Here is a 57671-nt window from a genome sequence, read left to right as displayed (position 1 = left end):
GTATTAAATGCCCAGCACATTGGCGCCGATGCACGGATCAATCCCGCGCTCCAGACGACGCTGGTGGACGATGACGGTGATTTCCATCGAGCCGGTGGTCACTTCGAAGTCGAGGATGTGCCCGCCGTAAGCCTGGAACGTGGCGTCGCCGGCTACACCGTGCATGTGGATCGACGGCTGGTCGTTTTTCCACGCCACGGAGCCGGTGATGCTGGCCATTTCGACGTTGCTGAAAGTCTTGGCGTCGAAGTCCTTTTTATCCTTGTTCCAGAAACCGAATTTCACGTTGCCGAAACCGATGCCGCTGATCGAGGCGCTGGGGATTTTTTCGGCGATGGCCAGCTTGGTCAGCTCCTTGAAGGCGTTGTCGCCCATGCGCAGGACCATGAGATAGCCGGTGGGCGTTTTGGTGTAGCGCGGGGTGGCTTCGGTTGCACATTGCATGGGCGGGGTCGTCGCAGTGGTCGGGGTTTCGGCCATGGCCGATGGGGCAATGCTTGAGCTGATCAGCACGGCGGCACTGATCGCCAGCATCAGTGTGGACAAGCGGTGTTTCGGTTGACGTTGCACTTGCATGGGACTTCCTCTGTTGTTGTTTTTGTGGGGATGAAGCGTTTTTCAGGCAAAGCGATGCCCGGCGCCTGTTGGGAAACAGGCGCTGCTGTCAAAGGATCAACAGTGGGCTTTGGCGGGTCGCGGGCTTACAGCGCGTCGCGACTCATGACGCCGTCCAGCAGGCGGGCGATGCCCAGCGGGTTGGCGTTTTTCAGGGCATCCGGCAGCAGGCTGTCGGGGCAGTTCTGGTAGCAAACCGGACGCAGGAATCGATCGATCGCCAGCGTCCCGACCGAGGTGCCGCGCGCATCCGAGGTGGCCGGATACGGGCCGCCGTGGACCATGGCATCACTGACTTCGACGCCGGTGGGGTAGCCGTTGAACAGCACGCGTCCGACCTTCTGTTCCAGCAGGGCCAGAACGTCGGCCAAGGAATCGATCTCGGCGTCTTCGACCAGCAAGGTCGCGGTCAACTGGCCGCGCAAACCGTGCAGTGCCTGAATCAATTCGCCGTGATCCGCCACTTCGACAACGATGGTGGTCGGGCCGAAGACTTCTTCCTGCAGCAGTTCATCACCGTTGATCAGCAGGCTGACGTCGGCCTTGAATACCTGTGGCCGGGCCTGATTGCCCTGTTGCTCGGCGCCGGCCAGATGAGTCACACCGGGGTGGGAACTGAGGTTTTCCAGACCGTGGCAGTAGCTTTTCAGCGCGCCGCTGTTGAGCATCGTCTGCGCGGATTGCTCGGCCATCACCGCGGCAAAGCGCTCGAGAAACGCCGAGAACTCGGGTGAACGAATGCCCAGCACCAGCCCGGGATTGGTGCAGAACTGGCCGGCACCCAACACCACGGAAGCCGCCAGTTCAGTGGCGATCTTGTCGCCGCGAGACTTGAGCGCTTCGGGCATCAGCAGCACCGGGTTGGTGCTGCTCATTTCAGCGAATACCGGGATCGGTTGCGGACGGGCCGCCGCCATGTCGCACAGCGCCCGGCCACCGCGCAACGAACCGGTGAAGCCGACTGCCTGAATCGCTGGATGCTTGACCAGCGCTTCACCGACGCTGCCATAGAGCATGTTGAACACGCCTTTGGGCATGGCGGTTTTTTCTGCCGCACGCTGAATCGCGCCGGCCACGTAATCGGCGGTGGCCATGTGGCCGCTGTGGGCCTTGAATACCACCGGGCAACCGGCGGCGAAGGCGGCGGCAGTGTCGCCGCCGGCAGTAGAGAAGGCCAGCGGGAAGTTGCTGGCACCAAACACGGCGACCGGGCCGAGGCCGGTGCGGTACTGACGCAGGTCCGGGCGCGGCAACGGTTGGCGGTCCGGCAAGGCACGATCGATACGCGCACCGTAGAAGTCGCCACGCCGCAGCGTTCGGGCAAACAGGCGCATCTGCCCGCTGGTACGCGCCCGTTCACCTTGAATGCGCCCGGCGGGCAGGGCGGTTTCGCGGCAGACCAGGGCGATGAAGGTGTCGTCCAGTGCATCGAGTTCAGCGGCGACGGCCTCGAGGAATTCGGCGCGACGTTCGGCCGACAGATGACGGAAAGTCGGGTAGGCCGTGGCGGCTGCTTCGGCCGCTGCGTTCACTTCTTCGACGGTGGCCGAGTGAAAGCGATACGGCAGGGCTTCGCCGCTTTTGGCATCAAAGCTTTGCAGGGTGCTGGTGCCTTGGGCAGAGCGAGTACCTGCAACGTAGTTGTGGCCGGAAACTTCAAACATGGGAACTCCTGAAGGATGGGGTCAGTTGAGTCGGTAAAGGCGTCGGGCGTTGTCATGGAACAGCGCCAGCCGATCAGTCAGAGGGCGGTCGCGGACGATGGACTTGAAGCCGTCGAGAATCTCGCTCATGCCGTTGACCACGCCATCGACCGGGTAATTGGTGGCAAACGCGCAGCGACTGACACCGAGGATCGAAATCGCGTCGTTCACCACCACGCGGTTCGCCTCGACGGGCCATGGCTCGCCAGGGATGCAGATGCCGGAAATCTTTAGCGCGACGTTCGGCTCGCGAGCCAGCAATTCAAGGTTCGCGCGCCAACCCGCCAGGCCTTGTATCGAACGATCCGATGGCAACGCCGTATGGTTGACGACGATGGTCACGTCGGGAAAGTCCCTGGCCAGTTCGGCCGCTTCCGGCAGATGCCACCAGGGCGCCTGCAATTCGAAATGCAGGCCGTTTTCTGCCAACAGGCCGTAGCCGTCCCGCCAACGGGCGTCGCGCATGGAGCCCGGTGCGGCAAAATTCTCGTGCCACGCTTCACGGCTGGTCACGCTCGGTTTGTGGCGGATGCCGCGCACCAGTGGATGCTGCGCGTATTGACGCAACAGCGCGGGGGCGTCTTCGCGGTCAAGCCAGGCTTGGGCGACCATGGCTGCCAGCGTCGGTTCGTCCTTGGCCAGGGATTCGACAAAATGTACTTCTTCCAGCGGCGTGGTCGGGTCCCATTCGCCCTCGATCAGCACAGTCTGGACAATCCGGTGATGGCCGCTCAGGCGGCGATAATCCTCGGGCAGGAAATTGCGGCAGATCGACGAGTAATCGCCATAACGGAATGGGCGCAATGGGCGGTCGTTCAGCCACGGGTAGTAATGCGCCTGCATGTCGAAGTAGTGCTGGTGAGCGTCGACGATGGGCAAGTCCACGTCGTCGCCGCTGGCGAGAAAACGTGCGCGCCAGTCGATGGCCTGTTGCTCATTCATGCGCGGTCTCCAGGCGATAGAAACGTTGTGCGTTACCGGCGAACACTGCCTCTTGAACGTTGCGGCCCAGCGGCGCGAGCATCGCTGCCACGCCATCGGCAATGGTGTCGTAAGAGGCGCGCAATCCGGCGACCGGAAAGTTGCTGGCGAACATGCAGCGCTCGGGGCCGAAGATTTCCAGTGCGGTGAGCACCACGACGCGGTTGTCCTCTAAGCGCCACGGCGAATCCTTGAGGCCGAACTCCGACAGCTTGATATGCACGTTGGGCTGCATGGCCAGTGCTTCCAGGCCTTTGCGCCAGCGCGCCATGCCTTCGGGGCTGCGGTCCCAGGCGAAACCGCTGTGGTTCAGGGCGATCTGTATGTGCGGGAACATCGCCGCCACTTCGGCGGCTTCCACCAGGTGCCACGGCGGCACGCGCAAGTCCCACGTCAGGTTGTAGCGAGCCAACAGCGAAAATCCTTCCAGCCATTTCGGGTCTTGCATCGTGCCGGGGGCGCCGGCAATCGAGGCGTCCGGCGAAACCGAGGTCAGCGGTTTTGAGCGGATGCCCCTGACCAACGGCCGGGCGGCCTGCGCTGCAAGAATCTCGGCGCTGTCTTCGCGATCGAACCAGGCGTGGGCGACGATGGCGTTGGGAAAACCGTAGCGGGCATTCACCTGTTCCAGCCAAAGCGTCTCGGCGACTTGCTCATCGCGGGCGCGTTCGGCCTCGACATGCACGGAGCCGATCAACCGTTGTTTTTGCGTCAGGGCGAGGAAATGCTCGGGCAGGAAATCGCGGCGCAGCGAGTGGTAGTCACCAAGGAAAAACTCCTCGTGATATTCCTCCTGCAGCCAGGGATAGCGACCGGCGCCGAGGTCCCACAGATGATGGTGGGCATCGACGATCGGCAGCGCATCTTCGGCGGCGAAGTTCGGCAAGCCGTTGCGTTCATGCAGGGTGATCATGGCGACGTTCCCTGGCTCAGCGCGACGCGGTCAGGCGCGCAGGGCTGAGCGCGCCGTCATCGATTTCGCCAGCCTCGGCCGCCGCAGCCTTGGCCTGCACGCGGCTGCGCAGCTTGGCGACGTTGACCACCACCCGTGTATGCGCCGCCGTTGCCACCAGTTCCACGTCGTCGCGCACTTCGACGTTGAACGTCACGCTGCGTCCCTCAACCCGAGTGACCGTGGCGACAATGCTCACCGACATGCCCAGCAGCGTCGCGCCAACGTGGCGGATATCGACCGCCGCGCCGACGGTGTTTTCACCCTCGTCGAGGAAGGTCAGCAGGTAGTCGAGGCACGCCTGTTCGATGTCATCCACCAGGCGCGGGGTGGCGTAGATGCGCAAGTCCTCGCCGAGAAACGAGATGGTGCGTGGCTGGTCGACGATCAGTCGGCGCTCGGTGGTGGCGCCGGTTTCCAGTGTGGAGAAATTCATAAGCAACCTCGTGTTTGAGTGCCGACAGTCGCGGTGGCGACCGTCGGCGGGGAGTCAAAAGTTGAGTCAGGACGGCAGGAAACCAATCGAAATCCAGGGCACGGCAATCAGCACGCCCAAGGCAACCACCAGCGCGCCGAGGTATGGCCAGACCCGGCGCATGGCACCACTCGGGTCGACCTTGGCGATGGCGCAAGCCGCGTAGAAACCGACACCGAACGGCGGTGCGAACAGGCCCAGGCCCATGGCGAAGATCGCGACCATGGCGTAGTGCACGTCGTTGATGCCCATGGTCTTGGCAATCGGGAACAGCAACGGCCCGAACAGCACGATGGCCGGGATGCCTTCGAGGAAACTGCCAAGCAGGATGAACGCCACGGCGGAGATGATCAGGAAGCCCATCGCGCCACCCGGGACGGTGGACATCACCTGCGCCAGTTGATGGGAGAATCCCGACTGGGTCAGTGCCCAGGCCATGGCGGTGGCGCTGCCGATGATGATCAGGATCGCGCCGGACAGTGACGCGGTGCTGACCAGGATCGGATACAGGCGTTTCCAGTCAAAGCAGCGGTAGCACAGCAAGCCGACGATGAAGGTGTAGGCCACGCCGATGGCGGCCACTTCGGTCGCGGTGGCGACACCTTCGACCACGGCGGTGCGGATCACGAAGGGCAGGGCCAGCGCCGGCAATGCCACCAACAGCGAGTGACCGATTTCCTTGGCGGTGGCGCGTTGGCCGGTGGAGGCATCACGCTTGCGGTTTTTCCACCAGACCACGGCGGCCATGGCAATCGCACCTACCACCGCCGGCATGAAACCGCCGGTGAACAGCGCGGAAATCGACACGCCGGTGACCGAGCCGATGGTGATCAGCACCAGGCTCGGCGGGATGGTTTCCGACATCGCCCCGGAAGCATTGAGCATCGCCACCAGTTCGTTTTCATCCTCGCCGCGTTTCTTCATTTCCGGGAACAGCGCCGGCGCGATGGCGGCCATGTCGGCGGCCTTCGAGCCGGAAATTCCGGAGATCAAGTAAATCGCGCCGATCAACACATACGACAAACCACCGCGCACATGGCCGATCAACGAGCACAGGAAACGGATCATCGCCCGCGCCATGCCCATGGCTTCGATCAGCGCGCCGAGGAACACAAACAACGGAATCGCCAGCAGGATCAGACTGGCCATGCCTTCGTCCATGCGGCCCACCACCAGGGTCAGCGGTGTGCTGGTCATGGTCGACAGATACGCCACGGTGGCCAGACCGAACGCAACCATGATCGGCACGCCGATGACGATCATGCCCATCACGCCGATCATGAAGAACACGATCAGGTTCCAGTTGCCCATCAGCAACAGCGTGCCTTCACCGGCCCACAACAACGCGGCCAGCGAGCCGAGCATCGCCACCGACACGGTGAAGTCGATCAACCGCGCGCTGGTCAACAGCCGTGCGACGCAGGTCAGCAGCATCAGGCTCAGGCCGACGGCGATGGCCGACACGCGAAAGGCGTTGGGGATTTCCAGGGCGGCGGTGGTGATGATCCACTCGTCGCTGACGAACTCCCAGGCCGGCGAGAACAGCATGACGATGAAGGTGATGACGATCACCGCGCCGAAGGTGTCGACGAAGGCGCGTTTTTCCGCCGGTAGCCGGCCGATGAACGAGGTCAGGCGCATGTGCTCGCCGCGTCGCATCGCCACCACCGAGCCAAGCATCGCCAGCCACAGAAACAGCAACGAGGCCATTTCGTCGCCCCAGACGATCGGCTGGTTGAGCACGTAGCGAGAGAACACGTTGCAGAACAGCAAGGTGACTTCGAGGATCACCAGCAGCGCGGCGCTGCCCTCGGTCGCCCAGCGCAGGCCGGTATCGAGAGCGCGGCCAAGGCGCAGCGCGGTGTGGCGTGGGCTGAGTCCGTCAGCGGGGGAAACATCCGTCATAGGCATTTCGTTTTTCATGACCTTGACTCCGGCTTAGGACAATTGACCCGCGTACTGCTCAAGCAAGCCCCAGGCTTCGTCGCCGTACTTCTGTTTCCATTGGGTGTAGAAGCCTTTTTTCTGCAGTTCGGTGCGGAACAGCGAGCGGTCGACCTTGTTGAAGGTGACGCCGTGGGCGGTCAGCGAGGGTTCGAGACTGGCATTCAGGTCGATCACTTGTTGACGCTGGACCAGTGCGGCGGCGTTGATCTGCCGGGAGACGATTTCCTGTACGTCGGCAGGCAGTTTGGGGAAGGTCTTGCCCGAGCCGAGAATCCAGAAACCGCCCCAGATGTGGTCGGTCAGCGAGCAGTATTTCTGTACTTCGTAGAAGCGCGCCGACTCGACCACCACCAACGGGTTTTCCTGGCCGTCGACGACTTTGGTCTGCAACGCCGAGTAGGTTTCGTTGATGCTGATCCCGGTCGGCGCGGCGCCGAGGGCGCTGAACATGGAGGTCCACAGCGGGCTGACCAAGACGCGTAACTTGAAGCCAGCGAGGTCTTCCGGGGTGTAGATCGGGCGGGTCGAGCTGGTGATCTGGCGGAAGCCGTTGTTCCAGACCTTCTCCATCGGGATCAGGCCGACCTTGGTGGTCTGGGCGCGCACGTAATCGCCCAGTTTTCCGTCCAGTGCGGCCCACACGCTTTCGTAGTCCTTGAAGGCGAACGGCATGCTTTCAATCGACATGGCCGGCACCAGCGTGGAGAGAATCGCGCCCGGCAGGGGAATGAAGTCCACCGCACCGGCGCGCACCTGGGACAGCATGTCGGTGTCGCCGCCCATGGAGGCGTTGGCGTACACCTGCAAATCGACGGCGCCGTTGGTTTCAGCCTTGATCGCGTCGGACGCGGCCTTCATCTGTTTGTTCAGCGGATGGGTGTCGGGCAGGCTGCTGCTGTAACGCAAGACGATGGGTTTTGTGGCGGCAAACACGCCACTGGTTGGCAGCAGGCTGGCGGCGAAGGCACCGCCCACGGTGACGCCAGCGGAGACCAGGAACGATCGGCGGCTGACGGCTTCGGTCAAGATACGGCTCATGATGGTTACCTTTTTGTTTTTGTTTTAAGGAATGTGGTCGGGTTCGGGCTTTAGGTCAGGAGGCGAGCGCCACTACCGACTTGCTGCGAATCAGGTCGTCGATTTCGTCATCGGCGTAACCACTTTCCTTGAGCACTTCGCGGGTGTGCTCGCCGAGCAGCGGTGCCGGGCGGCTGGTTTGTGGCGGGGCGTTGTCCATGTCGGAGAAGTGGATCGGCAGGCCCATGCCACGTACGCGGCCTTCAGTCGGGTGCTCGGTTTCCACCACCATGCCCCGGGCTTTTGTTTGTGGATGGGCGAGGGCGGCGGCGATGTCCAGCACAGGGCCGGCGGGCAGGCCGAGGCTGTCGAACAGCACCATCCAGTCATCGGTGGTGCGCGCGACCAGCACTTCGTTGAGGATTTCCACCAGTGCCAAGCGGTGCTGCATACGCAGGGCGTTGCTGGCGAAACGCGGGTCGGCTTTCAGTTGCGGCACGGCGAGGGCTTCGACCAGTCGTTCGTAGTTGGCCTGGTTGGCGGCGCCGATGTTGATCCAGCCATCGGCGGTGCGGAACACCTGATACGGCGCGCTGGTGGAGTTGGCCGAGCCCATTTTCGGCAGGATGGTGCCATCGGCGAAGTACGCGGCTGCGGGCCAGAACATCTGTTGCAGGCCGGCTTCGAACAGCGAGGTGTCGACCATTTGCCCCAGCCCGGTTTTCTGTTTGGCAGCGTAGGCCGCGCAGATCCCGAGGGCGGCGAGGATGCCGGAGTTGATGTCGGCCACCGGCGAACCGGCCTTGACCGGCTCACGACCGGCTTCACCGGTCATGCTCATCATGCCGCTCATGCCTTGGGCGATCAGGTCAAAACCACCCTTGTCGCCGAACGGGCCGCTGCGGCCGTAGCCGGAGATCGCGCAATAGATCAGCCCCGGGTTGAGGGTCTTCAGCGTGTCGTAACCCAGGCCGAATTTTTCCATGGTGCCGGCGCGGTAGTTTTCCGTGACCACATCCGCGTCCATCAGCAAGCGGCGCAACACGTCGCGGCCGCCGTCGGTCTTCAGGTTCAGGCCGATGCCGCGCTTGTTGCGGTTGACCACCATGAACGAAGCGGATTCGCCGCTGGCCATGATCGGCGAGAAGCGTCGGGAGTCATCGCCATCGGGCACTTTTTCGACCTTGACCACGTCGGCACCCATGTCGGCCAGCATCATTCCGCACACCGGGCCGGACATGATGTGAGCCAGTTCTACCACGCGCATTCCTGTCAGCGGTCCCATGTTATTTCCCCTTGAATTGTGGTTTGGCTTTCGTGATGAAAGCGTTGAGGCCGATCTGGAAATCTTCGGTGTCGTAGCAGAAGTAGCTGTGGTCGACCTGTTGGACGGTGGGTGCCTGGCCGGCTTCAAGCTGACGGGCAGCCTGACGGTGCCAGCGCGCTACCAGCGGCGCGCCATTGGCGATGCGTTTGGCGGTGGCGAGGGTTTCGGACTCGACTTCGGCATCGGCGACGACGCGGGTCACGAGGTTTTTCACGTAGGCGTCCTGGGCATCGAGGATCCGGCCTTCGAGAAGGATTTCCAGGGTGGTCGAGCGTCCGGCCAGCGCTACCAGTCCGGCCATTTCGTCATAGGACATAACCAGGCCGAGCTTGCCGACCGGCGCGCCGAAGCGGCTGGATGTGCCGCAAATGCGCAAGTCGCAAAGCGCCGCAATCTCCAGACCGCCGCCGACGCACACGCCGTGGATCATCGCGATCACCGGGTGCACGCAATCGGCAACTGCGCGCATGGCCATCGAGGTGACTTCGGCATACGTCCGTGCTTGAGCGGCGTTGGCGCGCACGCTGGGGAACTCGCCGACATCGGCACCGGCGGCAAAGGCTTGTTCGCCCTCACCACGCAACACCACGCAGCGTATGGACGAGTCGGCTGACAGCTCGGTCATGACGTCACCCAGGTCCTGCCACATGGACAGGTTCAGGGCGTTCATTTTTCCAGGATTGCTGAGGGTGACGATGGCAACGGTGTCTTGCCGTTCGATAAGGACGGTGGGCTTCATGGTTGTTCTGCCATCGCCGGTTTCGAGTGAACCCGGCGATGCGGCGGCCTCCTGAATTTTTATTGTTGGATAGCAGTAGGGTGCGGCGATGCGTTAAAGCGACTGCCTGAGCATCGTCAGGTAGTCCGCGCTGGATGCCTCGCGCGGGTTGGTCTTGTGGCTGTGGTCGTGCAGCGCGCCTTCCACGATGTGTTCGAACAGGCTTTCGTCGACACCGATTTCGCTGAGACGGGTGGGCAAGCCCAGACGACGGGTCATGTCTTCAATGGCCGAGCCGATGTTGGCGTCGGCCGCAAGCCCCATGGCGTGGCGCAGGCGTTCAAGCTTCTGCTCATCACGTACGGTTGGGGCGTCGGCGTTGAAGTCGACGACCGCCGGCAGGAAGATCGCGTTCAAAGTGCCGTGGTGCAGCTTCGGATTGATCCCGCCCAAGGCATGGGACAGGCTGTGCACACAGCCCAGACCTTTCTGGAATGCCAGCGCGCCTTGCATCGAGGCACTCATCATGTTCATCCGCGCTTCGCGGTCGCCGGGTTCGGCGGTGGCGCGTTCGATATGACCCCAGGCACGCCACAGGCCGTCGAGGGCGATACCGTCCGCTGCCGGGTTGAAGGCTGGCGCCATGAAGGTTTCGATGCAGTGGGCGATGGCGTCCATGCCGGTGGCGGCCGTCAGCATCGCTGGCAGGCCGAGGGTCAGTTCCGGATCGCAGATGGCCACGCGCGGCACCACGTACGGCGAGATAACGCCGACTTTGCGGCCGTCGTCGAGGATCAGGATGGCGCCGCGACCGACTTCGCTGCCGGTGCCGGCGGTGGTTGGAATTGCGATCAGCGGCGCGGTGGCCGAGGTGATGCGGTCCAGTCCGCCTTCAATCACCGCGAAGCTTTGCAGCGGGCCTTCATGCGTCGCGCAAACCGCCACGCCTTTGGCCAGATCGATGGAAGAACCGCCGCCGACCGCGATGATGCCGTTGCACTCGCCCTGGCGGTATTGCGCGACGGCTTCACGCACGGCGTGTTCGTTCGGGTTCGGTGGGGTGGCGTCGAAAATCGTGTAAGGACGGTTGACGCCGAGAGCGGCAATGACCTTGTCGACGATGCCGGCGTTGCGCACGCCCACGTCGGTGACGATCAGCGGACGGGTGATGTTGGCGCGGTCGGCTTCGGCGGCCAGATGCTCCAGGCTGTCATAGCCGAACTGGATTTTGGTGACGTAATTGATGAGGGACATGATTCACCACAAGTTATACAGGATTGTTATTGTTGCAATCGGCCTGTGGTTGCAGCGCTACTGAACGCTGGCCAAACCCATTGCATTGCCTGACTGTGGAGCGGACTATAGGGCCGACGTATTGCCCCCGATACTGACAACTTTCGATACCTCTATAACTTTTAGTTAACCCTGATGACGCCCTCACTCAACTCGATCATGTCCCGTTTGCACATCAAGCAGCTGCGTCTTTTGATAGCGCTTGATGAACACGGCTCCCTGCTGGGCGCGGCCAGGCAGGTGGCGCTGACCCAGCCCGGCGCCAGCAAGGCACTGCAGGAAATCGAAACCACGTTCGGCACTTCGCTGTTCACCCGGACTAACCGCGGGCTAGAGCCAAACGACGCCGGACGCTCGGTGATTCGTTACGCGCGACTGATCCAGACCGACCTCGCGCACTTGCGCGAAGAGATCATCGGCATCATGAGCGGCGAGGGCGGACGGCTGTCGGTGGGCACCATCATGGGCGCCGTGCCGCTGCTGACCACGGCGATCAGCCGGGTGATTGCCGACAACCCGAAGATGTCCATCGAGATCGTCGAGGACACCAGCGCCGCCTTATTAAGCCAACTCGACGCCGGGCGCCTTGACCTGGCGATCTGCCGCACGACTGTCAGCAGCACGCCTTACCTGTACGAGAGCGCAATATTCGTTGAGGAAACCCTGGCGGTGATCGCCAGCACCCAGCATCCGTTCGCCTATGCCAGGAAGCTGTCGTTGAAGGATCTGGTGGATTACCGCTGGGTGGTCTACCGCGCCAACATGCCGATGCGTCTGTTACTGGAGCGCGAATTTCACGAGGCCGACTTGCGGTTCCCGGTGCATCTGCTGGAAACCACCTCGGCGTTCGCGACGTTGTCGTTGTTGCAGGAGAACCCGTCGCTGGTGGCGCTGGTCTCGACCGATGTGGCGAAATTCTGTTCCGGTTACGGCTTTACCACCACGCTGCCACTGCCGATTACCTCGCGCAGCGAACCCTACGAGCTGGTTTCGCGCAAAGGCGTGCCGGATTCGCCAGCGGCCAGGCTGTTGCGTCAGGCGTTGTTGAATCTGGGTTGAGCTGCTCCGCACCTTTGTGGGAGCGACGTTATATAAATTGTCGTTCCAGCCCATCGCGGGATAGCCGTTTGTCAGGCGTATCGGTATGCTCTGCCGGCTGCCTGAATGCCAATGATTAACAACCACAGTGAAACCATGAGCCAATCAGAATCGCGTGCGAATGTTCTAGCGCTTTATCCGGAAGACTCCCGCGAGGCAGCGGCGTTGCTCAAGCAAGCCGTTCCACTGATGGTTCGCCACAACATTCCGCCCAATCCGGTGCATTACGCGCTGTGGTACACCTACAGCAAAGGCCAGGACCCGGAACTCAATCGTCATCTGGACCGGGTTGTCCGGGACTTCGACGGTTGTCCGCCCGAATCGGCGACCAGGCTTTTTCGCGAGTACATCATCCGTGACGAGCTTGAAGATGCCCGCGCCGAGCAGCAGCAAGTCATCAGCCTGGTGGATGGTATGGAACGTGACGTTTCGCGCAGCGTGAAGGGCAGCCAGAATTTCCAGAACCGTCTCGGGCAGTGCCTGGAAATGCTCGACGAGCCAGTCAGCGATCGCTTGCCGCGCATTCTCAATGAGCTGCAACAGAGCACTCGGCTGATGCAAAGTCAGCAGGAGCAATTCCTCGGCCAGTTGCAGTCTGCGCAAAACGAAATCAAGACCCTGCGTGACAAACTCGAACGCGCCCAACTGGCCGCGACACTCGACGGCCTGACCGAACTGCTCAACCGCACAGCGTTCACGCGGTTGCTGGAGCAGGCGTTGGACAAAGGCTCCCGACGTGTCGCGCTGGTGATGCTGGACATCGACCACTTCAAGCAATTCAACGATCAGTACGGCCACCCGTTGGGCGACCGGGTGTTGCAGCATGTCGGCCAGGTGTTGCGCGGCGCGCTGGTGCCCAATGCCTTTGCCGGGCGTTACGGCGGCGAGGAGTTCTGCGTGGTGCTGGAAGACTGCGCTGATCTCGACAGTGCCTGTGCCTTCGCCGAGCAGCTGCGGCTGAAGGTCCAGTCATTGCGAATCAAGGCGCGGGGAACCGACACCGTGCTGGATACGATCACCGCGTCTTTCGGCGTCGCCTTCGTCCAACCCGGCGACAACCTGGAAAGCCTGTTGACCCGTGCCGATGACGGCCTGTACCAGGCCAAGCGCAACGGGCGTAATCAGGTGTTCGCCCTGCACAAAGGCCCGGCATCAGTGGCGTAAACCACGCCGGGCCCGCGTTGGCGTTTACTGACCGTCCAGACTACGCGGCAATCCAAGCGGATTGAGGTCGCGCAGTGCCTCGGGCAACAACGCATCCGGGAAGCCCTGATAGGTGATCGGGCGCAGGAAGCGTTCGATGGAGGTCATGCCCACCGAGGTGAAGCGGCTGTCCGACGAGGCCGGGAACGGTCCGCCGTGGATGGTCGCGAAGGATACTTCCTGTGGATGCGCAAAAGCGTTGACCACGATTCGTCCGGTACGCCGCTCCAGAATTGGCAGCACATGCCGGGCCAGTTCCAGATCACCTTCCTCAAGATGCAGGGTTGCGCTGAGTTGGCCGCGAAACGCACGGGCGACAGCGAGCAGTTCAGGCTCATCCTTGACCTTCACCAGCAGCGCTGCCGGACCGAACACCTCGTGCGCCAGTTCCGGTTCGGTGAGGAAGCGCTGGCCGTCGACTTCCAGCAGGGCTGACTGGCCTTGTAGATCTGCCGTTGCGGCCGAACCTTCGACGACAGCTTTTGCCCCGGCGCTTTGCAGCTGGTCCAGACCGCTGAGGTAAGCCGCATGAATCCCCGGCGTCAGCATCGGACGCGCCGGTGCATCGCTCACGCGCTTGATCATCGCACCGCGTAACGCTTCAAACCCGGTGCCTTCAATCGCAATCAGGATCGCCGGTTTGAGGCAGGCCTGGCCGACGTTGACCAGCATGCGTTCGACAAATCCATCACCGATCTGCGCACCACGCGCAGCCAGCGCCTGAGGCAGAATGAACGTGGGGTTGACGCTTGTCATCTCGGTAAACACCGGGATCGGATCCGGGCGCAGTTGCGCACGCCGATACAGCGCCATGCCACCTTGCTCGGAACCGGTGAACGTCACGGCCTTGATCAGCGGATGGTCGACCAGCGCTTCGCCAATCGTGTTGCCGCCGCCACGCACCATAGAGAACACGCCTTCGGGAAAGCCGCTGTCCTGCACGGCTTTACGGATGGCCCGCGCCTGAATTTCCGAGGCGCCGGGGTGGGCGTTATGCGCTTTGACGATGACCGTCGCGCCCGCCGCCAGCGCAGAGGCGACATCGCCACCGGCGACCGAGTAACTGATGGGGAAATTGCTCGCGCCGAAAACAGCCACCGGGCCGATGGCGATTTTTTGCAGGCGATGATCCATGCGTGGTCGTGGCTGGCGATCAGGTTGTGCCGGGTCGATGGCCAGTTGCAGGAATCGTCCTTTGCGCACCACATCGGCGAACTGGCGGAACTGGGTGGCGGCCTTCGCCGCTTCGCCCTGAAGCTGCGCCTCGGGCAGACCCGTTTCCAGCGCGGCCCGTGCAGCAAGCTCCGGGGTCACGACATCGAGATTGGCGGCGATGCGCTCAAGGAATGCCGCACGTTCCGCCAGTGAGGTATGGCTGTAATGGTCGAACGCTTCGTCGGCGAGGTTCGCCGCCATGTCCACTTGCGCGACGCCACCGAAGGCGAAGTCCGGCTCGATGAGCTGGTTGGTCGCGGGATTGAGCGCTTTCATTGTCCCCTCGGTCGCAGGGACTTCGTTGGCGCCGATCAACAGGTTTCCGGTCAGTTTCATTGTGTGTTCACTGCTTCAGGGTGGTGATGAGTTGCTCGGTGGTCACGATCGAATGCGCGTATGTCGGGCCGTTCAGTTCGTGGGCGGCGTGCATCATTTCCGGCTTGAACGCGGCGGTGGCATCGCGCACCAGCGTGACGTGGTAGCCGAGTTCCTGGGCGTAACGGGCGGTGGCCTCGATGCAGGTATTGGCCAGCAGGCCGACGATGATCACGTGGGTGATGCCTTTCTGCTTGAGGCGAAAATCAAGGTCGGTGTTGGCAAAGCCGCTCGAACCCCAATGCTCCTGGACGATAGTGTCGCCTTCCTGCGGGGCGAAATCGGGATGCCATTCGCCGCCCCATTCGCCACGTGCGAAGTGGTGCATGTGCTGGATCTTGCATTGGGTGGGGCTCGGGTGATCCCAGTTTTCGTAGTCGCCGTGTTCCCAGCGACGGTGCGGTACGATGACCACCGGAATGTCGAGGGCGCGGACAGTGCGATCCAGCGTGCGCAGGTTATCGAGCAGGCCGACTTGGTCGGCAATGGGCTTGAGCAAGGGAAAGATCTTGCCGCCTTCGGACAGGAAATCGTTGTAGGGATCGACCAGCAGGTAGGCAGTTCGATCAAGCGGGTAGGCTGCGTTGGACATGACGAGTTCTCCAGGAATTTTGACTGACCTTTGCCAGGGCTTGCCTCGGCATAGTGTTGATATGATAATCATAGTAACTAGGAAAGAGGCAAGCCCGCATGGCGGTAAAGAAGAATAGTCCCGAAACTTTGTGCCCGATTGCACGGGCCGAAGACATCGTCGGCGATCGCTGGACCGTGCTGGTTTTGCGCGAGTTGTTCATGCGCAACCATCGTTATGACGAGATCCAGGCGCAGACCGGCGGGACCCCGCAGATGATCGCTACGCGTCTCAAAAGCCTGGAGGCGGACGACATGGTTGAGCGCCGGGCCTACAGCGAACGACCGCCGCGCTACGAGTACCACCTCACCGCCAAAGGGCAGGCGTTTTACTCGGTGGTATTGGCGTTGCGTGCCTGGGGGGAAACCTGGTGCAAATCGGAAGGCGAAGGGTTGGCGGTGCGCTATACCCACCAGACTTGCAGGCATCACGCCGGACTCGGACCGCTGTGCGAGCATTGCGGCGAGTTGCTGCGCCGGGAAGAGCTGATCAGCGAGCCTGCGCCGGCTTACGCCGAGGAACGCAAGGCACGCCGCGAAGCGTTCAAGGGCAAGCGCGGGGCCGAGCCGATCGAAATGCCTGAGCAATAAGGGTTTTTACTATTCGTTCGAGTAATAGTGACCATCACCGATCACAAGTTCTGTTGCTTGCGGGAAACAAGGAAAATCGCGCCCATCTAACGCTTCTACCGGAACCGGCGCGATGAAAAACTTTACTCGACTGGCCCTTTTCGCACCCTTGCTGCTGGCAGGTTGTGCGTCAACGCCAAACGACCCCACGCTGACCTTGCAGACGAAAAAAGCACCTGAGGATTACGCGCAGTGTGTCCTGCCAAAACTGCATGAAGGCGCGCTGCATACCACCGTCTCGGAAACCCAGCGCAGCTACCGTATCGTGGTTACAAGCAAGGTCGCTGCCAACGATGTACTCGAGGCCTACAAGGGCAAGGTGTTCCTGTATGAGCGCACCTTATTGGCCTCGACATTCGGACCTTCCAGGCTTGAACGCGCCGCGCAGGAATGCCTTTGACAGCCGTCTAACCGGCACGTTTGCGCCGCATCGGTACACCTGAAACGAGTGTGGCGTTGTTGATTGTCGTCCCGGGTTTCTTCCCTCCGTTTTCAAAACTGATCGTACGTTCAATTGTGTTGCATCGGGGGCGTTTGCCTCGATATAGTGGCCAAATAATATCAATTATAAATCACCTGCCAGCAGGGCTGCGGCACTCTCGTTTTTGCGTGGTCTGTTGCTGGTTGACGAATCGCACCTTCGAGAATGTTCATGCCTAATCGCTCACTGCACTTCAAGTTGTTCTGGACGGCGCTGATTGGCACCGTCGTCGTCATGGCGCTGCTGTTGGGGTCCATCGCCTATATCGCTTATGGCTCGTCGGTCAAAGAGACCTTTGCCCTGGTCGACACCATCGTCAAGGCCAATGCCAAGGAAGTCGAAGTCGAACTCAGTGTCGGTTTTACCGTGGCCGAATCCCTGGCCGGTGTCGCCACTGCGATGCAGCAACAACAGGTCGATCGCAAGACCGCTGATGCCCTGACACGCCAACTGTTCGAAGCCAATCCCAAGCTGTTGGGCCTTGGGCAGTACTGGGAACCGAACGCTTTCGATGGCAAGGACAGTGAGTTTGCCAATCAACCGAACACTGATGCCACGGGCCGTTACCTGACTTACTGGAACCGCGCCAGTGGCGGGGTGAAGTCCGAGGCGTTGAGCGGTTACGTGCCGGAAAATGCCGACAACCAGTATTACTACCGACCGCTGCATACGCGTCAGCCGTGGGCCTCCGAACCCTATGCCTACAGCATCGGCAGTGGGCAGAAGGTAATGCTGGTGTCGATCATGGTGCCGCTGTTGCAAGGTGGTAAAGCGCTGGGTGTGGCGGGGGTCGATATTCCGCTGGAAAGCATCAACCGCCAACTCGCGACCATTGACGCATTCAAAGGCTATGGCGCGCTGATCTCCAGCGATGGCTTGTACGCCAGCCATCCCGATGCCAAGCGTTTAGCCCAGCCTGCCGACGAATTGCCGGCCGCTGCAAAGGACGCAATCAAGGCCGGCCAGCCCTACAGTTTCGAGCACGATGGCTGGGGCTATGTGCTGCAACCGGTGCACATCGGCAAGTCGCCGAACAATTGGGCGTTGATGGTCGCTTATCCGCTGGCCGAAGCCATGGCCGGGATCAATCATTTTCTCTACACCGCCGTGATTATCGGATTGGTCGCGTTGCTGGTCCTGGCCATCGTGCTGTGGCATTTACTGGCGTGGCAGATTCGTCCGTTGTCGGGCCTGACGGTCGGCATTCAGGCCTGGGGTGGCGAGTTGGGGTTGCGTTTTGAACAGCGCAGCGGCGATGAAACCGGCAAATTGGCCGGGGCGTTCAACCAGTTCATTCAGCGCCTTGGCGATCTGGTGGGCTCGATCCGTCACAGCAGCACGGCGCTGATGCAGATTTCCAATCATCTGGGCGATACCACCCAAGCCGTCGCCGAACGCGCGACTTCGCAACACACCGCCACCGAAGAAATGGCCAGCGGCGTGACGGCACTGGCGCACTCGGTGACCGAAATGTCCCAGCAAGCCGAAGACGTGGAGCAACTGGCACGCAACACTGAAGTGTTGACCAAGAACATTTCCGGGGACATGAGCCAGACCCTCGCCGGCATCACCCACATCGACCAGACCATGGACGTGGTGGCCGGTGCGGTGGGCGATCTGGAAAAACGCTCACAACAGATCGCCGGGATCATCGCGGTGATTCGTAGCATCGCCGACCAGACCAACCTGCTGGCCCTCAACGCGGCGATTGAAGCGGCGCGGGCCGGGGAGCAGGGGCGTGGTTTTGCCGTGGTGGCCGATGAAGTGCGGCAACTGGCGGAGCGCACCAGTCGCTCGACCGGTGAAATCGGCGAGATGATCGGCGCCATCGGTTCGGACGTGCGCAACACCGTGGCCAACGTTCAGCAGGTCGGCGAAGCGGTGCGCCAGGGTGTGGTGCAACTGACCACTTCGGCCCAAGGCGTGGATCAGATCCGCCAGCATGCCCAGGATATTCTGACGCGCATCAGCGAAGTCGCTCGTCAGACCCAAAGCCAGGCGGCGACCGGCGAGCAACTGTCGGTGGCGATCCAGGGCGTCAGCCGCATCTCCGAGCAGAACGATCACGCGATTCGCAGCCTGCTTGAACAGTCGGTGCAACTGCGTGATCAGACTGGGTCGCTGAGCCAGCAATTGACGCAATTCCGCGATTGACCTGAACCTGTGGGAGCCTGATCGCTCCCACAGGTGTTTTACTTTCGCGCCGCCGTGCTGCTGCGCAGCGTCAATTCAAACGGCAACACCACATGCCGCTGCGCCAGCGGCTTCTTCTCGATCAGCGCAATCAACATCTCGACGGCTTTCTGGCCGAAGACTTCGGCCGGTTGCGCAATGGTCGTCAGCGGTGGATCGCAGTACGCCGCGAAAGGAATGTCGTCGAAACCCACCAGCGAAATATCCTCGGGTACGTGCAAGCCCAATTGCTTGATGTGCTTCAACGCACCGATGGCCATCTCATCGTTTTCGCAAAACAGTGCCGTGGGACGTTCGGCGAGTTTCAGCATCGCCGCCGCGCCGTCATAACCGGCCTTCAGGCTGAAGTCACCGTGACAGATCAGGGCCGGGTCGCTGGCAATACCGGCGTGCTGCAACGCGTCCTGATAACCGGCCACGCGATCGCGGGTCAGCGGGCTGCTTTTCGGGCCTTTGATCAGGCCGATGCGGCGGTGACCGAGTTCTATCAGGTGTTCGGTCATGGCCTTGGCGGCGGCGCGGTTGTCGAGGCTGATGGTCGGATGGCGACCGCCCTGAATCACCTCACAGGCGTTGACGATGGGCGGAAGCTCGGCGCTGGGGAAGGGCGCTTCGAACGGATCGTAGGCGCGCAACTGGATCACGCCGTCGGCCTGATGGTTGTACACCAGCTCGGCGAATTCCCGTTCGATTTCCTCGCGACCCTGGGTGTCGCACAGCAGCAGGCGATAGTTGGCAGCCTGGGCGGCTTGTTGTGCGCCGCTGATGACCCGGGCGAAAAAGGTGTTGGCAATGGCCGGCACCAGAATCACCAGGTTGCCGGTCCTGCGCGAGCGGAATTGCACCGCCATCAGGTTCGGGCGATAGCCTGCCTGTTCCACGGCGGCGTTGACCTTGTCGCGGGTTTCGGGGAGCACGCGCTCGGGCGACTTCAGTGTTCGGGACACGGTGGCCACCGAGACACCGGCGAGCCGGGCTACTTCACGGATATTGGACAAGACCACCTCGTTATCGAACAGCGCGGCCGGCGAGCTTACCGCAGGTCGACGCTGCTCTGAAATGTTCGTGGATGTTAATCCGGGGTTTGACAGCTCCCCGAACTGAGCCTAAATTTCCGCCACGATGTAACCGGTTACATCATGACTGGATTCCCTTCCAAACAGAGAAAAAATGCAATGAACGCTGTCGTGCCAAAAATAAGAATGGGATTTGTCGGAGGTGGTGAAGGGGCCTTCATCGCCAAGGCTCATCGTCAAGCCGCAGGGCTCGATGGGCGCTTCGAACTGGTGTGCGGCGCATTCAGCCGTGATGCCCAAAACAACCAGAGCACCGGCGCAGCGCTGGGCTTGCCGGCGTCACGCTGCTACAGCGACTGGCGGCAGATGATTGAAGCCGAGCGCGCCTTGCCCACCGAGCAACGCATGGAGTTGGTGGTCATCGTTACCCCCAATCATTTGCACGCGCCGGTGGCCAGCGAGGCCCTGAGCGCCGGCTTTCACGTGTTCAGTGAAAAACCTGCGGCGTTGAATCTAGGCGAGTTGCTGGCCCTGAAAGAGGTGGTCGAGCGCAGCAATCGTCTTTACGGCCTGGCCCACACTTACCTGGGTTACCCGATGGTCTGGCAGGCGCGGGAGATGGTGTGCAGCGGCGTGATCGGCGCGGTGCGCAAGGTGATCGTCGAGTATCCACAAGGCTGGTTGAGCCAGGACGTCGCCGGGCAGGGCAACAAGCAGGCCGCATGGCGTGATTTGCCCGAGCAGTCCGGTCTGGGCGGTTGCATCGGTGACATTGGCACCCATGCGTTTTCCCTCGCCGAGTTTGTCGCGGATCAACCGATCAAGCAGTTGTGCGCCATGTTGGGCGTGCACATCGAGGGTCGGCAGTTGGACGATGACGCCTCGATGCTGTTCAAGATGGCCGAAGGCGCCAGTGGCGTGCTGATCGCCAGCCAGGTCTGCGCAGGTGAAGAGAATCCGCTGAAAATCCGCGTCTACGGCGACAAGGGCGGGTTGGAGTGGCGTCAGGAAAAGCCGGCCAGCCTGATCCACCGCGCCCTCGATCAACCCATGCGTGTCTTGCGTTCCGGCGTCGGGCAGCCGTGGTTGTGCGAGGCCGCCAGCCAGCGCATGCGCCTGCCAGCCGGGCACCCCGAAGGCTATCTCGAAGCCATGGCCAATCTTTACGGCGACTTTGCCAAAGCGATTCGCGCCGACGTTGCTGGCCCTGATGCTCCCGGCGTACCGGGCATCGACGTCGGTCTGCGTGGCATGGCATTCATCGAGACCGTCATCGCCAACCATCGCGGCGACGCCAAGTGGACCGAACTGGTCTGCACCCCATGACCCTGGAGACTTCCGTGACCGATACCACTCAAACCTCCACCGGTATGCGCGGCCCGGGGATTTTCCTCGCGCAGTTCATGTCCGCCGAAGCGCCGTTCGACACCTTGGCAAACATCGCGCGCTGGGCGGCCTCCCAAGGCTACAAGGCCATTCAGTTGCCGACGCTGGGCACGCAATTCATCGACCTGGCGCGTGCCGCCGAAAGCCAGGATTACTGCGACGAATTAAAAGCCGTCTGCGCCGAGGCTGGTGTCGAGATCAGCGAACTGTCGACCCATCTGCAAGGCCAATTGGTGGCGGTGCATCCGGCGTTCGACACGCTGTTCGACGACTTCGCGCCAGAGCATTTGCGCGGGCAGCCGGAGGCGCGCACGGCATGGGCCATCGACCAGTTGAAACTGGCCGCGCGCGCCAGTCAGCGCCTGGGCTTGAAGGCTCATGCGACGTTTTCCGGGGCGCTGCTCTGGCCCTACATGTACCCGTGGCCGCAGCGTCCGGCCGGTTTGGTCGAGCAGGGTTTTGCGGAATTGGCCAAGCGCTGGTTGCCGATTCTCGATTGCTTCGAAGCGGCCGGTGTCGACCTGTGCTACGAAATTCACCCCGGCGAAGACCTGCACGACGGCGCCTCGTTCGAGCGTTTTCTCGAGGCGGTCGATCACCATCCCCGCGCCGCCATCCTTTACGACCCGAGCCATCTGTTGCTGCAGCAAATGGACTATCTGGGGTTCATCGACCGCTACCACGACCGCATCCGCATGTTCCACGTCAAGGACGCCGAGTTTCGCCCCGACGCGCGTTCCGGTGTCTATGGCGGCTATCAAGGCTGGGTCGAGCGGCCGGGGCGTTTCCGCTCGTTGGGCGATGGCCAGATCGACTTCAAATCGATCTTCAGCAAGCTGACCCAATACGACTTCGCTGGCTGGGCCGTGCTGGAGTGGGAATGCTGTTTGAAGGACTCCGCACAGGGCGCCGCCGAAGGGGCAGCGTTCATCGAGCGGCACATGATCACCAAGACCCGCAAGGCCTTCGATGATTTCGTCAGCGTGTCGTCCGACGAACAATTCAATCGACGATTGCTGGGCTTGCCCGACGCCTGATCGCTTCGAACACTCGCAAAAAACAACAATAAGACGGTGACTGTTATGACCACGATGACCGCGCGATTAAGCGCAATGATGTTCCTGCAGTTCTTTATCTGGGGCGGCTGGTTCGTCACCCTCGGTACGTTCCTCGCCAGCAACCTGGGCGCCAGTGGCGGGCAGATCGGCATGGCGTTTTCGACCCAGTCCTGGGGGGCGATCATTGCCCCTTTCGTGATTGGTTTGATCGCTGACCGTTTCTTCAACGCCGAACGCATCCTCGCGGTGTTGCATCTGGTGGGCGCGGTGTTGCTGTATCAACTCTATCGCGCGCCGGACTTCAGCACGTTTTACCCGTTCGTGCTGGCGTACATGATGATTTACATGCCGACCCTGGCGCTGGTGAACTCGGTCGCGTTTCGCCAGATGAGCGACCCGGCACTGGAGTTCTCGCGCATACGTGTGTGGGGCACCATTGGCTGGATCGTGGCCGGTGTGGTGATCAGTTTTGTGTTCGCCTGGGATTCGCAAGCGGCGATTTCCTCGGGCGGGTTGCGCAACACATTCCTGATGTCGGCCATCGCCTCGCTGCTGCTGGGTCTCTACAGCTTCACACTGCCGAGCACCGCGCCACTGAAACCGGAAGCGGGACGTGTCGGCCTCAAGCAAATGTTGGGGCTGGATGCGCTGGGATTGCTCAAGGATCGCAGTTATCTGGTGTTCTTCATTGCCTCGATTCTGATCTGCATTCCATTGGCGTTTTACTACCAGAATGCCAACCCGTTCCTGGCGGAAATCGGCGTGACCAATCCCACGGCGAAGATGGCCATCGGGCAGGTCTCCGAAGTGCTGTTCATGCTGCTTCTGCCGCTGTTCATTCACCGTTTCGGCATCAAACTTGCGCTCTTGGTCGGCATGCTGGCGTGGGCGTTGCGCTACCTGTTGTTCGCCTACGGCAACAATGGCGATCTGGCGTTCATGCTGTTCACCGGCATCGCCTTGCACGGCATCTGCTACGACTTTTTCTTCGTCTCGGGGCAGATTTATACCGACGCCAAGGCTTCGGAACGCTTCAGAAGTTCGGCTCAGGGTTTGATCACATTGGCGACTTACGGCTTGGGCATGCTGATCGGATTCTGGGTGGCGGGGCAGGTGACCGATCACTACGCCGCGACAGCTGGCAGCCACGACTGGAAGCACATCTGGCTGTTCCCGGCGGGTTTTGCGTTGGTGATCTTTTTCTGTTTCTCCCTGGCGTTCAAGGGCCGGGAAGCGGCGGTGGTGCAAACGTCGGTGTAATGACCGGGACTCATCGGAGGTCTTGAACGACCTCCGATGAGTCTGGCTACAAGCAAGTCGTCGCCTGAAGGCTTGTAATGATTATGGTCGTAATATATTGTCTGCGCAAATGCCTCGTGGACACTATCTGGCGGGCCTGACTCATGAAAAGAAACGAACTGCGCAACATCGACCTGAACCTGCTGGTGGTGTTCGAAGCCCTGTTCCAGGAGCGCAACGTCACCCGTGCGGCGCACAAGCTTGCGCTGAAACAACCGGCGGTCAGCAATGCCCTCAGCCGTTTGCGCGGTCTGTTCAACGATCCCTTGTTCACGCGCACAGGCCGGACGATGGAGCCGACACCCCGCGCGTTGTGGGTTGCGCAGCTTCTGGGACCGGCGCTGGATTCGGTGTGTCATGCGCTCGCCAATACGCGGGCATGAGCGGGACAAATCCCTTTTTTTTGTGCTTATACATGACGATCATCATTAATAGTAATAACCAAGTTCACTCCGTTCAATTCGTCGCTGCCTCGCGCGAGGCCGAGACTCCGCAAACTTCTTAACCGTCTGGCGGACACCCCTTATGGAACAGTCACTCAAACCTTTTCGTTATCCCTTTGCCGCATTGGCCCTCACGATGCTCGCCGCTTGCGATCGTGCGCCCGATGTCGCCAAAGCACCGGGGGCGCCGCACGTTACCGTCGCCAAGGTGATCGAACAGCCGATCACCGAATGGGACGAAGTCACCGCGCGTCTGGAAGCGCCGGAAACGGTCGAGGTCCGTCCTCGTGTGTCGGGGCAGATTGAACGTGTCGCCTTCACCGACGGTGCATTGGTGAAGAAAGGGGATTTGCTGTTCCAGATCGATCCACGGCCGTTCGAGCACGAAGTCGAACGATTCCAGGCCCAATTGCAACAAGCCCGGGCCACGCTGGTTCGCACCGCCAATGAAGCGCAGCGCGGGCAGCGTCTGCTTGGCAGCAATGCGATTTCCGCCGAGCTGGCCGATACCCGCACGACCACCGCACAGGAGGCCAAGGCCGGGGTCGATGCCATTCAGGCGCAGCTTGACCTTGCACGCCTGAACCTCAGTTTTACTCGCGTCACCGCGCCGATCTCCGGCCGCGTCAGCCGTGCGGAAATCACCGCCGGCAACATCGTCACCGCCGACACTACGCCGCTGACCAGCGTCGTCTCCACCGACAAGGTGTACGCCTATTTCGATGCCGACGAACGCCTGTTTCTCAAGTACAGCCAACTGTCTCGTCAAGGCCAGCGCGGCCAGACGACACCGGTTTACATGGGCTTGTCGAACGAGGAGGGCAACAGCCATCAGGGGCAGATGAACTTCGTCGACAACCAGGTCAATCCCAAGACCGGCACCATCCGCGGTCGCGCGGTGTTCGACAACGCCGACGGCCAATACACCCCCGGTTTGTACGCGCGCCTGAAACTGGTGGGCAGCGCCGCTTACGCTGGGCTGCTGATCAAGGACGAAGCGGTGGGCACCGACCTGGGCAAGAAATTCGTGCTGGTGATCGATCAGGACAACAAGGCTGTGTACCGCAACGTCGATCTCGGGCCGAAGCTTGAAGGCTTGCGCATCGTGCGCAGCGGTTTGCAGAAAGAGGACCGCATCGTCATCAACGGCCTGCAACGGGTTCGTCCCGGCGCCGTGGTCGCCCCTCAAGACGCGCCAATGGCCGATCCGGAAACCGTCGCGACGCTGACCCGCCAACGGCAGGCGATCGAGGCCGGCAATCATCCTGCACCGGTGAAATCACCGGCCCTGGTGAAGACCGATGCGGCTGTCACTCCTCGCGGATAAGGGAACATCGACATGAAATTCTCTCAGTTCTTTATCACGCGACCGATCTTCGCAGCGGTGCTGTCGCTGTTGATCCTGATCGCCGGCGGCATCTCGCTGTTCCAATTACCGATCAGCGAATACCCCGAAGTGGTGCCGCCGACCGTGGTGGTGCACGCCAACTATCCGGGCGCCAACCCCAAGGTCATCGGCGAAACCGTCGCCGCGCCGCTGGAGCAGGCGATCACTGGCGTCGAGAACATGCTGTACATGTCCTCGCAGTCGACGGCGGACGGTCGCTTGACCCTCACCGTGACCTTTGCCCTGGGCACCGATCTGGATAACGCCCAGGTTCAGGTGCAAAACCGCGTGACCCGCACCGAGCCGAAGTTGCCGGAGGAGGTGACACGCATCGGCATCACCGTCGACAAGGCCTCGCCGGAACTGACCTTGCTGGTGCACCTGGTGTCGCCGGACAAGCGCTACGACATGCTCTACCTGTCCAACTACGCGATCCTCAACGTCAAGGATGAGCTGTCGCGTCTGAACGGTATCGGCGATGTGAAGATGTTCGGTATCGGTGACTACTCGCTGCGGATCTGGCTCGATCCGGACAAGACCGCTTCGCGCAATCTCACCGCCACCGACGTGGTCAACGCGGTGCGCGAACAGAACCGTCAGGTCGCTGCCGGGCAACTGGGTTCACCGCCCGCACCGAATGCCACCAGTTTCCAGATGTCGATCAACTCCCAAGGGCGATTGGTCACCGAGGAAGAGTTCGAAAACGTGATCATCCGCAGTGGCCCGAACGGCGAGATCACTCGCCTCAAGGACATTGCCCGGATCGAGCTGGGTTCCAACCAATACGCGTTGCGCGCCTTGCTCAACAATCAGGAAGCGGTGGCCATGCCGATCTTCCAGCGCCCCGGTTCCAATGCCATCGACGTTTCCGACCAAGTTCGGGCGAAGATGACCGAGCTGAAGAAAAGTTTCCCGGAAGGCATGGACTACGAGATCGTTTACGACCCGACCATCTTCGTGCGCAGCTCGATTGAGGCAGTGGTTCACACCCTGTTCGAAGCGCTGATTCTGGTGGTGCTGGTGGTGATCCTGTTCCTGCAAACCTGGCGCGCCTCGATCATTCCACTGGTCGCGGTGCCGGTGTCGCTGATCGGCACCTTTGCCGTGATGCATTTGCTTGGCTTCTCACTCAACGCGCTGTCGTTGTTCGGTCTGGTGTTGGCGATCGGCATCGTGGTCGACGATGCGATCGTGGTGGTGGAGAACGTCGAGCGTAATATCGAATCCGGCCTCGAACCGGCGGAGGCGACCAAGAAAGCCATGGGCGAAGTGACCGGGCCGATCATCGCCACGGCGCTGGTGCTGTGCGCGGTGTTCGTCCCGGCGGCGTTCATCTCCGGCCTCACAGGACAGTTCTATAAGCAGTTCGCGTTGACCATTGCCATCTCGACAGTGATCTCGGCTTTCAACTCCCTGACCCTGTCGCCAGCGTTGGCAGCGGTACTGCTCAAGGCCCACGGCGCGCCGAAAGACCGCTTCTCCAAAGTATTGGACAAGTTGTTCGGCGGCTGGCTGTTCAAACCCTTCAACCGCTTCTTCGAAAAGGCCAGCCATGGCTATGTGGTTGCCGTGGCCAAGATCATTCGTGGCAGCAGCGTGGCCTTGCTGGTTTACGCCGGGCTGATCGCCATGACCTACATGGGTTTCAGCACCACGCCGACCGGTTTTGTGCCGACCCAGGACAAAAAGTACCTGGTGACCTTTGCGCAATTGCCGGACGCAGCCAGCCTTGATCGCACGGAATCGGTTATCCGGCGCATGAGTACCATCGCCATGAACGAACCGGGTTTCGACAGCGCCGTGGCGTTCCCCGGCCTGTCGATCAACGGCTTCACCAACAGCCCGAACGCCGGTATCGCCTTCATCGGCTTGCGCCCATTCGATGAGCGCAAGGACCCGAGCCTGTCCGCCGGGGCGATTTCCGCTTCGTTGAACGGCAAGTTCGGCGGCATTCAGGACGCCTACATCGCGGTGTTCCCGCCACCGCCCGTGCAAGGCTTGGGCACCATCGGCGGCTTCCGTTTGCAGATCGAAGACCGGGGTAACCTCGGATACGACGAGCTGTACAAAGAAACCATGAACATCATTACCAAGAGTCGTAGCGTTCCAGAGCTGGCGAATCTGTTCACCAGCTACACGGTCAACGTGCCGCAGGTTGAAGCGGCGATCGACCGCGAGAAAGCCAAGACTCACGGCGTGAAGATCAACGACATCTTCGACACTTTGCAGGTGTACCTGGGCTCGCTGTACGCCAACGACTTCAACCGTTTTGGCCGGACCTATCAGGTCAACGTGCAGGCAGAGCAACAGTTCCGCCAGGAGCCGGAGCAGATTGGTCAGTTGAAGGTGCGCAATGATCGCGGCGAGATGATCCCGCTGGCGACCTTCGTCAAGGTCAGCCCGACGTCGGGGCCGGACCGGGTCTCGCACTACAACGGTTTCGTCACCGCCGAAATCAACGGCAGTGCGGCCCCAGGCTACAGCTCCGGCCAGGCCCAGGCGGCGATAGAAAAGCTGCTCAAGGAAGAATTGCCCAACGGCATGACCTACGAATGGACCGACCTGACCTACCAACAGATCCTGTCCGGCAACACCGCGTTGCTGGTGTTCCCGCTTTGCGTGCTGTTGGCGTTCCTGGTATTGGCGGCGTTGTACGAGAGCTGGAGCCTGCCGCTGGCGGTAATCCTGATCGTGCCGATGACGCTGCTGTCGGCGATTGCCGGGGTGATCATTTCCAAGGGCGACAACAACATCTTCACCCAGATCGGCCTGATTGTACTGGTAGGTTTGGCGTGCAAGAACGCGATCCTGATCGTTGAGTTCGCCAAGGATAAACAGGAGCAAGGCCTGTCACCGCTGGATGCCGTTCTCGATGCTTGCCGCATGCGTCTGCGGCCGATCCTGATGACCTCGTTCGCCTTCATCATGGGTGTGGTGCCGTTGGTGACGTCCACCGGTGCCGGTTCGGAAATGCGTCGTGCCATGGGTGTGGCGGTGTTCTCCGGGATGCTCGGCGTGACCTTCTTCGGCCTGCTGCTGACCCCGGTGTTCTTCGTCCTGATCCGTCGCTATATCGAACGCAAACAAGCGCGCCAGCAAACCAAAGCGCTGAACCTGGAGGTGCAACCATGAATGCTCTGAAGTTGTTTCTACCCAGCCTCCTGGTGACTGCATTGGCCGCGTGCACGGTCGGACCGGATTTCAAAACCCCCGATACCGCACCGGCAAACAGTGTTTACGCCAAGGCGTCCAACTACGACCAGTCGCACTTTGAACGGGTGTGGTGGCAACAGTTCGACGACCCCACGCTCAATCAGTTGGTGAGTAAATCCCTTGAGGGCAACCGCGACCTGCGCGTAGCGTTTGCGCGCTGGAAAGCCGCCCGGGCGATTCGCGATGACATCAGCAACGACAATCTGCCGGTGGTCACCAGTCGCGTCAGCAGCCAGCAGGGTCGTTCGCAGGTGCCCGGTCAAACCGAGAGCCGTGTCAATCTCGAACGCTATGACCTCGGGTTGGACATGGCCTGGGAAATCGACTTGTTCGGCCGCATCCAGCGTCAGCTCGAATCGAGCGACGCGCTGGAAGACGCTGCGGCGGCGGATCTCTATCAATTGCGGGTGACCATGATTGCCGAACTGGTAGATGCCTACGGGCAACTGCGCGGGGCGCAACTGCGGGAAAAAATCGCCTTGGCCAACTTGAAAAACCAAAGCGATTCACGCGCAGTCACGGTCAGCCTGCGTGATGCTGGCGTGGGCAACGAACTCGATGTGGTACGTGCCGACGCGCGTCTGGCCGCGGTCGAAGCGAGCGTGCCGCAGCTGCAAGCGGAACAGGTCCGGCAGAAGAATCGCATCGCGACCTTGCTGGGCGAGCGCCCGGACCAATTGAGCGTGTCCTTGAGCCCGGCGGATTTACCGGCGATCGCCAAGGCGCTGCCGATCGGTGATCCGGGCGAGTTGTTGCACCGTCGGCCGGATGTACTGGCAGCGGAGCGCAGACTGGCATCCGCCACGGCGGATGTCGGCGTGGCCACGGCTGACCTGTTTCCTCGGGTCAGCTTGAGCGGCTTCCTTGGCTTCACCGCCGGGCGCGGTTCGCAAATCGGTTCCAGCGCCGCGCGTGCCTGGAGCCTGGGCCCGAGCATCACTTGGGCGGCCTTCGATCTGGGCAGCGTGCGCGCCCGCATTCGTGGCGCCAACGCTGACGCCGAAGGCGCTTTGGCCACCTACGAACAGCAAGTGCTGCTGGCCCTGGAAGAATCGGAGAACGCCTTCAGCGACTACGGCAAACGCCAACAGCGTTTGCTGTCGCTGATCAAACAAAGCGAATCGAGCCGTGCGGCCGCAGACCTCGCGGGCATCCAGTATCGGGAAGGCTCGGTCGACTATCTGGTGCTGCTCGATGCTGAGCGTGAGCGTTTGAATGCCGAAGATGCCCAGGCCCAGGGTGAGATTGACCAGTACCGGGGGATTGTCGCGATCTATAAGGCGCTGGGAGGAGGGTGGGACAGTGCTGGAGAAAAGGTCGTGGCAACGAAGTGATGGCTGACGCTCCCTCAGCGGCGTGCCTCAAGGCCATCTGAACTCGTATCGGCCGATCTTTTTCCCACCTTCAGACTTCGTTAAGAAATGCCTTGGATACTCCTCCCCAATTGATCTGGGGAGGTGTTTTTTCATGTCCGAATTCAACTGGAATGTTCAGTTGCCGCTGTCCTTTGGCCAAGCTGGAACACCGCAAATGCAACTCGTCAGAGCATTGCCGAAGGACCCGCAACGGTGTGCTTTCGAATCCTTTATCCAGCAACGTTTTCGTAAGGCCCACGGTGCGGACATTCGCCATTTCATGCCGGAACTGTTTGGCATGAGCGAAGCCTCAGGCGCGCTGTGTGCAGTGGTTGGTGTGCGTCTGGCAAGTGCCGGACCGCTGTTTCTTGAGGGTTACCTGGACGAAGCAATTGATCCGCTGATCGGTGCCGCCGCTGATCAGGCCGTAGATCGATCGGCAATCGTCGAGGTTGGCAATCTGGCAGCCGGCGACACTGGAAGCGCACGGCTAAGTATTATCGCGATGACCTACCTCCTGGCGATGGGCGGTCTGGAATGGGTGGCGTTCACCGGGAATCTGGGATTGGTGAACAGTTTTCATCGCCTTGGTTTGAAACCGGTGACGCTGTGTGCTGCCGATCCTGCGCGGCTCGGCGAGGATCGCCACGCCTGGGGCAGCTACTACGAAAGCAAGCCTTGGGTTCATGTTGGCAATATTCGCGCTGGATTCACTCATTTAAGCAACACCGGGTTGTTCAGCCGCCTGGGCTTACCAATGTCCATTGATGCCTCCTGCCATGTCGCCTGAAATGGAGCATTTCAAGCAGACGCTGCGCAGCCATGCCGAGCACAACTCAAATGCTACTGCGTTGTGGGGCGATCAGCTGAAACTGGATTACGCCACGCTGTATGCCGAGGTCTTTTATCGCCAGCAGCGCCTGCGCGAGGAGCAGGTGAAGGTGATCGCACTGGCGCTGGATAATGGCGTCGAAGCCATACTCTGGGACCTGGCCGCACTCTTCGAAGGCTTGACCTGTTTGGCCTTGCCGCCCTTTTTCAGTCCGGCGCAACGCAAGCATTGCCTGGAACAAAGCCAGGCTGAACGGGTAATCGCCGAGCCGCGGCTGCACGACGAACTCCTGGCGGCCGGGTATCAAAAGAACGGCGAGTTCTGGCAGCGTACCTTCTGTGGCCCTAACCGGATGCCTGAAGGTACGGCCAAACTCACCTTCACTTCGGGTACTACCGGTAACCCCAAGGGAGTGTGCTTGAGTGCGAAAAGCATTCTACGGGTCACTCGCGAGCTGGATCTGGCCAGCAGATCCACCGAACCGCGACACCACCTGGCCTTGCTGCCCCTGTCCATTTTGCTGGAGAACATCGGTTGTTATGCCGCGCTGTACGCCGGCGCGACCTTGAGCCTGCCCAGCCAGCAATCCCTTGGGATTCAAGGTGCGAGCGGTGTGGACATGCCGCAACTGTTGACATGCCTTTCCAGCCGATCCCCCCAAAGCCTGATTCTGGTGCCGCAATTGCTGTTGATGCTGGTCAACGCTGCCGAGCAGAACGTGTTTGATCCAAAACTCCTGCGTTTTGCCGCCGTGGGTGGCGCTCGGGTTTCAGAAGATTTACTGCGCCGTGCTCAACGTGTTGGCATGCCGGTTTTCGAGGGTTACGGACTGTCGGAGTGTGCCTCGGTGGTGTGCCTCAATCGCCCACAAGCAAGCCGCTCCGGCAGTGTTGGACGACCATTGCCTCATGTGGAAATTCGGCTGGCGGACGACGGCGAAGTGCTGATCAAAGGCGCAACCCTGCTGGGTTATCTGGGAGAAGCTCCGCACACCGCTGAATGGTGGCCCAGCGGTGATCTCGGCGAGTTCGACGCCGAAGGTTTTCTATACCTCAAGGGCCGCAAGAAGCATCAGTTCGTGACCAGTTTCGGGCGCAACGTAAACCCCGAGTGGGTGGAGTCCGAACTGACTCAGCGCAAGCATATTGCCCAGGCCTTCGTTTACGGCGAAGCCATGCCACATAACCATGCGCTGCTCTGGCCCCATCGTCCGGATTGCACCGACGAACAATTGGCGGCCGCCGTAGCCCAGGCCAACGAGATACTGCCCGACTACGCACAGGTCCGTCATTGGACCCGCCTTGATCAACCGTTCACTCCCGCCAACGGTTTGCTCACCGCCAATGGCCGACTCCGTCGTGACGCCATTGTCGAACGCTTTCGGGGGCAACTGACCGATCCCGCCTTTTCCGAGGAATCCGCACCATGAGTTTTTTCGACTCGCTGCAAGAAGCCACTCAACAGGAACGCCTTGAGCTGTTCAACCTGCCGGTCATCCGTGATGCGCTGGAAGGCGACGTCAGCCTGGAAAGTTACCGGGCCTTTCTGGCGCAGGCGTACTACCACGTGCGACATACCGTGCCATTGATGATGGCCTGCGGGGCGCGTCTGCCACTGCGTCTGGAATGGTTGCGCGAAGCCGTGCGCGATTACATCGAGGACGAGTATGGCCACGAACAGTGGGTGCTCAATGACATTCATGCCTGTGGCGGCGACAGGGACGTGGTTCGCGATGGGCACCCATCCTTGCCGATCGAATTGATGGTCAGCTTTCTCTACGACCTGATTGCCAGGGACAACCCGGTTGGACTGTTCGGCATGGTCAACGTGCTCGAAGGCACCAGCATCGCCCTCGCGACCCACGCCGCCGGCAGCATTCGTGAACGGCTGGGGCTCCCGGAAAGCGCCTTCAGCTACCTCAGTTCCCACGGCTCGCTGGATGTCGAACACATGCAGACCTACCGCCGCCTGATGGACAAGCTGGAAGACCTGGACGACCAGGCTGCCGTCATCCACGCCTCCAAAGTGGTGTACCGGCTCTATACCGATATGTTCCGTGGCTTGCCGCGTGACGGGGAGAGCCGGCATGCGCTTGTCTGAAGCTCGCGTCGTGTTGACCGGTGCCAGCGGCGGCATCGGCCTGGCCATCGCAACAGCCCTGTGCGCCAGTGGTGCTCGGGTATTGGCTGTCGCTCGGCATCGGGAACCGTTGGTGCCGTTACTTGAGCTTTACCCGCACAACCTGTGCTGGATCGGAGCGGACTTGACGTTGCTTTCCGACCGCCGCGAGGTGCTGGCGGAGGCCGAGAGCTTCGGCGGCATCAACCTGCTGATCAATGCCGCCGGGGTCAATCATTTCGCCATGCTCGAACAACTGGATGACAGTGAAATCAACGCGATGCTCGCGGTGAATATCAGTGCGCCAATCTGCCTGACAAAGCTCCTGCTGCCACTGCTCAAGCGGGCCGACAGTGCTATGGTGGTCAACGTCGGTTCGACCTATGGCTCCATTGGCTATCCCGGCTACGCCAGCTACTGCGCCACCAAGTTTGCCCTGCGCGGGTTCTCCGAAGCCCTTCGCCGGGAGCTGGCGGACACCCGGGTCAGCGTGCTCTATGTCGCCCCGCGAGCCACCAACACCAGCATGAACAGCCCGCAAGCCCAGGCACTCAACGATGCGCTCAAGGCCAATGTCGACGATCCACGATCCGTGGCCGCCGCCGTGATTCATGCCATTGCCGGTGACCGTCGCGATTTGTACCTGGGGTGGCCGGAACGGTTTTTCGTACGCCTCAACAACCTGCTGCCTCATCTGGTGGACCGTAGTTTGCGCAGGCAATTGCCTCTGATCCGCCGACTCAGCCAGAAACCCGATCAGGAGAAACTCAAATGAACAAGATTGTCGCTTGTCTGCTGTTTGGCGCCCTCAGCCAGAGTGTCTGGGCGCTGGATGCCGCCGATCAGCAGCGGCTGAACGGTATCCAGCAAAGTTGGGCGCACATTCAATACGAGTTGCCGGAGGGGCAACGAACCGCCGCGTTCGAAAAGTTGGCCTCGCAAGCGTCCAGTTTCACTCATGAGCGTCAGGCCGTGGCTGAGGCCTGGATCTGGTCTGGAATCGTCACCAGCAGCTGGGCCGGTGCCCAGGGAGGACTCGGGGCGCTGAGCAAGGTCAAGGAAGCGAAAGCCGACCTGGAAAAAGCGCTGGCCCTGGACCCCAAGGCGCTGCAAGGTTCCGCCTACACGAGCCTCGGCGCGCTGTACGACCGTGTGCCGGGTTGGCCCATCGGATTCGGTGACTCGGACAAGGCCGAACAGTTGCTTAAACTTGCCTTGCAAATGAACCCCAATGGCATCGATAGCCTGTACTTCTGGGGCGATCACCTCTACCGTCAAAAGCGCTACGCTGAAGCCAGGACAGCGCTGCAAAAAGCTTTGATGGCCGGGCCTCGGCCTGGCCGCGAGACCGCTGACGCAGGGCGTCGCCAGGAGATCGAAGCCCTGTTGGTGGACGTGAACAAGAAACTTGGCTGACAGGAGTCCATGTGCGTTTATTACTGATAGAGGATGACGTCGCGCTCGGCGAGGGCATTCACCAGGCCCTCAGTCGTGAAGGCTACACCGTGGACTGGTTACAGGATGGCAGTAGCGCCTTGCACTCGCTGCTCAGTGAAATATTTGATCTGGCGGTGCTCGACCTTGGCCTGCCACGCATGGACGGGCTCGAAGTGCTCAGGCGCTTGCGTGACAGCGGATCGACCCTGCCTGTGCTGATCCTGACGGCGCGCGATGCCACTGAAGACCGTATCGCCGGGCTCGATGCCGGTGCCGATGACTACTTGATCAAGCCTTTCGATCTGGCGGAGTTGAAAGCGCGCATACGCGCGCTCCTTCGGCGCAGCGCTGGCCGCGCCCAATCGTTGATCGAGCACGCCGGCATCAGCCTGAACCCCGGCACCCAGCAAGTCAGCTATCACGGTGAACCGGTCGCCCTGACACCCAAGGAATACCAGTTACTCCACGAATTGCTTTCGCCGCCAGGGCGGGTAATGACCCGCGATCATCTGATGCAATTGCTTTACGGCTGGAATGAGGAAGCCGAAAGCAACACTCTGGAAGTACACATTCACCATCTGCGCAAGAAGTTCTCTACCGACCTGATCCGCACGGTTCGTGGTATCGGTTACCTGGTGGAGGAGCGTCGATGACCTCGATCAGGCGTCGCACCCTGACCCTGATCATTGGCCTTATGCTCGCCGGTCTGACGGTGATCAGCGTGCTCAATCTGCACGACAGCAATCACGAAATTGCCGAAGTCTATGATGCCCAGTTGGCCCAGAACGCTCGCCTGCTGCAAGGCGTCATGCGCATGCCCCTGGCGAGCAAAGAACATGCTGATCTGTATCAGGCTTTCAATCGGGCCCTGAGCGAGGCGGAGCCCAGGGTCGACGGGCATCCCTATGAAACCAAGATTGCCTTTCAGGTCTGGAACTTCAAGGGCGAGGTACTGGTACACACGGCCAGTGCACCGTCCTTCGCTGCACCGCCGACAACACCGGGCTTCAGCGATGTAATAGACCTGAACAACCGGCATTGGCGCGGGTTTCTGCTCGAAGACAAACAGAACAACCTGCGCATCTGGGTGGGCGAGCGAGACGACGTCCGGGCCGATTTGGTCGACCGGATCGTACGCCATACGTTGTGGCCCAATATCCTGGGAAGTTTGATGCTGGCCGTCATGATCTGGCTGGCTATCGGCTGGGGATTGAAACCGCTGGTCAATATGGCCGCAACCCTGCGGGCGAGGCATCCCGGTTCTCTCGATCCTCTGCAATTGACGCCACTACCGAATGAACTTGAGCCCATGCAGGCAGCCCTTAACCGAATGCTCGCGCAAATTCAGGAGGTGATGGGGCGTGAGCGGCGTTTCATCGCTGACGCGGCGCATGAAATGCGTACACCCCTGGCCGTGCTCAGGATCCATGCTGAGAACCTTATGGAAGCGGGGAGTGACGAGGATCGTCGTGCATCGCTTGAGCATTTGATCGCCGGCGTGGACCGTACCAGCCGACTGGTTAACCAATTGCTAACGATGGCTCGTATCGAGCCTGAAGCCGGCGTGCAACCGCCTGCACCCATCGATCTGGCAGCCACTGTCCGCGACAGCCTGATTCAGTTGACGCCCTGGTTGTTGAGCAAGAATCTTGAGCTGGTTTTCGGTGTCAGCGACAACATTGGCCTTGTGAGAGTCGATCCAGCGGCCATCGACATTGCCTTGAACAACCTGGTAACCAATGCTGCGAATTTCTCCCCGCCGCAGGGAGTCATTGCCGTAACGCTATCCGAAACAGAAAACGGCTATGAACTGTCTGTCGAGGATGAGGGTCCGGGTATCAATGAAAAAGACCGTCATCGGCTTTTCGAGCGTTTTTACAGTCGCGGAAATGTCCAGGGTGCAGGGTTGGGACTGACCATCGTGCAGGCCATTGCAGATCGGGTTGGCGGGCAGATCAGACTGGAGAATCGTAGCCCCACAGGGTTGCGTGCAACGCTGGAGATTGGTCGCCTTTAACGTGACGATTGTTGGTTTCAGTGACCACAGGCCGAATGCTGCCCGACACCCAACTACAAACACCGGCCCATAACACGGGTTCAATAGAACCGCGAATCTCTACGTAAATGCGCAGGACTGACGCCAAGGCGTTGCTTGAAGACCGTCGCCATATGCGCGTGGGAGTTAAAGCCGCAGGTGTGCGCGATCTCCGTCAGCGTGGCTGTCGAGTCGCGCATCAGGGCACGCGCTTTGGCGAGCCGGCGGTCGATCAGGTAACTGTGCGGGCTCATGCCTGTCGTGTTCTTGAATGCCCGCATGAAATATCCTTCGGACAAGCCGAGTAGCTGCGCCATCGCCGGAACACCCAGCGGGCCGTCGAGGCCCGCATCAATGAACTCATCGAGCAGGCGCATCCGGCTGCCGGTGATCGAGCCCTGGAACGGTGCCGGCAGCGCTTGGTTAGCCTGCGCCCGTTCAGCCAGTGCGAGCGCCCAGGCTTCCCAATCGTCGTCCACCGAGGCCCGTAACAGCGCGCTGCGTATTCGCAGGGCGAGGGTGGTCGCCTGTTGATCGATTTGGTTGTTGAACGGACGATTTCCCTCGAGCGCAATACCGTCGGTGCGGATCACCCGCAGGTATTCACCGCCCTTGGGCGACTCGGACAGTACGTCACACCCGGTGGGGACGAATGCCAGGCTGTTGGGCACGGCATCGAAAGGTTGTATTCGGTCGCTGCCGATAGCATGCAGGCCGCGCTGGCTATCGAAGGCAAAGCCAATCGCCGATTGGGTCGCTACGTAACGGGTTTCGTACGCGGCGCCCGGCAACAATTCAATCGCCCATGGGCCGGCCTCGACCCGGCGGACCGGTTCGGATGGTGGCGGCAGAAGCAGGCGGTTTCGATGGCTCATGAACCGCATCATAGTGAAGACGAGGCATAAAAGTCAGGTCAGTTTTCTGAAAGCCATGAGACTCTGACCGTGCCTACACTGGGCAAAATCCCAGGGAGACTACTCATGCACAGACTGACTCGCGACGATATCGAACAGGCAGCCCGCCAGGTTTACCAAGTGATGCCTGCCACCGCCCAATACCGTTGGCCCTTGTTGGCTGAGCGGTTGGGTTGCACGGTGTGGGTCAAGCATGAAAACCACACACCGACCGGCGCTTTCAAGGTGCGCGGCGGCATTACCTTCATGCACTGGCTCAAACGCGAGCATCCCGAGGTGAAGGGCATTCTCACCGCCACCCGCGGCAACCATGGGCAGAGCCTGGCGCTGGCGGCAAGCGCGGTGGGCTTGCAGGCGCTGATTGTCGTTCCGCAAGGAAACTCGCTGGAAAAGAACAATGCCATGCGTGGCTTCGGCGGCGAAGTGGTGGAGTTCGGGCGTGATTTTGACGAGGCCCGCGAAGAGGCCGCACGCCTGGCGCAAGCGCATGGGCTCTATCTGGTTCCGCCGTTTCATACGGAACTGGTCAAAGGCGTGGCGACCTATGCGCTGGAACTGTTCAGCGCGGCGCCGGACCTGGACACCGTCTATGTGCCGATTGGCTGTGGATCGGGGATTTGCGCGGTGATCGCCGCCCGCGACGCGTTGGGCCTGAAAACCGAAGTGGTGGGTGTGGTTTCCACCGAGGCGGCGGCCGCGAAACTGTCGTTCGAGGCAGGCGCCATTTGTGAAACCCCCTCGGCGAATACCTTCGCGGACGGCCTTGCCGTACGCAGGCCGATTCCAGAAGCCTTTGCCGTCTACGCGGCGGGTGCGGCGCGGATCGTGTCGGTCAATGAGGCGCAAGTTGCCGAGGCCATGCGCGTGTATTACACCGATACCCACAACCTCGCTGAAGGGGCCGGTGCGGCGGCCCTGGCAGCGCTGATTCAGGAGCGCGAAGCAATGTCAGGAAAAAAGGTGGGGGTGATTCTCTCCGGCGGAAACATTGACCGTTCGGTGTATGCGAAAGTGATTGGGTGAACGACGGGGACACCCGTCATCACGCAAGCCTCAGAGCAGACTCCACGACACCCCGACATACATCGCCATTCCTTCACCCGGCGTGGACCGTGCCGCGTCCAGCCCTTTGTCGTCGTAACCCGGGGTGACGGTGGCGGCGTAGTGTTTGTCGGTCAGGTTGCGCATGTCCAGCCACGTTTGCCAGTCACCCTTGGGCGCGTTGTAGCCGAGGGTGGCGCCGAATATTGCGTAGGGATCGGCGTAATAGCTGTTGGCGTAATCCACCGCCACTTTGGACACCAGCTGCGTGTTGAGCGCGGCGAAGAATCCCTGGGTCCAGTCGTAGCGCAACTCGCCCTGGTAGTAGTGCATCGGCAGGCCCGGCAAGCGGTTGTCGCCGAAGCGGTCGTCGTCGCGGTAGTGGAAGTCACTGAAGGTATAGCTCTGGCGCAGGCTCAACTGGCCGCCATCGCCCGGCGACCACAGGTTACTTTGCAGGCCGGCTTCCACGCCCTGGTGCACGGTGGGGCTGGCGTTGAGTTCGTAGGGGGTGACGGCGTTGGCATCCGGCAACACCGAGAGCAGTTCGTTGTGCACTTGGGCGTAATACCAGGCCAGGCTCCATTGTCCCAGCGCACTGTCGCCACGGCCGCCGATTTCCAGAGTGGTCGCCGTCTGGTTTTTCAGCTCGATCGGATCACGCTGGGTGCCGGTGGCGGGGCCGCTGCCGACCGGGAAGCGTTGGTTGGCGCTGTAGATCAGTGACCACGGGTGCGGCGCCTCGACCGAGCGACTGAGGTTGCCGAAGAGTTGCAGGTCGGGTGTCAGTTGGTAGCGCAGGCCCAGACGCGGTGCGTAATCCCAGTCGCCCAGGCTGGTCTTGCCACCTCCGTCCGGATACGTCACCGCACTTTCGCGGCGGGTATAGATAGCGGCGAGGCCAGTGGTCAGCCACAGGTCGTCGGCGATTTCCAGATCATTGCCCACATGCAGAACGGAATCCGAGCCCTGGTAGGTGAAGTTGCGCATGTGCGTGCCCGGCGCGTAGCCGGCAGTGTTGCCGGTGGGGATGCGCACCAGTTCGCTGGCCCCGGCATTGGGCAGGTGCTTGGTCACCCGCAGGCCAACCGTGCTTTGGCTTTGCAGCCCCCACAAGGTGTCGCGACGCTTGTAGTCGAACGTGCCGCTGACATCCGTGTACGCCACTTTCAGGCGGTTGGGGCCTTCGCGCAGGTCCATCGGGTAGTCGTGGTAGACAAGGCCGGTCTGGATGCTTGAATCGTCATCGATGTAGTAAATGGTCTTGTTGCCGATGAAGGTACTGCCGGGCTGTTCACGGCTGTCGTCCCGCGTCACGTAGGCCGGGTTGGCCGCGCGTGGATCGTGCTCGATGGAGTGTTTGGTCACCCGACCGGCGAGGTCGTTGTCGGTCTGGCGGTAGCGCAGGTAGAAGCGTGTTTCCAGATTCGGGTTGAAGCGATAACCGAAGTTGGCGATCACGCCCTGGCTGTCGCTGGCCGTGTGGTCCTGATAGCCATCGGCATTTGAATCGGTCGTCGACACGTAGTAATCGAAATCGCCCAGCACCTGACCGGAGCTGACCTGGCGCTGCTGATAGCCGTGGCTGCCCGTCGCGTAACGCACTTGCAACTTCGGTGCGTCGTAGCCGGTGTGGCTGACGTAATCAATGGCGCCGCCCAAGGCCAGTGCACCCCGGTCGAAACCGTTGGCGCCGCGCAGCACTTCCACATGGTCGAGCCACAGCGGTTCCAGCAATTCATAGGGCGTGCCGCCGGGGCCGGTCAAAGGCAGGCCGTCGAGCATGGCGTACAGCCCCGAGGTATGGGCGCCCGGTGCCCGGTTGATCCCCGATCCGCGGATCGAAATCTTCACCCCTTCATTGCCCGCCGACTGGGCATAAACCCCAGGCTGATACGCCAGCACATCCTGATTGCTGGCCACGCGCCCTTGCAGCGGGCGGCGCATGTCGACCACGTTGGTGCCGCCGGGCACCTGGGCCAGCCGCGCCTTGGCGTCGTCGATTCTCTGGTCTTCGTCGCTCTGGTCCTCGGCGCCGATCAGCACTTGTCCCAGTTCCAGGCCTTGGGCTTCGGTCATGGCCGGACAGACAAGGGCCAGACCCAGCAGCGCGGCGGGCAGGGAGTTGGACGAGGGCATTGAGAATTCTCCAGACGTACAGGAACGGGCAGTGAACACTGCGACGTATGGAAGAACGAAGTGAGCACATGGCAATTTTGTTTTTTTGCCGAACGCTGCCAGTAATAAGGCGATTAACCCAAATCATCGGCCTGATGCCGCTCGGGCACCTGACTCGCCTCATCGCCCTGCATTCGGTTGATTGACCTACTCGAAAACACCCCTCAGGTATTGGGCCAAGTGGTCATACACCAGCCGTACCCGCGCAGGCACCGGGCCGCGTTGGGGGCGGTAGATGAATAGCTCCAACGGAACAGGCGCACAGTGCGGCAGCAGAGCGATCAGTCGTCCGTTGGCAAGGTGAGTGGTGATCAGGTAGTCGGGAAGTTGGGAGATGCACAGGCCCGAGAGGACAGCTTCGCACTCGACTTCCTGATCATCGCAGGTAAAGGCGGGTTGAGTGGGCACGAACTGTTGCTCATCGGCAAAGTACCAAGGCCAGATGCGTCCGTTGTTGCGGTCGACCAGCGCGGATAACGGCAGGCGTTGCAGATCGAGTGGACTGGCGGGGAGGCCGCAGCGTTGCACCAGCTCCGGCGTCGCCACGACCTGCAAACCGATGGGCGCGATCACGCGGGCAATGTAGCTGCGGTCGCGGACAAAGCCGACGCGAATGCCTATGTCGATTTTTTCATCGACGGCGTCCACCATCACATCGTTCACACGCAGGTCCAGTTCGATTTCAGGATGTTCACGCAGCAGCGGAGCCAGCAGCGGCACCAACATGCGGTGGCCGATTGACTGCGTCACGGTGATCCGCACCCGACCTTTCACTTCCTGATCGCGGGCGCGACTGTGTTGACTGAACAACTGCTCGATGCCGCTCAACGCCGGGCGCGCCTGTTCCGCCAGGCGCTCACCGAACGCGCTGATCTGTACCTGGCGGGTGTTGCGATGGAACAAGGGCTCGCCAAACATACCTTCCAGCTCCTTGATCGCGCGGGTCACGGCCTGCGGTGAGATGCCCAGGGAGTTGGCCGCTTCGCGAAAGCTGCCTGATTCGGCGGCGCAGCAGAATATACGGAGCAGTTCGGTGCGATTGAGCATGGGATTGTTCCTTTTTCTGGAATTCCGAAATCCTATCTATTCCATTCATTTCACTAAAGCTTTTTTCCATACTCCGGGCCATGCAGAAATCGTTCTGCTCTTTTCCAGGTGTAAGGAGATCAACATGAGCAACAACATCAGCGGCAAAGTTGTGGTTATCACTGGCGCCAGCAGCGGACTGGGTGAAAGCACCGCCCGTCACCTGGCCGCTCGCGGCGCCAAGGTCGTATTGGCAGCGCGGCGTGAAGAGCGTTTGCAGGTGATTGCCGAAGAAATTCGTGCCGCCGGTGGTGAAGCGCTGGCCGTTGCCACCGATGTCACGGTACAGGCGCAGGTGCAGGCGCTCGTCGCAGCCACTGTCGAACAGTTCGGCCGTATCGACGTGATGGTCAACAACTCCGGCCTGATGGCGATTGCACCCATGGCTCAGGGGCGCACGGATGAGTGGGACCGGATGATCGACATCAACATCAAGGGTGTGCTCTATGGCATCGCCGCCGCGTTGCCACACATGCAACAGCAAAACAGCGGGCAAATCATCAACATCGCCTCTGTGGCCGGGATCAAGGTGTTCGCGCCGGGCGGCACGGTGTACAGCGGCACCAAATACGCGGTACGGGCCATCACCGAAGGCCTGCGCATGGAAGTCGGCGGCAACATCCGCACGACCTTGATTTCCCCGGGCGCGGTGGACTCGGAACTCAAGTACGGCAGCGCGGACGAAGCGTCGTCGAACAACGTGAATGAGTTCTACAAGCAGGCTATCCCGGCGGACTCTGTTGCACGGGCAATTGCCTACGCAATCGAACAGCCCGCTGAAGTGGATATCAGCGAAGTGGTGCTGCGCCCGACCGTTCAGGAGTTTTAAAAAAACCTGACCGGTTCAATACAACGCCAAAGGCCCCGGACACTGCGAAGTGCCGGGGCCTTTTGATTTTATGGCTTGTCTATTGCGGTGGTGTGGCCTTCCATCACCCCGGCCGCGCTGGAAAGAGTTGTTACTCGCGCACGTTCTGATACAGCATCAACCTTGAGGTTTCATGCATGGCGCGGGTCAACTCCACCAGGCGCTTGAACTCTTCAGGGTTTTGCTCTGCCACGTTGTCCAGCGGCGTCTTCGAGGCTAGGTCGTGGAGCGATGGCGAGCTGCCGTCGTGCTCCATTTGCACCATGTAATGTTGAGTCACGCCGGCAATCAACGGGAACGTTCCCTCACGCAATACCAGCGGTACCACGCGCTCGCCTTCGGGCGCAGGCTGCTGGATATCACGACCCATGCCACCGTTGCGGAACTCAAGACCGGCCATGCCCGCCACGGTTGGCAGCAAGTCCACCAGGCCAACCGCTTCCTCGACCTTGCGCGTCCCGAGCAAGCCCGGGGCGTGGATGATCATCGGCACCGCGTTGCTTTCCAGGCCCAGTTGCTCATAGGCCGGGGCCAGGAAAGGGATCTGGGCGATACGGGTGTTGTGGTCGCCAAACAGCACGAAAATGGTGTTGTCGTAGTAGCCGCCAGCCTTGGCGATTTCCATCAGGCGTCCAATGTTGAAGTCCAGCAGGCGCACGGCGTTGTATTGCTCGACACTGCGCGATCCTGCGGCCTGGACTTCTTCGAGGGTAGGGTGCTTGACCTCGAATCCGTCATTGGTCTTGGGAATGGTGAAAGGGCGATGGTTACCGGCAGTCTGCACATACGCAAAGAACGGTTTGTCTTTGGGCAGTGCTTGCAGGATGCGGTCGGTTTCCTTGAACAGGTCCAGATCGGAGATGCCCCAGACATCCACCACCGGGGACTTCCAGTCCCGCTCTTCGTACAAGCGAACGCCGTCGATGCTTTGCCGGATCAGGGCATTCATGTTGGCCCAGCCGGAGTTGCCGCCGATGGTGTAGATCTTCTCGTAACCGGTGAAGGCATTGATCAGGGAGTGCTGTTTGGTGATCAACGGGTTACGCGTTGCCGATTCCTGGCGCGTAACATCCGGAATCCCGGTAATGCTGGCCCAGACAGTTTTAGCGGTCCCCGTCACCGGAACATAGAAGTGTTCGAAGAACCAGCTCTGCGTGGCCAGGCGATCGAGATTGGGCGTCGGATTGATCGGGTTGCCGTAGGCGCCGACGGCACTGGTGCCCAGCGATTCGAGCATGACGAACATCACGTTCGGCGGCCGGGAACCGGGTACTTTGTAGGATTGTGGTGCTTGGTGACGTACGAAATTGAGGGTTTGCGCGTCGGGCTGATCGACGCCCAGGTAGTTGGTCATGACCGGGTAAAGTTCGCGTACCTGCGCTTCGTCATAGCGCGACTGGCCGACCTTGACCGTGTCATAGAGGAAAATTACCGGGTTCAGGCCCAGTGCGGCAATCTGGTTATTGCCCGAGAAGAAGGCATCGCTCCAGCGCAACGGCACAGGGTTTTCCAGGTTCATGTGCTCGACACGACCTAAAATGCCCAGCAACACCACTACGAGCATCACCGCACCACCCCATGTGGCGGAGAGCGGGTGAATCGGCTTGCGGGGGCGGTCCAGTGTTACGCGTTCCAGACGCACCAGCGCCAGTGTCACTAACGCTACCGTTGCCAGCCAACCCAGGGAAATCCAGATAACCGGGTAGGTTTGCCAGACCATGTCACGGGATATTTGTGCATCATCGATGAAGCGCAGGACGGTGGCGTTGATCCTCACGCCCAGGTACGCGTAATGCCCGAAATCGATGATGTAGATCAGCAGCAGGGCACCCAGGGCCAGCACAATGTATACGCGTGCGATCAGGCGGAGCAGACGGCTGCCGACAAGGTTCCAGCGAGGAATCGAGGCCAGTAACGCTAGCGGCAGCATCACCAGGATGGCCAGGCGCAGATCGAAACGAAAGCCGATGCCCAGGTTTTCCAGGACGGCATCCTGGTCGATCAGGGCTTTGGCGTCGAAACCGGAAAAGCCGAAAAAGAACACCACCCGTAGCAGGGCAAACAGCACAAACAGAATCGCTGTTGCGCCCAGCCAATAGTGCAAACGTCTCGAATGCAGCCAACCCATCCATGTTCCCCTGTTAAAAGTGTTGTTGAGTCTCAAGCCGTTCGGTTGCGCACTGAGCCGCGTCGCTTGTTCAGGCAGCCATACGTCCAGCGTGTGAAAAGCAGCACAAGTGCCGCGCAGCAATACAGACCCAGTAGTGGATCAACCAGGTAATCCCAATAATTTTGCGAAGGTTTGATCCCGGCGATGAAGGCCAGGGTCGCGCCGGCCAGCATCACGACGGCCAGACCGTTGCGCAGGTAAAACAGACCCAATGTCAGCAGGCCGAAGAAAATCAGCATCGGACGCGGGCTGTAGCCAAACCGATAAGGGTCCAGATCACTTAGACCCAGGGTTGCCGGGTACAACACCAGCGCCAACGCGGCGAATAGGATCAATACGCAGTTCCTGTCCTGCTGCGCTGGCGGCAAGAAGCCCAGCCGCCGTAGACAACCCCATGCCATGAATATCAGCGTCGTGATCGCCAGGTCGTCAATGTGGCTGCGCAAATACACGGCCAACGACAACCCGTCCACGGGTATGAAACTGGCGGCCAGCAAGGCGACCAGCAGGGCGATTCGCCAGGCCCTGTTCAAACCAAAAGACGGCAGCAGCAGGAAGCTGATCATCGCGAAGCTGACATGGGCTTGCCAGAGGTTAATCATTTGAGACGCTCGGACAGCCACGCTTCGTTGAAGCTGACGTGCTTGATGAACGTGTTGTTCCAGGAGTAAACCAAGTGATACATGCCGTCTGGACTACGAATGAAATAGGGGTATTCATATTCAAACTCACACCCTTTGCTTTTGCAGACGCGCTTATCGAGGTTGTCCAGAAATTGCGCCGCCAGCGGTTGGCGCAGCGCTCCACTGGAACCGCGGAACTCATTGCCGATGATTTCCTTGTAGGCCTCGGGTGAGAACGGATCGCCCTCCGGATCAGGTGATTTGTCCAGGTCACGCAACGAGCGCCAATCGTCCATTTTTGCATCGGTGCCATAAAGGCTCAGCTTGAAACGCCCCTCTTGCAGGTCATTGAGCGCTACCAGCAAACCGTGCTCGGGAGTCGCGACGGCCGCCAGCGAGGAATTCGGATTCCATGGCTCGAGCGGATACGGTTCACTCCACGTTTGCCCGGCATCTTCAGTGCGGGTGGCCAGAACACGGTGGTGGGTGTTGCCGGCATAACGCAACAAGGCGATGCCGCGCTGCCTGTCCAGCGGAACCACGGTGGGTTGCAGTGAGTTTTTGCCGTGGCTGATGCGGTACTTGTCGATCACATTGCCGTCAGCGCTCAAGTACAGGTACTCGGCGAACTTGCCCAGGAATTCGTGGTAGACCGGAAGACCGATCGAGCCATCGGCATGAAACACCGGTGCCGACCGGACCAGGGTGCTGATGTTCAGAAAGGGCGACGTGATCAGTTGGCGCGGAGCGGACCAATGTTCACCGAAGTCGTCGGAAACCATCACGTTGACGGCACTCCCGGCCCAGCCACCCATGGACACGGACACGTAGAACAGCCACAGGCGATTATCCGGCGCCAGTGCAATCACCGGGTTGCCCAGCTTGCGAATGTATTTTTGCGTGCCCTGTTGGGTTGAATCCCGAGTCGCCAATACCTGTTCGGCACCCCATTCGCCGGTTTTTGCATCGAAGCGGGCGGAACGCACCTGCACATCGGCAGCGCCTTCACGCGTGCCGGCGAACCAGGCTGTCATCAAGCTACCGTCAGGCAAGGCTGTCACGGCTGAGGAGTGCACGAAGTCGACGAGCCCGGAGGAGGCGAAACGGCTGGTATAAATGGGCTTGGCCACTTGATCGGCCACGGCCAGCACTGGCTTCATCAATGCAAAGGAAGAGTGCGTGTTGGCAGGATTGGCGAACCATGCGGCCGCAAAGAGGCACGACAGTGCCAGATAAGCACCGAGAGCAGGTATACCGGGAAGTTTGATGCGCATATTAAGGCTAGGCATCTCATGGCCCGATCAGGAGGCGTAACCTATCACTTGTAGTCGCTGGCCCGATTTTTAGCGAGCGGTTTATTTGTAAGTAAATGTTTGCAGGTCTGATCGTAACGTTGGTGAACTGGTTCGCGGCGAGATGCATCACGATTGCAATCAGAGGGATGCACTTGATTGTTGATTCATACCCATCGGAATTGAGCCGGAAATCTTGCGACAAAACAGGTTCCCGCCTCCAGCGTCGAGGAGACACTCAAGGTCCCGTTATGGGCGGTGGCAATCTGGGAGGCAATGTAAAGGCCCAGTCCCAAGCCTTCCCCGCGCTGCCCGGCTTCCGATCGGGTAAAAGGCTCAAACAACAGCGGGATTAATTGAGCAGGAATGGGCGCACCCTGGTTGGTGACGGAAATAACCACCTCTTCACCCTCGGTATAGGCCCGCACGTTGACCGGCTCCGCGACGGAACCGTGGGTAATCGCATTCCCCAGAAGATTGGATAACAACTGGCTGATACGCAGGGCGTCGCAATAGACGCCCGCCGGCAGGTTCAACTGCGGTACAAGGTTTGCCTGGGGAACAGAGGCCTGCACCTCTTCTACGGTCAAACGCAGGGTGCGCTGCAGGTCATCGACCAGTTTGCGCTGGATCGGTATTCCGCCACCCAGCCGCCCGCGTGCAAAATCGAGAACATTTTCAATCAGCACGCCCATGCGCATCGAGCTGTTGCGAATGGCCGAAATCAGGTTCAGGGATCGCTTGTCCGTTGTTTTGGTTTCCAGCAGATCGGCACTCATGCGGATTGCGCTCAATGGCGTTCGCAGGTCGTGCCCGAGCACCGCGATGAACTGCTCGCGCAGCCGCCCCAGCTCTTTGGCGTTGACCAGTTCGGCTTTTGTTTCTGCCAACCGGTGCTGAGTGTCGAGACTCATCGCGATCAATTGGGCGAAAAGCGTGAGCGTCTGGGCAATGGCGGGCTCATCCAGGTTCGCAGGCACCGAGTCGATGGCGCACAAGGTGCCGAAAAAATCACCGTTGGCCCTGATGATAGGAATGGAGATGTAGCTCTCCAGCCCATAAGTCCTGGGCGTATGGTGCAACGAAAAAACCGGATGGGCGCTGGCGTGACCGAAAATCACGGGCTGTCGGTGTTGCCGAATCTCATGGCAGATGGTCGACTCAAGCACCAGTTCACCACCGGGTTTCAACCCGAAATCGATGGAATCATCGACGGCGCATGCCACCCAACTCCTTTCCGTGACTCTCGCCACCGCCGCGAAACGCATGCCGGTGAGATGTTTGACCATGCTCAAGATCACCGGCACAGCATCAATGCTGCTGATGGCGTCAACGTCTAGTGAAAGCTCTGGGTTGGTCATGGAATAGCGATTCAGAAAGGAGATTGACCAGCGTATCCCTAATTCGCCAACCTGGCCAACCAGCGAGATGTGGGGGGCGAATTGGGTTAGAACCATGGTCTTGGTCGCATAAAGTTGTAATACGCGGCATTGCTCGACAGAATCGCGCCCCATCCGGCCAAAGGTGCCGGACGTGCGTGGTGAAAAGGGGTTGCAGTTGAACGAACAGACATTGTCCATGCGCCTGGAACGCGTGGCGGCGCATGTGCCGGCAGGTGCGCGCCTGGCCGATATCGGATCGGATCACGGCTACCTGCCAGTGGCGTTGATGCGTCGTGGCGCCATTGCGGCGGCGGTGGCGGGCGAGGTGGCATTGACGCCGTTTCGCGCTGCCGAACGCACGGTGCGTGAGAATGACCTGGACCAGCAAATCATCGTGCGACTGGCGAGCGGCCTGGCGGCGATCGAGCCGGCAGACGAGATCACTGCAATCAGCATCTGCGGCATGGGCGGCGAGACGATCCGCGACATCCTCGAAAGCGGCAAGGCGCGCCTGAGCGGTCAGGAACGCCTGATCCTGCAACCCAACGGCGGCGAGCAGCCACTGCGCCAATGGTTGATGGACAATGGCTACCGCATCCTCTGCGAGGAACTGCTGCGGGAAAACCGCTTCGACTACGAAATCATCGTCGCCGAACGCTCCGAGCCAGTGACGTACACCGACGAGGAACTGTATTTCGGTCCGCTACAGATGCAGGCCCGCAGCCCGGCGTTCCTGGCCAAATGGCGGCGCATGCTGCATCAGAAGCACAAGACGCTGGCCAGCTTCGCCCATGCGCGGCAGGCCGTGCCCGAGGACAAGGTGCAAGACCTTGCCCGGCAGGCCCGGTGGATCACCGAACTGCTGGCTTGAGCCCGATTATCTAGATCGAAAGGACGAATCGGCGTTCGTCCCCGGCCTTGGCGCTTGTAGCTGGCGGTTCAAGCAAGAACCCGCACCGACCCAGTACTTTCTTCGAGCCGATATTCGCCTCATAAACATAAGCAACCAATTGCGTAAGCCCCCAACGCATCTGTGCCTCCTGGATCAGATGCTTGAGCGCCAGTGTCGCCAGACCCTGACCGCAAGCGCGCTGATCGATCCGATAACCTACCTCTGCAGTGCTGTTCGCTGAGTCAATGCTTTTCAAGTTCGCTCGACCCACGATTTCTCCGTTGTCGTCTTCGATGACAAACGGATGCCAGGCGCCGCAAGCAAAGTCGGATAAGTAACTTTGAATATGCTCGGCGACACCCGTCAGTGTGTAAAAGGCAGGGTCGCGCGCATCGATATGGGATTCGAACCATTCGCGGTTCTGAATTTCGAAGGCCAGCAACGCTTCGGTATCCGTACTGTTCAGCTCGCGCACTCTGAATGGCTTCATTGATCACACCTCCCGTGCTTTAGGCCGAACGCAGACGATTGCGACGTCACCTTAGAAAACGCCAGGTCCCTCGTCAATTTTCCTGAGGTGTTATCTCGTGCAGGCAGCCTGCGCAGCCCGCTTGCGCAAACAAAGGTCCGGGGCATGTGTATCGCTGTGTATCCGAACCCACTGTACGGAGACTGGCTTACAAATGCCCCTCGAACCGGATACATCCGGGATACACGGTTGCAGTCAAATAGCCCTGCCTTAGCGAGAAAGCAAACGCGCCTCGCACCACGGCTTATCGCCCTTAGTGGCAATGACCTTAGCGGCCTGGCCGCACACAGTAATCCGGAGAATCACCATGTCCCGTATGTCGAACAAATCCCGTATTGGCCTGATCGCTGTTGCACTGGCCGGCAGCATGAACCTCGCTTCCACCGCTTTTGCCGCAGAAGCGCTGCCCCAGGGCTACCAACTGGCCGCCGCAGAAAAGACCGGTGAAGGCAAGTGTGGCGAAGGTAAATGTGGTGCTGAAGAGTCCGGCGCCAAAGTGACCAAGGCCGGTGAAGGCAAATGCGGTGAAGGCAAGTGCGGCGACGCTTCGTTCGCCCGTACCGACACCGACCACGACGGTCGCGTTTCGCTGAAAGAACTGCTGACCGTGGCCCCACAGGGCGGTGAAGAGTTCAAGGCGATGGACACCAACAACGACGGTTTCCTCTCCGAAGGCGAAGTCTACAAATTCCGCACCAACCAGTTCACCTCCAACGGCAAGAAAGTACCGACCGAATTGTTCACCAAAATGAGCAAAGCCCAGGGCTGATCACTCGATACGGCTGTAAAAAAAACTCCCCGGGTTCGCGCCCGGGGAGGTTTTTTTATGGCCGCTGAAATACCTGTCAGTCGAATGCGCTGCGATAGGCGAACAGACCGGGCAGGCCACCGGTCATCACGAACAACAGATTGCTACCCGCCGGGTAATCGCCCCGGCGCACGGCGGCCAGCAGTCCGGCGAAGGCTTTGCCGCCGTAGACCGGATCCGTCAGCAAGCCTTCCTGGGACGCGAGCAGGCGCAGCGCTTCGAGCATCGTTTCGGTCGGTGCGCCATAGGCCTCGCCGCGTTGACTGCCATCCACGCGAATCGCGCTGTCGGCCAGCGTTGAGGATGGATCAAGCAGCTGCAAAACCTGGCGGGTTTTTTCCAGAGTCGTGGACGTGGCCTGTTCCTCGGTCGCCAGTACCGAATAGCCGAGGATCTGCGTCGTCGCCCCGGCCAGGGTGACACCCGCCAGCAGTCCCGAGTGCGTCCCGGCGCTGCCATTGGGCACGATGATTCGCTCGAATTGCACGCCCAGCGTGTCAGCCTGGCGCAGGGTCTCGGCCGCGCACGCGGCATAACCCAGGCTGCCCCGCGGACTGGAACCGCCCAACGGCATGACAAAGGGTTTTTTACCCAGACTCTTGAGCTGCTCGACCAACTGCGCCGCATAGGCATCCGGCATCACCCCGCGGGGTAGCCGATGAACCTTCGCGCCAAACAAGCCGTCCAGCAGGACGTTGCCGTTGTGGCAAAAGTCGTCATCGGTGCGCACGGCGGACGGGGTCAGAATCAGCTCGCAGGCCAGGCCTTGGCGGGCCGCCACGGCAGCGGTCAGTCGCGCATGGTTGGACTGAAAACCGCCCCAGGTCACCAACGTATCAGCGCCTTCGGCCAGTGCTTCGCCGAGCAGGAATTCCAGTTTACGTAGCTTGTTGCCGCCACCGCCGAGTCCGGTCAGGTCATCGCGTTTGACGTAGAGGTTGCAGCCATTGAGTTCGGGCAATCGGCTCAATCGGGCCAGTTTCTGGATCGGTGTCGCGCCTTCGAGCAATGCCACCCGAGGGTAAGCGGCCAGCGCGGCATCAAGATGATTCAAATCGTGGGGCATGAAGGTTCGCTCGTGGAGTGAAAGAACGCAGTGCGTCGGCCACTCTAAAAAGCCCTGACTTGAAGATATATCGCTCGCGAGGAATTACTGTTGATACACCGTGTAATCAAAACCCTGTAGGAGTGAGCCTGCTCGCGAAGAGGCCGGTACATCCGATATATACGCTGTGGCTGGAAGACCGTCATCGCGAGCAGGCTCACTCCTACAGTGATCGGGTGCATATCACTATCCAAGATAGGTGCTGTCTGATTAATTCGCTTCTTGAGATATCTGCTCGCGCGTAGTGTCGGCGGCGAATCATTTCAAATTCGTCCGCGGAGCACCTGTTCACGTGAATTATGCCGATCGCAATCTTTCCTACTGGCGTCGCAACCTGGCTGTTTGTGTATTCGGTTCGTTCACCACGCTGGTGAGCCTGAGCATGCTGTTGCCGTTCCTGCCGCTCTATGTGCAACAACTGGGCGTCACCGAACAGGCCGATGTGGTGCAGTGGTCGGCCGTGGCTTTCGGTGCGACGTTCTTTGGCACGGCGATTACCGCGCCACTCTGGGGGCGGTTGGCTGATCGTTTCGGGCGTAAACCGATGCTGGTTCGCGCGGCTATCGGCATGGCGATCGTGATGTCGCTGATCGGGCTGGCGCGGGACGTCACCGATCTGGTGGTGCTGCGGCTGATCGCCGGGCTTATTGGCGGCTACGCATCGGCTTCGATTGTGATGATCGGCTCCCAGGTCCCACGGGAAAAAGCCGGTTGGGCGCTGGGGGTACTGTCGACGGGGGCGTTGTCCGGCAATTTGATCGGGCCGCTGGTGGGAGGATTTCTCCCGCAGTTGGTGGGGATACGGGGCACTTTTTTTGTTGGCGGCGCGATGATCGCTGTGGCGGCGATCACCACCATCGCGCTGATTCGCGAGGACTTCGATCGTGGAACGGACGGCGCCCGGCGCGACAAAAAATCCCCGGTCGAAGGCGTCAGTTCTCGTTGGCCGATCATCGGCGCGCTGCTGATGACGGCAATGATGGTGCTGCTGGCCAACATGTCGATTGAGCCGATCATCACCGTCTACATCGGACACCTGGGCGTGGCCCTTGATGATCAGGCGCGGATCGCCGGCGTGGTGATGGCCTGCTCGGCGCTGGGCAGCATTCTGACCGCCGCCAGACTCGGTGCACTGGCCGATCGGGTCGGCAGCTGGAACGTGATCATCGGTTGCCTGGTGTTGACCGGCATCGTCATGGTGCCCCAGGCCTTCGTCACGCAGTGGTGGCAACTGGCGGTGTTGCGTGGGCTGATGGGCATGACCATCGCCGGGCTGCTGCCGGCCATTGCCAAGCTGATCCGGCAATCGGTAGAGGATCACAACACCGGAAAAATCCTCGGCTATCTGCAATCGGCGCAGTTTTCCGGGCAGGTGATCGGGCCGCTGATCGGTGGCCAGATCGGTGCGCATTTCGGATTGCACCACGTGTTCCTGGTAACCGGCGCGCTGCTGGTAGTGAGCGCCGGGATCAACGGCTGGGTGAAAAGTCGCTTCTATGCGGTCTCGGCCGCTACGGCGCCCTCCAGATGAACGCTGTGCAGAAAGGTGGTCAGCGCGCTGGAGAGGTAGCCGTCGATGCGCCGCACGAACACCGTCTCCACTTCCGCCAATTCGGCGGGTAGTTCGTGCACGGTCACCAACCCCTCGCGTGCAGCGTTCGCGATCACGCCTCTGGGCAACAACGTAATCCCGACCCCGGCTGACACGCAGGCAATAATCGCCTCGATCGAGCCGAACTCCAGCGGCTCGGGCGCCAGTACGCCGAGGCTGGTCAACAGCGTATCCAGGCGCTGGCGATAGGAACAGCCGAGTCGAAACACCACGGTCTTCAGGTTGTCGATGCCAGCGACATCTTCCAGTTTTTGCAGGGACGGTGAGGTGACCAGCACCAGTTCTTCGCGGAAGGCGACTTCAGTGTGCAGCTCCGGATGATTGACCGGTCCGACCACAAACGCACCTTCGAGCTTACAGTCGATGACGCCCTGGATCAGGCTGCACGTAGTGCCGGTGCGCACCACCGGGCGAACCTCGGGATAAGCCTTGGCAAACCGGGCGATCAGGTGCGGCAGACGCAGGGCGAGGGTGGTCTCCAGCGTGCCGATTTCCAGCACGCCTTTGGGATGGCCGTCATCGCGGGCGGCGCTGGAAGCATCGTGCAGCAATTTCGAAAGGCGGGCGGCGAAGGGCAGGATGCGCCGGCCTGCAGGCGTTACCTGCACACCCTTGGCGCTGCGTTGGAACAGCGCGACGCCGAGCTCGTCCTCCAACGAGCGAATCCGCGCCGACACGTTGGACTGCACGGTGTTCAGCTCGCTCGCGGCCTTGTTCATGCTGCCGTGGCGCGCCACCGCATCCACCATCTTGAGATCCGTAACATCCATCGAACTCACCTATCTCAAAAAGTAATAGCCAGCTGTGTATCTAAAGCATGGAAGAGATTAGGGCTGGCGTCTCGGAAAGACAAGCAAACGGCCGCTTTTGATTCACCAAAAACGATCAATGGAATCATAAATGATCATTTTACATGATCAAGAGGCGGGCATAGGTTGAAGGGGCACAGATACCGCAGCCAGTGGCGGATCGAGTCTGAATCTGAGGCTGTGGAACAACAATAACGCAACCACTGCTACACGGAGTCAACGTGAATCATGCATCTGAGTCAGCCAGAATCCGTAACCACCCCCGGTACAAGGACTTGGTCTCACGGCAGCGAAGATTCGTCGCCAGTCTTACCGCTGCAACCCTTGTCCCGTACTTCACGTTCATCCTCGTCGCCGCCTTCGCCCCTCAGCTGCTAGCGACGAAACTTTCCGCCACCAGCATCATCAGCATCGGTTGGCCTTTAGGTGCCGTGTTCATTGTCGGCGCCTGGTTGTTTACCGGGCTTTACATCCATCGCGCCAATGGCGAGTTCGATGACCTCACCGCAGAAATCCGCGCGGGGGCCATCGTATGAAACGCGTCCTTGTGAACCTCATCCTGCCCGTGCTGCTGTGCGTATTCGCTGCTCGCGCCATGGCCGGCGACGTTATCCAGAGCGTCGAAAAACAACCGATCAACATCACCGCTATCAGCATGTTCCTGGTCTTCGTCGTGACGACGCTTGGCATCACGTACTGGGCCGCCTCCAAAACCAAATCCATGGACGATTTCTACACGGCCGGCGGTGGTATCAGCGGCTTCCAAAACGGTCTGGCACTGGCCGGTGACTACATGTCCGCGGCGGCGTTGCTGGGCGTTACCAGCATGATCTTCTTCAACGGCTTCGATGGCGTGCTGTACTCGATCAGCTTCTTTGTCGCCTGGCCATTGCTGCTGTTTCTGTTCGCCGAGCGCATCCGCAATCTAGGGCGCATTACCATCTCTGACATCGCTTCTTTTCGCCTCGATCAAAACCGCATCCGCACGATGACGGCCTTCGGCTCGCTGACGGTGGTGTGTTTTTATCTGGTGGTGCAGATGGTCGGGGCAGGGCAGTTGATTCAGCTGTTGTTCGGTCTGCCATACAACTATGCGGTGATTGCCGTGGGTTTGCTGATGGCGGTCTACGTCACCTTCGGCGGCATGGTCGCCACCACGTGGGTGCAGATCATCAAGGCCGGGTTGCTGCTGGTGGGCGGGACGCTGCTGGCGTTTCTGGCGCTGAGCAAATTCGGCTTTTCCTTCGATCTGCTGTTCGAGAAAGCTGTGGCCGCGCACCGCGATGGCGAGCGGATTCTGCTGCCGAGCAAACTCGTGGCCGACCCGCTGTCGCTGATCTCGTTGTCGCTTGGACTGGTGTTTGGCACGGCAGGACTGCCGCACATCCTCATGCGCTTCTTTACCGTGCCGGATGCCAAGCAGGCGCGCAAATCGGTGTTCGTCGCCACGGGCTTCATCGGCTTTTTCTACCTGATCGTGGCGGTGCTGGGCCTGGCGGCCATTGTGATCGTCGGGCAAGACCCGGCCTTCTACGAGGGCGGCAATCTGGCGGGCAAGTTGATCGGCGGCGGCAACATGCCGGTGATGCACCTGGCCAAAGCCGTGGGCGGCGATCTGCTGCTGGGCTTCATTTCCGCCGTGGCGTTCGCGACGATTCTGGCTGTGGTGTCCGGGCTGACCATGGCCGGCACGTCGGCGATCTCTCACGACTTGTATGTGATGGTGGTTAAAAAGGGCAAGGCCGAGGCCAAGGACGAACGCCGTGTATCGCGCATCGCTTCGGTGGGGATCGGTATTGTCGCGGTGGTATTGGGGATCTTGTTCAAGGACCAGAACATCGCTTTCCTGGTGGCGCTGACGTTCGGTGTGGCGGCCTCGGTCAACTTCCCGATCCTGGTGCTCTCGATGTACTGGAAAGGGCTGACCACTCGCGGCGCGTTGATCGGCGGTGTCGCCGGGCTGGTGAGTGCGGTCGGGCTGGTCATTCTCTCGCCGGCGGTGTGGGTCAAGGTGCTGGGCAATGCCGACGCGATTTTCCCCTATGACTACCCGGCGATCATCTCGATGAACGTGGCGTTCCTGTTCACCTGGCTGGGCTCGGTCACTGATCGCAGCCATGGAGCAGGGCTTGAGCGCGAGCGTTTCGATGATCAGTTGATCCGTGCCCAGACCGGGCTCGGCGCCGCGCAGGCAGTCAACCACTAAGACCTTCGCGGTCCATCCATTCCTGATTTGCGCACTCTGCAAAAGGAGTCAGCCATGCAACTTCGAGACAATGGCCTGAGATTTTCCCCCATCACCGTCGCCCTGCACTGGGTCGTGGCGTTTGCGCTGCTGGCGATTTTCGGCCTGCAACTGTTGATTGGCCAAGCCTCCAGCGCAGCACAGCAACTGGAACTCGGCAGGCTGCAAAACCTGCTGGGCCTGATTCTAGTCCTCGTCTCGTCTTACCGGTTCTGGGCGCGGATCACCTCATACCATCCGCTGCCGGTAGGCACGCCGAACCCTATCGAAGTGATCATCAGTCGCTCGGTGGCGGTGTCGCTGGCCTTGGCGATGGTGCTGTTGCCGATTGCGGTATGGGCGTCACGGTCCGCTGCCGGCGAGGTGGTGGAGCTGCCCGGCGGTTTGTGGATTCCGAACATACTGCCCGCCAATGAGGCGTTGAAGCATGTGGTCGACGTGCTGTTCGACATCGGCGCCTCGGCGTTTCTCGCCGGGCTCGCGCTGCATATTTTCGGCGCAGTAAAGAATCACTTTCTCCTGAAGAACAACACGCTCAAGCGGATGCTGGGCAAACATGTGGAGCTGTGAGTCATGAACCAGGACAGATTCGATTTTGCCGGTAACGCCATTACCCGGCTTTGCGGCGTGAAGTACCCGATTTTTCTTGGCGGCATGGCGGCGATTTCCGGTCCGCAATTGGTGGGCGCCGTGGCCAATGCCGGCGGCATGGGCGTTATCGGCGGCTTGCGCCTGCCGCCCCTGGCCTTGCGCCGCTGGATACAGGAAACCCGCGCACTGACTGATCAGCCCTTCGGGGTGAACCTGGTGCCGCAGTTCGGTGGTCCGGATGTGTTCGAAGCGCAGTTTCAGGTAATCCTCAAGGAAAAGCCCAAGCTGCTGTCGCTGTTCTACGCCGAGAAGTATGCCGCCGACATGATTCCCCGAGCCAAGGACGCCGGGTTGATCGTGATGGTGCAAGCGGGGTCGGTAGAGCTGGCCAACATCGCCATCGCCCAAGGCGCGGACATCATCATCGCCCAGGGCAGTGAAAGCGGCGGGCATCTCAATCGAGGCACGATCGGCATCATGCCGTTGCTCACCTCGATCCTTGCCGTCTCGGAAGGGCGACCGGTGCTGGCGGCGGGTGGCATCACCCACGGCGACGACGTGCGGGCGCTGATGTCGCTCGGCGCATCCGGGGTGGTGGTGGGCACGGCCTTCATTGCCACCGATGAGTCCAACGCCCATCCGTTGTACAAACAAAAAATCGTCGAGGCGACCACTGACGATACCGAGTACCGCACCGGCTATTCGTTCGGCTGGACCTACGGCACGCCGCACCGGGTGATCCCCAACCGGGACAAATGGAACCTGCTGCGCTTCATCGGCGGCGGCGCCCGGGCGATCGACAAGCCGCGAATGGCCGAGAAATTGTCGCTGTATGCGGGGCAGGGCGTGGGCAAGATCCACAGCGTTGTGCCGGCGGCGGAACGGGTGGCGGAGCTGGCTCGTGGTTTGTTGGATGTGCCGGATCGGTTGTCGGTCGCGGAGATTGGTGTAACCGACTATGCCGCGACCGGGCGGTTTTTGAATGAGCAGAGAAGGTCGCTCGGCTGGTAGTGAGCCGGCATCCATGTTGAATAGGCCGACCCCTTCGCGGGCAAGCCCGCTCCCACAGGGTTGATGTCGTTCACAAACATTGC

50 protein-coding genes and 2 pseudogenes are annotated in these 57671 nt (G+C 60.7%); 29 read left to right on the top strand and 23 right to left on the bottom strand.

Going from position 1 to position 57671, the window contains the following annotated elements:
* Positions 1-3 precede the first annotated feature (3 nt).
* From ACW9JC_RS03200 to ACW9JC_RS03155, 10 genes are all read right to left on the bottom strand, one after another.
* Positions 4-576, bottom strand: a complete 573-nt coding sequence (locus ACW9JC_RS03200; protein WP_457453530.1) for a PPC domain-containing DNA-binding protein — start codon at positions 574-576, stop codon at positions 4-6.
* Between the two features lie 125 nt (positions 577-701).
* Positions 702-2279: an aldehyde dehydrogenase (NADP(+)) gene (locus tag ACW9JC_RS03195; protein ID WP_457453529.1), complete on the bottom strand. Its 1578-nt coding sequence runs from the start codon at positions 2277-2279 to the stop codon at positions 702-704.
* Between the two features lie 21 nt (positions 2280-2300).
* Positions 2301-3260 carry an amidohydrolase family protein gene (locus tag ACW9JC_RS03190; RefSeq protein ID WP_457453527.1) on the bottom strand — a complete coding sequence of 320 codons (960 nt, stop codon included), beginning with the start codon at positions 3258-3260 and terminating at the stop codon, positions 2301-2303.
* On the bottom strand, positions 3253-4212 hold the full coding sequence (locus ACW9JC_RS03185) for an amidohydrolase family protein (RefSeq protein WP_457453526.1): 960 nt from the start codon (positions 4210-4212) through the stop codon (positions 3253-3255). The genes ACW9JC_RS03190 and ACW9JC_RS03185 overlap by 8 nt, the downstream gene beginning before the upstream one ends.
* A 16-nt stretch (positions 4213-4228) precedes the next feature.
* Entirely contained in the window at positions 4229-4687 is a 459-nt protein-coding gene (locus tag ACW9JC_RS03180; RefSeq protein ID WP_338581258.1) for a thioesterase family protein, read from the bottom strand.
* 66 nt (positions 4688-4753) lie between these two features.
* Entirely contained in the window at positions 4754-6649 is a 1896-nt protein-coding gene (locus ACW9JC_RS03175; RefSeq protein ID WP_448108150.1) for a TRAP transporter large permease, read from the bottom strand.
* A 15-nt stretch (positions 6650-6664) separates the two neighbouring features.
* On the bottom strand, positions 6665-7711 hold the full coding sequence (locus ACW9JC_RS03170; RefSeq protein WP_338581256.1) for a TRAP transporter substrate-binding protein: 1047 nt from the start codon (positions 7709-7711) through the stop codon (positions 6665-6667).
* 55 nt (positions 7712-7766) lie between these two features.
* Positions 7767-8975, bottom strand: coding sequence for a CaiB/BaiF CoA transferase family protein (locus ACW9JC_RS03165; RefSeq protein WP_448108148.1), 1209 nt, complete (start codon positions 8973-8975; stop codon positions 7767-7769).
* Between the two features lies 1 nt (position 8976).
* A complete protein-coding gene (locus ACW9JC_RS03160) occupies positions 8977-9756 on the bottom strand; it encodes an enoyl-CoA hydratase-related protein (protein WP_457453523.1) in 780 nt (259 codons plus the stop codon).
* 93 nt (positions 9757-9849) lie between these two features.
* Positions 9850-10989, bottom strand: coding sequence for an iron-containing alcohol dehydrogenase (locus tag ACW9JC_RS03155; protein WP_457453522.1), 1140 nt, complete (start codon positions 10987-10989; stop codon positions 9850-9852).
* A 174-nt stretch (positions 10990-11163) separates the two neighbouring features.
* Here ACW9JC_RS03155 and ACW9JC_RS03150 point away from each other — a divergent pair, with 174 nt between their 5' ends.
* Positions 11164-12087: a LysR family transcriptional regulator gene (locus ACW9JC_RS03150; RefSeq protein WP_338581252.1), complete on the top strand. Its 924-nt coding sequence runs from the start codon at positions 11164-11166 to the stop codon at positions 12085-12087.
* A gap of 135 nt (positions 12088-12222) precedes the next feature.
* On the top strand, positions 12223-13290 hold the full coding sequence (locus tag ACW9JC_RS03145) for a GGDEF domain-containing protein (protein ID WP_457453520.1): 1068 nt from the start codon (positions 12223-12225) through the stop codon (positions 13288-13290).
* A 24-nt stretch (positions 13291-13314) separates the two neighbouring features.
* On the opposite strand, the gene ACW9JC_RS03140 is transcribed toward ACW9JC_RS03145, so the two are convergent.
* Both ACW9JC_RS03140 and ACW9JC_RS03135 read right to left on the bottom strand, forming a co-directional pair.
* The gene (locus tag ACW9JC_RS03140; protein WP_457453518.1) at positions 13315-14880 is read right to left on the bottom strand and encodes an aldehyde dehydrogenase (NADP(+)); all 1566 of its coding nucleotides are present in this window, start codon (positions 14878-14880) and stop codon (positions 13315-13317) included.
* Between the two features lie 7 nt (positions 14881-14887).
* Positions 14888-15511, bottom strand: a complete 624-nt coding sequence (locus ACW9JC_RS03135) for an isochorismatase family cysteine hydrolase (RefSeq protein WP_457453517.1) — start codon at positions 15509-15511, stop codon at positions 14888-14890.
* Between the two features lie 98 nt (positions 15512-15609).
* On the opposite strand from ACW9JC_RS03135, the gene ACW9JC_RS03130 reads away from it, so the two are divergent.
* The 4 genes and pseudogenes from ACW9JC_RS03130 to ACW9JC_RS03115 form a co-directional block, all read left to right on the top strand.
* Positions 15610-16140 (top strand): winged helix-turn-helix transcriptional regulator, encoded by a 531-nt coding sequence (locus tag ACW9JC_RS03130; protein WP_457453515.1) that lies wholly within the window; start codon positions 15610-15612, stop codon positions 16138-16140.
* Between the two features lie 112 nt (positions 16141-16252).
* A complete protein-coding gene (locus ACW9JC_RS03125) occupies positions 16253-16579 on the top strand; it encodes a hypothetical protein (protein ID WP_338581247.1) in 327 nt (108 codons plus the stop codon).
* Positions 16580-16825: 246 nt separating this feature from the next.
* Positions 16826-17953, top strand: a pseudogene (locus ACW9JC_RS03120) (PDC sensor domain-containing protein); the annotation flags it as partial.
* Between the two features lie 324 nt (positions 17954-18277).
* Positions 18278-18814, top strand: a pseudogene (locus ACW9JC_RS03115) (methyl-accepting chemotaxis protein); the annotation flags it as partial.
* A 38-nt stretch (positions 18815-18852) separates the two neighbouring features.
* Here ACW9JC_RS03115 and ACW9JC_RS03110 read toward each other — a convergent pair.
* Positions 18853-19851 (bottom strand): LacI family DNA-binding transcriptional regulator, encoded by a 999-nt coding sequence (locus ACW9JC_RS03110; RefSeq protein ID WP_457453513.1) that lies wholly within the window; start codon positions 19849-19851, stop codon positions 18853-18855.
* Positions 19852-20028: 177 nt separating this feature from the next.
* Between ACW9JC_RS03110 and ACW9JC_RS03105 the strand changes: the two genes are divergently transcribed.
* The 14 genes from ACW9JC_RS03105 to ACW9JC_RS03040 all read left to right on the top strand — a co-directional run bounded on the left by ACW9JC_RS03105 (position 20029) and on the right by ACW9JC_RS03040 (position 36414).
* Entirely contained in the window at positions 20029-21195 is a 1167-nt protein-coding gene (locus ACW9JC_RS03105) for a Gfo/Idh/MocA family protein (protein WP_457453512.1), read from the top strand.
* A gap of 44 nt (positions 21196-21239) precedes the next feature.
* Positions 21240-22292 carry a sugar phosphate isomerase/epimerase family protein gene (locus tag ACW9JC_RS03100; protein ID WP_338586530.1) on the top strand — a complete coding sequence of 351 codons (1053 nt, stop codon included), beginning with the start codon at positions 21240-21242 and terminating at the stop codon, positions 22290-22292.
* A gap of 45 nt (positions 22293-22337) precedes the next feature.
* Positions 22338-23573: a nucleoside permease gene (locus ACW9JC_RS03095; protein ID WP_457453510.1), complete on the top strand. Its 1236-nt coding sequence runs from the start codon at positions 22338-22340 to the stop codon at positions 23571-23573.
* 143 nt (positions 23574-23716) lie between these two features.
* A complete protein-coding gene (locus tag ACW9JC_RS03090) occupies positions 23717-23995 on the top strand; it encodes a LysR family transcriptional regulator (RefSeq protein WP_457453508.1) in 279 nt (92 codons plus the stop codon).
* A gap of 142 nt (positions 23996-24137) precedes the next feature.
* Positions 24138-25382, top strand: coding sequence for a multidrug efflux RND transporter periplasmic adaptor subunit MexE (gene mexE, locus ACW9JC_RS03085; protein WP_457453507.1), 1245 nt, complete (start codon positions 24138-24140; stop codon positions 25380-25382).
* A gap of 12 nt (positions 25383-25394) precedes the next feature.
* A complete protein-coding gene (locus ACW9JC_RS03080; protein ID WP_457453505.1) occupies positions 25395-28574 on the top strand; it encodes an efflux RND transporter permease subunit in 3180 nt (1059 codons plus the stop codon).
* Positions 28571-29989: an efflux transporter outer membrane subunit gene (locus ACW9JC_RS03075; protein WP_457453503.1), complete on the top strand. Its 1419-nt coding sequence runs from the start codon at positions 28571-28573 to the stop codon at positions 29987-29989. The genes ACW9JC_RS03080 and ACW9JC_RS03075 overlap by 4 nt, the downstream gene beginning before the upstream one ends.
* Before the next feature lie 133 nt (positions 29990-30122).
* The gene (locus ACW9JC_RS03070; RefSeq protein ID WP_457453502.1) at positions 30123-30800 is read left to right on the top strand and encodes a thermostable hemolysin; all 678 of its coding nucleotides are present in this window, start codon (positions 30123-30125) and stop codon (positions 30798-30800) included.
* Complete coding sequence (locus tag ACW9JC_RS03065; protein ID WP_457453500.1) at positions 30790-32271, top strand: AMP-binding protein; 1482 nt, start codon at positions 30790-30792, stop codon at positions 32269-32271. Before ACW9JC_RS03070 ends, ACW9JC_RS03065 begins: the two co-directional genes overlap by 11 nt.
* The gene (locus ACW9JC_RS03060) at positions 32268-32942 is read left to right on the top strand and encodes a TenA family transcriptional regulator (protein WP_457453498.1); all 675 of its coding nucleotides are present in this window, start codon (positions 32268-32270) and stop codon (positions 32940-32942) included. Before ACW9JC_RS03065 ends, ACW9JC_RS03060 begins: the two co-directional genes overlap by 4 nt.
* Entirely contained in the window at positions 32929-33735 is an 807-nt protein-coding gene (locus tag ACW9JC_RS03055; RefSeq protein WP_457453497.1) for an SDR family oxidoreductase, read from the top strand. Before ACW9JC_RS03060 ends, ACW9JC_RS03055 begins: the two co-directional genes overlap by 14 nt.
* Entirely contained in the window at positions 33732-34376 is a 645-nt protein-coding gene (locus ACW9JC_RS03050; protein WP_457453495.1) for a tetratricopeptide repeat protein, read from the top strand. Before ACW9JC_RS03055 ends, ACW9JC_RS03050 begins: the two co-directional genes overlap by 4 nt.
* An 11-nt stretch (positions 34377-34387) precedes the next feature.
* Positions 34388-35050 (top strand): response regulator, encoded by a 663-nt coding sequence (locus tag ACW9JC_RS03045; protein ID WP_457453493.1) that lies wholly within the window; start codon positions 34388-34390, stop codon positions 35048-35050.
* Positions 35047-36414: an ATP-binding protein gene (locus ACW9JC_RS03040; RefSeq protein WP_457453491.1), complete on the top strand. Its 1368-nt coding sequence runs from the start codon at positions 35047-35049 to the stop codon at positions 36412-36414. The genes ACW9JC_RS03045 and ACW9JC_RS03040 overlap by 4 nt, the downstream gene beginning before the upstream one ends.
* An 80-nt stretch (positions 36415-36494) precedes the next feature.
* Here the strand turns inward: ACW9JC_RS03040 and ACW9JC_RS03035 are convergent, their stop codons facing one another.
* Positions 36495-37316 carry a helix-turn-helix transcriptional regulator gene (locus ACW9JC_RS03035; protein ID WP_457453551.1) on the bottom strand — a complete coding sequence of 274 codons (822 nt, stop codon included), beginning with the start codon at positions 37314-37316 and terminating at the stop codon, positions 36495-36497.
* Between the two features lie 96 nt (positions 37317-37412).
* Between ACW9JC_RS03035 and ACW9JC_RS03030 the strand changes: the two genes are divergently transcribed.
* A complete protein-coding gene (locus ACW9JC_RS03030) occupies positions 37413-38369 on the top strand; it encodes a threonine dehydratase (RefSeq protein ID WP_457453489.1) in 957 nt (318 codons plus the stop codon).
* A gap of 30 nt (positions 38370-38399) precedes the next feature.
* Here ACW9JC_RS03030 and ACW9JC_RS03025 read toward each other — a convergent pair whose 3' ends face one another.
* Both ACW9JC_RS03025 and ACW9JC_RS03020 read right to left on the bottom strand, forming a co-directional pair.
* On the bottom strand, positions 38400-40526 hold the full coding sequence (locus ACW9JC_RS03025; RefSeq protein ID WP_457453487.1) for a TonB-dependent receptor family protein: 2127 nt from the start codon (positions 40524-40526) through the stop codon (positions 38400-38402).
* A gap of 186 nt (positions 40527-40712) precedes the next feature.
* Positions 40713-41612: a LysR family transcriptional regulator gene (locus ACW9JC_RS03020; RefSeq protein ID WP_457453485.1), complete on the bottom strand. Its 900-nt coding sequence runs from the start codon at positions 41610-41612 to the stop codon at positions 40713-40715.
* 124 nt (positions 41613-41736) lie between these two features.
* Between ACW9JC_RS03020 and ACW9JC_RS03015 the strand changes: the two genes are divergently transcribed.
* Complete coding sequence (locus tag ACW9JC_RS03015; protein ID WP_457453483.1) at positions 41737-42480, top strand: SDR family oxidoreductase; 744 nt, start codon at positions 41737-41739, stop codon at positions 42478-42480.
* 130 nt (positions 42481-42610) lie between these two features.
* On the opposite strand, the gene ACW9JC_RS03010 is transcribed toward ACW9JC_RS03015, so the two are convergent.
* The 4 genes from ACW9JC_RS03010 to ACW9JC_RS02995 all read right to left on the bottom strand — a co-directional run bounded on the left by ACW9JC_RS03010 (position 42611) and on the right by ACW9JC_RS02995 (position 48184).
* The gene (locus ACW9JC_RS03010) at positions 42611-44647 is read right to left on the bottom strand and encodes an LTA synthase family protein (RefSeq protein ID WP_457453481.1); all 2037 of its coding nucleotides are present in this window, start codon (positions 44645-44647) and stop codon (positions 42611-42613) included.
* A 32-nt stretch (positions 44648-44679) separates the two neighbouring features.
* Positions 44680-45291, bottom strand: a complete 612-nt coding sequence (locus tag ACW9JC_RS03005) for a hypothetical protein (RefSeq protein ID WP_457453479.1) — start codon at positions 45289-45291, stop codon at positions 44680-44682.
* Positions 45288-46586, bottom strand: coding sequence for a sialidase family protein (locus ACW9JC_RS03000; RefSeq protein ID WP_457453550.1), 1299 nt, complete (start codon positions 46584-46586; stop codon positions 45288-45290). Before ACW9JC_RS03000 ends, ACW9JC_RS03005 begins: the two co-directional genes overlap by 4 nt.
* A 185-nt stretch (positions 46587-46771) precedes the next feature.
* Positions 46772-48184 carry a GAF domain-containing sensor histidine kinase gene (locus ACW9JC_RS02995; protein ID WP_457453477.1) on the bottom strand — a complete coding sequence of 471 codons (1413 nt, stop codon included), beginning with the start codon at positions 48182-48184 and terminating at the stop codon, positions 46772-46774.
* Between ACW9JC_RS02995 and ACW9JC_RS02990 the strand changes: the two genes are divergently transcribed.
* Positions 48162-48857 carry a tRNA (adenine(22)-N(1))-methyltransferase gene (locus ACW9JC_RS02990; protein ID WP_457453475.1) on the top strand — a complete coding sequence of 232 codons (696 nt, stop codon included), beginning with the start codon at positions 48162-48164 and terminating at the stop codon, positions 48855-48857. The two genes, ACW9JC_RS02995 and ACW9JC_RS02990, sit on opposite strands and share 23 nt — an antisense overlap.
* 10 nt (positions 48858-48867) lie before the next feature.
* On the opposite strand, the gene ACW9JC_RS02985 is transcribed toward ACW9JC_RS02990, so the two are convergent.
* Positions 48868-49368 carry a GNAT family N-acetyltransferase gene (locus tag ACW9JC_RS02985; RefSeq protein ID WP_457453473.1) on the bottom strand — a complete coding sequence of 167 codons (501 nt, stop codon included), beginning with the start codon at positions 49366-49368 and terminating at the stop codon, positions 48868-48870.
* A gap of 346 nt (positions 49369-49714) precedes the next feature.
* On the opposite strand from ACW9JC_RS02985, the gene ACW9JC_RS02980 reads away from it, so the two are divergent.
* Positions 49715-50176, top strand: coding sequence for an HvfA family oxazolone/thioamide-modified RiPP metallophore (locus ACW9JC_RS02980; protein WP_338581226.1), 462 nt, complete (start codon positions 49715-49717; stop codon positions 50174-50176).
* A gap of 76 nt (positions 50177-50252) precedes the next feature.
* Here ACW9JC_RS02980 and ACW9JC_RS02975 read toward each other — a convergent pair whose 3' ends face one another.
* Positions 50253-51281 (bottom strand): D-cysteine desulfhydrase family protein, encoded by a 1029-nt coding sequence (locus ACW9JC_RS02975; protein ID WP_457453471.1) that lies wholly within the window; start codon positions 51279-51281, stop codon positions 50253-50255.
* A 331-nt stretch (positions 51282-51612) separates the two neighbouring features.
* Between ACW9JC_RS02975 and ACW9JC_RS02970 the strand changes: the two genes are divergently transcribed.
* Entirely contained in the window at positions 51613-52851 is a 1239-nt protein-coding gene (locus tag ACW9JC_RS02970; protein WP_457453470.1) for an MFS transporter, read from the top strand.
* Here ACW9JC_RS02970 and ACW9JC_RS02965 read toward each other — a convergent pair.
* Positions 52815-53702, bottom strand: a complete 888-nt coding sequence (locus tag ACW9JC_RS02965; RefSeq protein WP_457453469.1) for a LysR family transcriptional regulator — start codon at positions 53700-53702, stop codon at positions 52815-52817. The genes ACW9JC_RS02970 and ACW9JC_RS02965 overlap by 37 nt on opposite strands.
* A gap of 260 nt (positions 53703-53962) precedes the next feature.
* Here ACW9JC_RS02965 and ACW9JC_RS02960 point away from each other — a divergent pair, with 260 nt between their 5' ends.
* The 4 genes from ACW9JC_RS02960 to ACW9JC_RS02945 are packed head-to-tail and all read left to right on the top strand — an operon-like array spanning position 53963 to position 57588.
* On the top strand, positions 53963-54277 hold the full coding sequence (locus tag ACW9JC_RS02960) for a DUF485 domain-containing protein (protein WP_338581222.1): 315 nt from the start codon (positions 53963-53965) through the stop codon (positions 54275-54277).
* Complete coding sequence (locus ACW9JC_RS02955) at positions 54274-55947, top strand: cation acetate symporter (protein WP_457453467.1); 1674 nt, start codon at positions 54274-54276, stop codon at positions 55945-55947. Before ACW9JC_RS02960 ends, ACW9JC_RS02955 begins: the two co-directional genes overlap by 4 nt.
* A gap of 54 nt (positions 55948-56001) precedes the next feature.
* Entirely contained in the window at positions 56002-56556 is a 555-nt protein-coding gene (locus tag ACW9JC_RS02950) for a cytochrome b (RefSeq protein ID WP_457453466.1), read from the top strand.
* Positions 56557-56559: 3 nt separating this feature from the next.
* Positions 56560-57588: an NAD(P)H-dependent flavin oxidoreductase gene (locus ACW9JC_RS02945; protein WP_457453465.1), complete on the top strand. Its 1029-nt coding sequence runs from the start codon at positions 56560-56562 to the stop codon at positions 57586-57588.
* Positions 57589-57671 lie beyond the last annotated feature (83 nt).

It is taken from the genome of Pseudomonas sp. SDO5591_S426 (genome assembly GCF_054070755.1).
The sequence above is the reverse complement of the archived record's forward strand: the minus strand, read 5'-3'. Positions and strand labels throughout refer to the sequence as shown.

Bases quoted from the DNA above. Each gene is read 5' to 3' on its own strand.
- ACW9JC_RS03025 (WP_457453487.1), bottom strand. From the start codon at position 40,526: ATGCCCTCGTCCAACTCCCTGCCCGCCGCGCTGCTGGGTCTGGCCCTT.
- ACW9JC_RS03010 (WP_457453481.1), bottom strand. From the start codon at position 44,647: ATGGGTTGGCTGCATTCGAGACGTTTGCACTATTGGCTGGGCGCAACA.
- ACW9JC_RS03020 (WP_457453485.1), bottom strand. From the start codon at position 41,612: ATGCTCAATCGCACCGAACTGCTCCGTATATTCTGCTGCGCCGCCGAA.
- ACW9JC_RS03070 (WP_457453502.1), top strand. From the start codon at position 30,123: ATGTCCGAATTCAACTGGAATGTTCAGTTGCCGCTGTCCTTTGGCCAA.
- ACW9JC_RS03160 (WP_457453523.1), bottom strand. From the start codon at position 9,756: ATGAAGCCCACCGTCCTTATCGAACGGCAAGACACCGTTGCCATCGTC.
- ACW9JC_RS03060 (WP_457453498.1), top strand. From the start codon at position 32,268: ATGAGTTTTTTCGACTCGCTGCAAGAAGCCACTCAACAGGAACGCCTT.
- ACW9JC_RS03075 (WP_457453503.1), top strand. From the start codon at position 28,571: ATGAATGCTCTGAAGTTGTTTCTACCCAGCCTCCTGGTGACTGCATTG.
- ACW9JC_RS03150 (WP_338581252.1), top strand. From the start codon at position 11,164: ATGACGCCCTCACTCAACTCGATCATGTCCCGTTTGCACATCAAGCAG.
- ACW9JC_RS02965 (WP_457453469.1), bottom strand. From the start codon at position 53,702: ATGGATGTTACGGATCTCAAGATGGTGGATGCGGTGGCGCGCCACGGC.
- ACW9JC_RS02980 (WP_338581226.1), top strand. From the start codon at position 49,715: ATGTCCCGTATGTCGAACAAATCCCGTATTGGCCTGATCGCTGTTGCA.
- ACW9JC_RS03065 (WP_457453500.1), top strand. From the start codon at position 30,790: ATGTCGCCTGAAATGGAGCATTTCAAGCAGACGCTGCGCAGCCATGCC.
- ACW9JC_RS03055 (WP_457453497.1), top strand. From the start codon at position 32,929: ATGCGCTTGTCTGAAGCTCGCGTCGTGTTGACCGGTGCCAGCGGCGGC.
- mexE (WP_457453507.1), top strand. From the start codon at position 24,138: ATGGAACAGTCACTCAAACCTTTTCGTTATCCCTTTGCCGCATTGGCC.
- ACW9JC_RS03155 (WP_457453522.1), bottom strand. From the start codon at position 10,989: ATGTCCCTCATCAATTACGTCACCAAAATCCAGTTCGGCTATGACAGC.
- ACW9JC_RS03185 (WP_457453526.1), bottom strand. From the start codon at position 4,212: ATGATCACCCTGCATGAACGCAACGGCTTGCCGAACTTCGCCGCCGAA.
- ACW9JC_RS02985 (WP_457453473.1), bottom strand. From the start codon at position 49,368: ATGAAGCCATTCAGAGTGCGCGAGCTGAACAGTACGGATACCGAAGCG.
- ACW9JC_RS03105 (WP_457453512.1), top strand. From the start codon at position 20,029: ATGAACGCTGTCGTGCCAAAAATAAGAATGGGATTTGTCGGAGGTGGT.
- ACW9JC_RS02995 (WP_457453477.1), bottom strand. From the start codon at position 48,184: ATGGACAATGTCTGTTCGTTCAACTGCAACCCCTTTTCACCACGCACG.
- ACW9JC_RS03165 (WP_448108148.1), bottom strand. From the start codon at position 8,975: ATGGGACCGCTGACAGGAATGCGCGTGGTAGAACTGGCTCACATCATG.
- ACW9JC_RS03005 (WP_457453479.1), bottom strand. From the start codon at position 45,291: ATGATTAACCTCTGGCAAGCCCATGTCAGCTTCGCGATGATCAGCTTC.
- ACW9JC_RS03195 (WP_457453529.1), bottom strand. From the start codon at position 2,279: ATGTTTGAAGTTTCCGGCCACAACTACGTTGCAGGTACTCGCTCTGCC.
- ACW9JC_RS03000 (WP_457453550.1), bottom strand. From the start codon at position 46,586: ATGCGCATCAAACTTCCCGGTATACCTGCTCTCGGTGCTTATCTGGCA.
- ACW9JC_RS03040 (WP_457453491.1), top strand. From the start codon at position 35,047: ATGACCTCGATCAGGCGTCGCACCCTGACCCTGATCATTGGCCTTATG.
- ACW9JC_RS03190 (WP_457453527.1), bottom strand. From the start codon at position 3,260: ATGAATGAGCAACAGGCCATCGACTGGCGCGCACGTTTTCTCGCCAGC.
- ACW9JC_RS02945 (WP_457453465.1), top strand. From the start codon at position 56,560: ATGAACCAGGACAGATTCGATTTTGCCGGTAACGCCATTACCCGGCTT.
- ACW9JC_RS03035 (WP_457453551.1), bottom strand. From the start codon at position 37,316: ATGCGGTTCATGAGCCATCGAAACCGCCTGCTTCTGCCGCCACCATCC.
- ACW9JC_RS03170 (WP_338581256.1), bottom strand. From the start codon at position 7,711: ATGAGCCGTATCTTGACCGAAGCCGTCAGCCGCCGATCGTTCCTGGTC.
- ACW9JC_RS03140 (WP_457453518.1), bottom strand. From the start codon at position 14,880: ATGAAACTGACCGGAAACCTGTTGATCGGCGCCAACGAAGTCCCTGCG.
- ACW9JC_RS03100 (WP_338586530.1), top strand. From the start codon at position 21,240: ATGCGCGGCCCGGGGATTTTCCTCGCGCAGTTCATGTCCGCCGAAGCG.
- ACW9JC_RS02955 (WP_457453467.1), top strand. From the start codon at position 54,274: ATGAAACGCGTCCTTGTGAACCTCATCCTGCCCGTGCTGCTGTGCGTA.
- ACW9JC_RS03030 (WP_457453489.1), top strand. From the start codon at position 37,413: ATGCACAGACTGACTCGCGACGATATCGAACAGGCAGCCCGCCAGGTT.
- ACW9JC_RS03130 (WP_457453515.1), top strand. From the start codon at position 15,610: ATGGCGGTAAAGAAGAATAGTCCCGAAACTTTGTGCCCGATTGCACGG.
- ACW9JC_RS02950 (WP_457453466.1), top strand. From the start codon at position 56,002: ATGCAACTTCGAGACAATGGCCTGAGATTTTCCCCCATCACCGTCGCC.
- ACW9JC_RS03015 (WP_457453483.1), top strand. From the start codon at position 41,737: ATGAGCAACAACATCAGCGGCAAAGTTGTGGTTATCACTGGCGCCAGC.
- ACW9JC_RS03135 (WP_457453517.1), bottom strand. From the start codon at position 15,511: ATGTCCAACGCAGCCTACCCGCTTGATCGAACTGCCTACCTGCTGGTC.
- ACW9JC_RS03125 (WP_338581247.1), top strand. From the start codon at position 16,253: ATGAAAAACTTTACTCGACTGGCCCTTTTCGCACCCTTGCTGCTGGCA.
- ACW9JC_RS03090 (WP_457453508.1), top strand. From the start codon at position 23,717: ATGAAAAGAAACGAACTGCGCAACATCGACCTGAACCTGCTGGTGGTG.
- ACW9JC_RS02975 (WP_457453471.1), bottom strand. From the start codon at position 51,281: ATGCCCCACGATTTGAATCATCTTGATGCCGCGCTGGCCGCTTACCCT.
- ACW9JC_RS03050 (WP_457453495.1), top strand. From the start codon at position 33,732: ATGAACAAGATTGTCGCTTGTCTGCTGTTTGGCGCCCTCAGCCAGAGT.
- ACW9JC_RS03180 (WP_338581258.1), bottom strand. From the start codon at position 4,687: ATGAATTTCTCCACACTGGAAACCGGCGCCACCACCGAGCGCCGACTG.
- ACW9JC_RS03175 (WP_448108150.1), bottom strand. From the start codon at position 6,649: ATGAAAAACGAAATGCCTATGACGGATGTTTCCCCCGCTGACGGACTC.
- ACW9JC_RS03095 (WP_457453510.1), top strand. From the start codon at position 22,338: ATGACCACGATGACCGCGCGATTAAGCGCAATGATGTTCCTGCAGTTC.
- ACW9JC_RS03145 (WP_457453520.1), top strand. From the start codon at position 12,223: ATGAGCCAATCAGAATCGCGTGCGAATGTTCTAGCGCTTTATCCGGAA.
- ACW9JC_RS03200 (WP_457453530.1), bottom strand. From the start codon at position 576: ATGCAAGTGCAACGTCAACCGAAACACCGCTTGTCCACACTGATGCTG.
- ACW9JC_RS03080 (WP_457453505.1), top strand. From the start codon at position 25,395: ATGAAATTCTCTCAGTTCTTTATCACGCGACCGATCTTCGCAGCGGTG.